Here is a 57033-nt window from a genome sequence, read left to right on the forward strand (position 1 = left end):
GTGATCTCGCAGCTCGTCGCGCCCGGCTTCCTCGAAGGCGTGCGCGCGCGCAGCGAATACCTGAAGCGCAAGCTGCTCGAGCTGTCGGAAGAGCGCGGTTTCGAAGGCGAACGCGGCGAAGGCCTGCTGCGCGCGCTGCTGCTCGGCAAGGACATCGGCCCGCAGATCGTCGAGAAGGCGCGCGACATGCAGCCCGAGGGCCTGCTGCTGAACGCCGCGCGGCCGAACCTGCTGCGCTTCATGCCCGCGCTGAACGTGACGACCGAAGAGATCGACCAGATGATGGCGATGCTGCGGTCGGTTCTCGACACGCTCTGAGGAGAGCCCGCCGATGGATGCCGCCGCCGATGCTGTCGCAATCCGCCCGTTCGAACGCGCCGACACCGATGCCGTGCTCGCGGTATGGCGCGACGCATTCCCGCAGTACGACGAAGCCGGTGCGCCTCCGCACCGCGATCCGCTGCGATCGATCGAGCTGAAGCTCGCGACGCAGCCGGAGCTGTTTTTCGTTGCAACCTGCGGCGCACGCGTCGTCGGCACGCTGATGGCGGGTTTCGACGGACATCGCGGCTGGCTCTACTCGTTCGGCGTCTCGAACGACGCGCGTCGGCTCGGCATCGGCCGCGCGCTGATCGCGCATGCGGAACGCGCGCTCGCCGCGCGCGGCTGCCTGAAGATCAACCTGCAGGTGCTGCCGGGCAACGACGACGCCTGCCGTTTCTACGCGGCGCTCGGCTACCGCGTCGAGGAGCGCATCTCGTTCGGCAAGACGCTGCCGGCCGCATGACGCGAAAGCCGGCCGCCGGCGATCTCAGCGCGTGATCGGCCCCGCGCCCGGCAGCGGATTGCCGAGCGCGTCGGTCGGCACGGCCTGCTGCTCGAACGCGGCGAAATAGGCGGCCCACTGCGTGTCGCTCACGCGCACGATCAGCGCGCCGTCCTGCCAGATGTCGTTGTGGTCGTTGTGGTCGTCGCCCGCACGGTGCAGGTAGTTCGGGCCGGTCGAACCCTGGTTCATGTGCGTGTCGTGGATGCCGTTGCCTTCGGCATACGAGCGGCCGAACACGACGACGTCGAGCCCCTGCGACTGCGCGGCGTTCACGAGCCGCAGCAGCGACGGGATCGGCTCCGGATTCTCGGTGCCGTCCATCACGGCGCTCGCGCGCCACGCCCCCGTTTCGTTCAGGATGTCGCTGCGCAGGTAGTCGAGCGCGGGCAACGCGGCCTGCCCCGTCAGGTCGGTATAGCCTTCGGCCGCGGCCGCGAGCGTCTGCGTGATCGGGTGGTGGAAATCGTAGACGAGCTTGTAGTTCAGCAAGTCGTCCGCGTCGCTGGTGCCGACGTTGATCGCGACGTCCCAGTTGCCTCCCGGCAACGCCAGCGTCAGGTGGATGTGATACTGGATCTCGCTGCCGTGCGGCGAGCCCTTCAGCTTCGCCACCGATGTCACCTTCGCCTTCACGAAACCGTAGTCCAGACTCATGCGTGTTCTCCGTGTCCCGATGGACTTCCGATGCTACGCCGCTTGCATGTCGATTTGCAGACGGGGCTCATCATGAAAAAAGGCTGTCGCGGCATCCCGTGACAGCCTTTCGAAAGCCCTTGCGCGCCGCCCGCGGCGACGCGCGGGGCCCGTTCATTCGCCCAGATACGCGGCACGCACCTTCGGATCGTCGAGCATCTGCTTCGCATCGCCTTCCATCGTGACCGTGCCCGAATCCATCACGTAGCCGCGGTCGGCCGCCTGCAGCGCGAGGCGTGCGTTCTGCTCGACCAGCAGCACCGTGATGCCCTCCTTCGAGATCTCGCGCACCACTTCGAAGATCTTCTCGACCATGATCGGCGACAGGCCCATCGACGGCTCGTCGAGCAGCAGCAGCTTCGGCTTCGACAGGATCGCGCGCGACATCGCCAGCATCTGCTGCTCGCCGCCCGACAGCGTGCCCGCGAGCTGCGTCGCGCGCTCCTTCAGACGCGGGAAGAAGCCGAACATGCGGTCGACGTCCTTCTTGATCTGCTCGGAGTCGTTGCGCAGGTACGCGCCCATCTGCATGTTCTCGACGATCGACATCCGCGCGAAGATCCCGCGACCTTCCGGCACCATCGCGAGGCCGCGCTTGAGGAGTTCGTGCGTCGGCACGCCCTTGATCGACTTGCCGTCGTACTCGATGTCGCCCGCCGAATACGCCTTGAGACCCGTGATCGCCTTCATCGTCGTGGTCTTGCCTGCGCCGTTCGCGCCGATCAGCGTCACGAGCTCGCCCTGGCGGACTTCCATGTCAACGCCCTTGACGGCCTGGATGCCGCCGTAGTTGACCTGCAAGCCCTTGATTTTCAACATTGCCGCTGCCATCAGTGCACCCCTGCGCCGAGATATGCCTCAATCACCTTCGGATTCTTCTGCACGTCCTGCGGCAGACCCTCGGCGATCACCTTGCCGTAATCGAGCACCGTCATCCGGTTGCACAGCCCCATCACGAGCTTCACGTCGTGCTCGATCAGCAGGATCGTGCGGCCGTCCGAGCGGATCTTGTCGAGCAGGCGCGTGAGTTCGACCTTTTCGGTCGCGTTCATCCCGGCCGCCGGCTCGTCGAGCGCGAGCAGCTTCGGGTCGGTCGCCAGCGCGCGCGCGATCTCGAGACGGCGCTGGTGGCCGTACGACAGGTTGCGCGACGTGTAGTCGGCGTACTGCAGCACGCCGACGTATTCGAGCAGCTCGATCGCGCGTTCCTTGATCTCGCGCTCTTCCTGGCGTTCGGCCGGCGTCTGGAACACCGCGCCGAGCAGCCCGTGCTTGGTGCGCACGTGGCGGCCCACCATCACGTTCTCGAGGGCCGTCATCCCGCCGAACAGGCGGATGTTCTGGAACGTGCGCGCGATGCCCGTCTTCGCGACCTGGTGCACCGCGGTCGGCTTGTATTCCGAGCCGTCGAGCTTGAACTCGCCGGAGTCCGGCGTGTAGAGGCCCGTGATCACGTTGAAGAACGTCGTCTTGCCGGCGCCGTTCGGGCCGATCAGCCCGTAGATCTCGCCTTCCCTGATTTCGAGGCCGACGTCGGACAGCGCCTGCAGGCCACCGAAGCGCTTGTTCACGCCCTTGACGGACAGTCGGATTTGCTTGTCGCTCATGTGTATATCCCCTGTGTCCGTAGGTTAGGCGCGCACCGGCTTCTTGCTGTTGCGCTTCGCCAGTTTCGCGATCTTGTCCTCATGCTTCGGCGCGGGCCACAGGCCTTCCGAGCGGTACAGCATGATGACCACCATCGCGAGGCCGTACAGCGCCTGACGGATCACTTCCGTATCGACGACGTCATGACCGAACAGCGCATGCTGCAGCGGGCTCATCGTCGAGCGCAGGAATTCCGGGAAGATCGCGAGCAGCACCGCGCCCAGGATCACGCCCGGGATGTGGCCCATGCCGCCGAGCACCACGCACGCAAGCACGACGATCGATTCCCAGAACGTGAACGACTCGGGCGACACGAAGCCCTGGAACGCACCGAACATCGCGCCCGACAGGCCGCCGAACGACGCGCCCATCGCGAACGCGAGCAGCTTCACGTTGCGGGTGTTGATGCCCATCGCCTTCGCCGCGATTTCGTCTTCGCGGATGGCTGCCCAGGCACGGCCGATACGCGAGTGCTGCAGGCGCGTACACACCCAGATCACCAGCAGCGAGCACAGCACGAACAGGTAGTAGTACATGTAGACCGACGGCAGTTGCAGGCCGAACAGCGAGTGCGTCTGCGACAGGTTGAAGCCGCCGACGTGCACCGGATCGATGCCCGTGATCCCCTTCGGGCCGTTGGTGATGTTCACCGGACGGTCGAGGTTGTTCATGAAGATCCGGACGATTTCACCGAAGCCCAACGTCACGATCGCCAGGTAGTCGCCGCGCAGGCGCAGCGTCGGCGCGCCGAGCAGGATCCCGAAGGTCGCCGCCAGCGCCATCGCGATCGGCACGATGATCAGGAACGGGATGTGCAGGCCGTTCGGCGCGAGCGCCGCGATCCACTCGAACTGCGAGGTCAGGTGCGGCGAGCTCAGCAATGCCGCCGTGTATGCGCCCACCGCGTAGAACGCGATGTAGCCGAGGTCGAGCAGGCCGGCGAAGCCGACCACCACGTTCAGGCCCAGCGCGAGCATCACGTACAGCATCGCGAAGTCGAGCACGCGGACCCAGTAGTTGCCGCCGGCCGAGCCGATGATGATCGGCGCGGCGATCACGAACGCAGCGGTCAGGATGCCGATGACGACGGTCTTGGCGGTGTTGCGCTCTTCGACGAGCGACGTCGAGGATTCGATCGGTTGAATGGATGTCATGTTGTTTGCTCCCTTCCGTTACGCGCGATCCGCGACACGTTCGCCCAACAGGCCGGACGGACGGAACACCAGCACGATGATCAGCACGATGAAGGCGAACACGTCCTGGTAGTTGCTGCCGAATACGCCGCCCGTGAGGTTGCCGATGTAGCCGGCCCCGAGCTGCTCGATCAGGCCGAGCAGCACGCCGCCGACCATGGCACCGCCGAGGTTGCCGATCCCGCCCAGCACCGCGGCCGTGAATGCCTTCATGCCGGGGATGAAGCCCATGTAGAAGTGCACGTTGCCGTATTCGGACGCGATCATCACGCCGGCCAGCGCGGCGAGCGCGGAGCCGATCATGAACGTCGCGGAGATCACGAAGTTCGGGTTCACGCCCATCAGGCTCGCGGTGTTCGGGCTTTCGGCGATCGCGCGCATCGCGCGGCCGAGCTTGGTCTTGTGCACGAGCAGCAGCAGGCCGCCCATCACGATGAACGCCACCGCGATGATCACGATTTCAGTGACCGAGATCACGGCGCCGGGCGTCGTGTCGGTCGCCTTGATCACGTTGATCGGATCGGTCGGCAGCAATTGCGGGAACGGCAGCGGGTTGCGCGACCAGATGATCATCGCGGCGGTCTGCAGCAGGATCGACACGCCGATCGCGGTGATCAGCGGGGCGAGGCGCGGTGCGCGGCGCAGCGGCCGGTATGCGACCCGCTCGATCGTGAAGCCGACGAACGCACAGACGACTGCGGCGATGCCCAGGCCGATCGTCAGCGTCGCGACGTTGCCGAGTCCGGGGAAATGGTTCTGCAGCACGGTGATGGCCGACAAGGCGACCATCGCGCCGATCATCAGCACGTCGCCGTGCGCGAAGTTGATGATGCCGAGAATGCCGTACACCATCGTGTAGCCCAACGCGATGATGGCGTAGACACTGCCGAGCACCAGCCCGTTGAGAACCTGCTGGACGAAAATATCCATTTAAAGCTCCTTGGCCCGTGCTGCCGGAGGACGTTGCGCCCCGCGGGTAAGCGAGGAATCGCGCCTTCTCGGCGACACTGCGGGTACTAGTCGATACCGGTAAGGGTGGATCGTCCCGGCGCGCGCCGCCCGGCCTGTACGGCCGGACCTGCCGCCGGAGCGGATACAAAAACGGCACCGCACTGTTGCCGGTGCCGTCATGAGTCCCGTCGCTAAATCGTCACGACATCGAGGACGGTGTTCGTGGCCTCCTTGAAGTCGTAGAGCGTAATCGCCCCCTCTTTCAGATCGCCGTTCGGCGCGAATACGATGTGACCGATCACCCCGCGGTAGTCGGTCGACGGCATCGCAGCCAGCACCTTGGACGCCTCGATCGAGTTGGCGCGCTTCATTGCATCGACGATCACGTAGACCGCGTCATACGTGAACGGCGCGTAGATCTGCACCGGCGTGTGGAAACGGTCTTCATACTTCTTCTCGAAGTCCGCCCCTTTCTCCATTCGCGACAGGGCGAGCCCCGCCTGCGAACAGACCAGGTTCTGCACCGCGTTGCCCGCGAGCTCGACCACCTTGTCGGTACACACGCCGTCGCCGCCAAGGATTTTTGCTCCGATACCGAGCGCCATCGCCTGCTTCGCAAACGGGCCGCCCGTCGCGTCCATGCCGCCGTACATGATGACGTCGGGATGGTCACGCTTGATCTTCGTCAGGATCGCCTTGAAGTCCGTCGCGCGGTCGTTGGTCGCTTCGCGCGCGACGATCTGCGCGCCCGCTGCCTTGACGGTCTTCTCGAATTCGTCGGCAAGCCCCTTGCCGTAGGCGGTCGCGTCGTCGACGACCGCGAAGCGCTTCGCGTGAAGCGCATGCAGCGCGTAGCTGGCGAGCGCAGGGCCTTGCTGCGCGTCCGTCGCAACGACGCGATAGGTGGTCTTGAACCCCTGCTTCGTATAAGCGGGGTTGGTCGAGGATGGTGAAATCTGCACGATGCCTGCGTCGCTGTAAATTTTCGACGCCGGGATCGACACCCCCGAATTGAGGTGCCCCACCACGGCCACGACCCGGTCGCCGACCAGCTTCTGTGCAACTTGCGTGCCAACCTTCGGATCGGCTGCGTCGTCCTCGGCGACCAGTTCCAGCCGCACCGGGTGCGCGTCGATCGTCAGGCCAAGCGCGTTGATTTCCTCGATCGCCAAACGTGCCCCGTTTTCCTTGTCCTTGCCGAGATGCGCGATGCTGCCCGTCAACGGGGCAGCATGACCGATCTTGACGACGCGCACGCCGCTGGCTGGCGGTGCCGCGAACACCGCAGCCTCCCTCCCCGCCCCGTCGTCGCTCTTTTTGCTGCAGCCGGAAAGCATTGCAACCGGTGCGGCGACGGACACGGCGTAAGCCAACTTCACATGCATCGAATGGTCTCCCGCGCCTTGCCAAAACCCGATTTCAAAGCCATTCAGGCCTGAAAACGGGCGCATTGTAACTCCATTTATAGGACGCCAATAATCCTGATTCGATGGGGTTTTCCTGCATTGCAACCAATTTTGAGACAAGGGCCGGGCGGTGAATAGCAACCCGGTTGCACCATCTGCGGGAATGTCGGTTGCGATTGCGGTTTCGAGGTGAAAAAAAAGCGCGCCGGGAGGCGCGCTTCGGTGTACCGCAGTGTTGTAGGGCGGGTCAGGCGGCGGGCGGCAGGTTCAACCCGCGCGGCAGCGGAAACGACACGTTTTCCTCGATGCCGTCGAGCGCCCGGACGTTGCGCACACCGAGCTCGCGCAGGCGCGCGATCACGGCCTGGGCGAGCACTTCGGGTGCCGACGCGCCGGCCGTCACGCCGATGCGGCGCTTGCCTGCGACCCATGCCGGGTCGATCTGGTCGGGTGCATCGACCATGTACGCGTCCACGCCGCGCTTCTCCGCCACTTCGCGCAGGCGGCTCGAATTCGAGCTGTTCGGGCTGCCGACGACGATCACGACATCGCATTGCGGCGCCATGAACTTCACGGCGTCCTGGCGGTTCTGCGTCGCGTAGCAGATGTCCTGCTTCTTCGGCTCGCGGATTTTCGGATACTTGGCCTTCAACGCGCCGATGATCTCGGCCGCATCGTCGACGGACAGCGTCGTCTGCGTGACGAGCGCGATGCGCTCGGGATCGGCGAGCTCGAGCTTCTGCACGTCCTCGACGCTCTCGACGAGATGCATGCCGCGCTCGACCTGCCCCATCGTGCCTTCGACTTCCGGATGGCCCTTGTGGCCGATCATCACGATGTCGACGCCGTCCTGGCGCATCTTCGCCACCTCGACGTGCACCTTCGTGACGAGCGGGCAGGTTGCGTCGTAAATGCGCAACCCGCGCACGTCGGCCTCGTCGCGCACGGCCTTCGACACGCCGTGCGCACTGAAGATCACGGTATTGCCGGCCGGCACTTCCTCGAGTTCCTCGACGAAGATCGCGCCTTTCTTCTTCAGATCCTCGACCACGTACTTGTTGTGGACGATCTCGTGACGAACGTAGATCGGCGCACCGTGCATCGCGATTGCGCGCTCGACGATCTCGATCGCGCGATCGACGCCCGCGCAGAAACCGCGCGGCTGGGCCAGCAGGATTTCGGCATCGGCTGCGACGGTCTGCCCGGACAGCGTATCGGTGGTGCTCATGATTACAGGATTCCGATGATTTTCACTTCGAACGTGAGCGCTTGGCCCGCGAGCGGATGATTGAAGTCGAACAGTGCCGAGGTCTCGCCGACTTCCTTCAGCACCCCCGCGTACCGGCCGCCGTCCGGCGCATTGAACTCGATCAGTTCGCCCGGCGTGAAATCGTCGCCGACCATCCCGTTCTCGCGCAGCGTCGACAGCGTGACGCGCTGGAGCATGTCGGGATTGCGGGGACCGAACCCCTGATCGGGCGTTAGCTGAAAAGTCGAATGGTCGCCGACCCTGAGCCCGATCAGAATCTGTTCCAGCGACGGCGCCAGTTGCCCCGCGCCGAGCAGCAGCGTGGCCGGCTTGTCGGTGAAGGTGTTGACGATGTCGGCGCCGTCGGCCAGTGCCAGCCGGTAATGCAACGTGACGTGGGAACCGGGCTTCACTTCGGATAGATCGATGAGGCTCATGAATTACTCGTTCGGTCGGCGCCCGATACGGCCGAAAGGCCCGGCGCAAAGCCAATATTGTAAGTCACCTGAGCGCGCAAGGCGGAAAGTGCGACGACGTTGCACAGGCCTGCCCGCCACAATGGAGAATCAACCATGCCGCAATCATTGTCGCCCCTCCCCGAATGCCGCGCCGCCGACGCCCGGCCGCGCGCGCCCGGGCAGCCCAAGCGCGGCGCGGCGCGCGCGAAACGGCCCGAGCGGCCGCGCGAGCGATTGCTGGAGCGCGGGCCGGCCGCGCTGACCGACGACGAACTGATCGCCCTGTTGCTCGGCACCGGCGTGCCCGGCCACAACGTGTTCGACAGCGCGCGTGCGCTGCTCGAACACTTCGGCAAGTCGCTGCGCGGGCTGCTCGACGCGACTCCGGACGATTTCCGCGGCCGCCCCGGCATCGGCGACGCCCGGATCGCCCGGCTGTCCGCGGTCGCGGAGCTCGCGCGGCGCGCGCTCGCGGAGAAGGCGCGCGAGCATCTGCTGATCGATTCGCCCGGCGCGGTCGAGGACTACCTGCGCCTCGTGATCGGCGCGCGCCCGTACGAAGTGTTCATGACCCTGTACCTCGACGCGCGCAACAGGCTCGTCGACACCGAGGAAATCACGCGCGGCTCGCTGACGCGCATGGCCGTCTACCCGCGCGAGATCGTGCGCCGCGCGATGGTGCACAACGCGGCGGCACTGATCGTCGCGCACAACCATCCGTCGGGCGCGGTGCAGCCGAGCGCGGAGGATCGTCGCCTGACCCGCGTGCTGCACGACGCGCTCGCGCTCGTCGACGTTCAGCTGCTCGATCATGTCGTCATCGGCGCGACCGAAACGTTTTCGTTCGCGCGCGCCGGCTTGCTGTAAACTGCGTCGGACCGCGCAGGCCGGCCCGCGGGAGCCCGCCAGCAGACGGACTCCGTCGGACGACTCACGCGCGCCACGACGGCACGACGAAATTAGGTTTGATTTTTCTGAACTTTTTCTGCTAGAATCGCCGTCTGTCTTTTTTCCAACCAGTTCTAGCCATCGAAGGGCCTTGTCTGTAAGGGCTTCGGCGTTCTGAGTGCAGCCATGGATCACGTGGCGGTACGATGGAACCTTCATCGGCGATCGAACCCCGAATTTAGCGTATTAGGAGTGCTCTCATGGCACGCGTATGCCAAGTAACTGGGAAAGCGCCGATGAGCGGCAACAACGTTTCCCACGCCAACAACAAGACGAAGCGCCGCTTCCTGCCGAACCTGCAAAACCGCCGGTTCTGGGTGGAGAGCGAAAACCGCTGGGTGCGCCTGCGCGTCTCGAACGCCGGCCTGCGCCTGATCGACAAGAACGGCATCGATTCCGTGCTCGCTGACCTGCGCGCACGCGGCGAAGCCTAAGCCCAAGGAGCACAATCATGGCAAAAGGCGCACGCGACAAGATCAAGCTCGAGTCGACCGCTGGTACGGGTCACTTCTACACGACCACGAAGAACAAGCGCAACATGCCGGAAAAGATGGCGATCAAGAAGTTCGATCCCGTCGTCCGCAAGCATGTGGAATACAAAGAAACCAAGATCAAGTAATCTCCGGTTTCTGCCAGCCTGACGGCGACCGAAAAGCCCCGCACATGCGGGGCTTTTTGTTTTGCGCGCACGCTCCGGCGCGACGCGGTATGCTCTCCCCTTTCCGCGGCTACGGGCCGCCGGAACGCACAAGATCAAAAGCGTAACGATGGAGATGCAGCATGAAATTCGACGTGGCGATCGTCGGCAGCGGCCTGGCAGGGCTGTCGGTCGCACTCAACCTGGCCAGCACGCGACGTGTCGCGCTGATCGCGAAACGTTCGATGATGGAGGGGGCAAGCGATAACGCGCAAGGCGGCATCGCGGCCGTCCTCGATTCGGCGGACAGCATCGAGAACCACGTCGACGACACGCTGGTCGCCGGCGGCGGGCTGTGCGACGAAGGCGCGACGCGCTACATCGTCGAGCACGGCCGCGAAGCGATCGAATGGCTGATCTCGCAGGGCGTGCCGTTCACGAAGGACGATGCGGCCGAGCTCGGCTTCCACCTCACGCGCGAAGGCGGCCACAGCCACCGCCGGATCATCCACGCGGCCGACGCGACCGGCCATGCGGTGCTCGCGACGCTGTCGGCGCGGGCGCGCCAGCATCCGAACATCACGTTCTTCGAAAACCACCACGCGATCGACCTGATCACGTCGGACCGCCTCGGCCTGCCCGGCCGCCGCTGTCACGGCCTGTATGCACTCGACGTCGACAACGACCGGACGATCACGATCGAGGCGCCGCATACGGTGCTCGCGACCGGCGGCGCCGGCAAGGTCTACCTGTACACGACGAACCCCGACACCGCGACCGGCGACGGCATCGCGATGGCGTGGCGCGCGGGCTGCCGCGTGTCGAACATGGAATTCATCCAGTTCCATCCGACCTGCCTGTTCCATCCGTATGCAAAGTCGTTCCTGATTTCGGAAGCCGTGCGCGGCGAAGGCGGCCTGCTGAAGCTGCCCGACGGTACGCGCTTCATGCCCGCGCACGATCCGCGCGCCGAACTCGCACCGCGCGATATCGTCGCGCGCGCGATCGACTTCGAGATCAAGAAGCGCGGGATCGACTGCGTGTATCTCGACATCAGCCATCAGCCGGAAGCGTTCCTGCGCGAGCACTTCCCGACGATCCACGCGCGCTGCCTCGAATTCGGCATCGACATCGCGAAGCAGCCGATTCCCGTCGTGCCGGCCGCACACTACACGTGCGGCGGTGTCGTCACCGATCTCGCCGGGCGCACCGATCTCGCGGGCCTGTATGCGGTCGGCGAAACGTCGTACACCGGGCTCCACGGTGCGAACCGGCTCGCGAGCAATTCGCTGCTCGAATGTCTCGTGATCGGCCGCGCGGCGGCCGAGGCGATCGAGGCGGCCGGCTTCGACGCCGAAACGCCGGCCGCGCTGCCCGCGTGGGACGAAAGCCGCGTATCGGATGCGGACGAGGAAGTCGTCGTGGCCCACAACTGGGACGAGCTGCGCCGCCTGATGTGGAACTACGTCGGCATCGTGCGTACCGACAAGCGCCTCGAACGCGCGAAGCACCGGCTGTCGCTGCTGCGCGACGAGATCCAGGAGTACTACGCGAACTTCCGCGTGACGCGCGACCTGCTCGAACTGCGCAACCTCGTCGACGTGGCGACACTGATCGTGAAAAGCGCATACTCGCGCCGCGAAAGCCGCGGGCTGCACTACAGCCGCGACTGGCCGCACACGCTGCCGAAGGCGCTGCCGAGCGTGCTCACGCCGCGCTCGCGCCGCTGACCGCCACGCCGCTCCCGGCTGCGGCCCCATGAAAAAAGCCGCGGGCGTTTGCGCGCCAGCGGCTTTTTTTCGTCAGACGGTATGTCGCGCGGTCAGTCGACGATCCGCATCGAGTAGTCCGTCGCGCGCACGTCCTTCGTCAGCGCGCCGATCGAGATACGGTCGACCCCCGTTTCCGCGAACGCCCGCACCGTATCGAAATTGACGCCGCCCGACACTTCGAGCACCGCCTTGCCGTTCGCGACGCGCACCGCTTCACGCATCATGTCGAGCGTGAAGTTGTCGAGCAGCACCGACTGCGCGCGATGCGCGAGCGCCGTATCGAGTTGCGCGAGCGTCTCGACTTCGACCTGCACGGGCACGCCCGACTCCAGCGCGAACGCCGCGTCGAGTGCCTCGCCGACACCGCCTGCCGCTGCGATGTGGTTCTCCTTGATCAGGATGCCGTCATACAGCGCGAGACGCTGGTTCTCGCCGCCGCCGACACGCACAGCGTATTTCTGCGCGAGCCGCAGGCCCGGCAGCGTCTTGCGCGTGTCGAGGATCTTCGCGCGCGTGCCTTCGACGCGCTCGACGTAACGGCGCGTCGCGGTCGCGACGCCCGACAGCAATTGCAGGAAGTTCAGTCCGTTGCGCTCGGCCGTCAGCAGTGCACGCGCCGGCCCTTCGAGTTCGCAGACGGTCGAATCGGGCGTCATCCGGTCGCCTTCGCGATAGCGCCATTGCACGACGATCGCCGGATCGATGCGCGCGATCACGGCCTCGAACCACGGTACGCCGCACAGCACGGCTTCCTCGCGCACGATGATGCGCGCCCGGCGACGCCCGCCGGCCGGTACGAGCCGCCCGGTCTGGTCGCCCGTGCCGACGTCTTCCGCGATCGCATCGGCCACGTTGCGCGCGATCGCGTCGTCGAATGCCGCGCCGTATTGCGCACGGATCGCTTCGTAAAGCGGGGAAACGGCACTGGTCGTCATGCAGCCCCCACGTTCGCAAACAATTGCTGGTCGCGCTGCAGATCGCCGCTCGCCTGCACGCGCTTCTTGTGCGCCGCTGCGAAATCGAGCATCCGGTCGATCGGCAGACGTGCGCGCTCGCCGATCGCGGGATCGACGAAGATCTCGTTGTGACCGCGTTCGAGCACGTCGGCGAGGTTCGCGAGGCCGTTCATCGCCATCCACGGGCAATGTGCGCAGCTCTTGCAGGTTGCGCTGTTGCCGGCCGTCGGTGCGGCGATGAAGGTCTTGCCGGGCGCCGCAAGCTGCATCTTGTGCAGGATGCCGAGATCGGTCGCGACGATGAAGCGCGTCGCGTCGAACTTCACGGCTGCGTCGATCAATTGCGTCGTCGAGCCGACGACGTCCGCCTGTGCGACGACATTTGCCGGCGATTCGGGATGGACGAGCACCTTCGCGTCCGGATACTCGGCGCGCAGCAGGTCGAGTTCGATGCCCTTGAACTCGTCGTGGACGAGGCACGAGCCTTGCCACAACAGCATGTCCGCGCCGGTTTTCTTCTGGATGTAGCTGCCGAGATGGCGATCCGGCGCCCAGATGATCTTCTCGCCGCGCGCATGCAGGTCGGCGACGATCTCGAGGCCGATCGACGACGTGACCATCCAGTCCGCGCGCGCCTTCACGGCGGCGCTGGTATTCGCGTAGACGACGACGGTACGGTCGGGATGCGCATCGCAGAACGCCGAGAATTCGTCGACCGGGCAGCCGAGGTCGAGCGAACAGGTCGCATCGAGATCGGGCATCAGGATCCGCTTGTTCGGGCTCAGGATCTTCGCGGTTTCGCCCATGAAGCGCACGCCGGCGACGACCAGCGTCTGCGCGTCGTGATCGCGGCCGAAGCGGGCCATTTCGAGCGAGTCGGCGACACAGCCGCCCGTTTCGTCGGCCAGTTCCTGCAATTCGGCGTCGACGTAGTAGTGCGCGACCAGGACGGCCTTTTCACGCACGAGCAGCGCCTTGATACGTGCCTTCAGTGCAGCGCGCTCTTCGGCGGACGGTGCATCGGGCACCTTGGCCCATGCCTGCCCCACGCCGCACACGGTCCCTGCTGCGACGGGCCGATCGTATTCGACGGGTTTGATCGTCGATTGCATCTCCATATCTCCTGTCGACCAGAGTTAGCGCTTTAGCGCTTACTCTGGTCCCATGCTTCGCGGTCGACCAGAGTTAGCGCTTTAGCGCTTACTCCCGCCCCATGCTTTACGGTCGCCCAAAAGAAAAAACCCCGCCAACGCGGGGTTTTTGACGTCCTTAGATTCTAATCGATTTCGAATCAGGCGTAGCGGCGCAGGCGCGTCGCGAATTCCTGCAGCGCCTTGATGCCGCTTTGTTCTGCGCGATGACACCAATCCTGCAATTGCGCGAGAAGCTGTTCGCGCGATGCGGTCGAACGATCCCAGATCGCGGCCAGATCCTGGCGGAGCTGGAAGTACGTGTGCAGCTTCTGGCTGTTCGCGAAGATTTCCGGCAGCAGCTTCTTCTGCGGCTCGTCGAGGCCGTCGGCATCCTTGTGGAACCACTTGCGCGCGCCGCGCATCAGCTGGTACTTCTCGCCGCCGATTTCCTTCAGGTGCGCGAGCTCCTGGCGGTATGCGCGCTTCACGGCCTTGCCGTAGCGCGCCATCACTTCGTAGCGGTTCGACAGCACGGCCTGCAGCGTTTCCTGGTCGAGCACCGTCTTCGGCTTGTTCAGGCGCGGCGTCGGTGCGACCTTCTTCACCTTCGCGAGACCGAATGCCGACATGATGCGGATGTACATCCAGCCGATGTCGAACTCGTACCACTTGTTCGACAGCTTCGCCGACGTCGCGAACGTGTGGTGGTTGTTGTGCAGCTCTTCCCCGCCGATCACGATGCCCCACGGGAACAGGTTCGTGCTCGCGTCGGCCGAGTTGAAGTTGCGATAACCCCAGAAGTGACCGAAGCCGTTGACGACGCCAGCCGCCCAGAACGGAATCCAGACCATCTGCACGGCCCACACGGTCAGGCCGAGCACGCCGAACAGCGCGACGTCGATCACCATCATCAGGCTCACGCCGAGGATCGGGTACTTCGAGTAGATGTTGCGTTCGATCCAGTCGTTCGGCGTGCCGTGGCTGAACTTGCGCATCGTCTCTTCGTTCTTCGCTTCCGCGCGATACAGCTCGGCGCCCTCGAGGAACACCTTCCAGATGCCGCGCGTCTGCGGGCTGTGCGGATCTTCCTCGGTCTCGCATTTCGCGTGGTGCTTGCGGTGAATCGCGGCCCACTGGCCCGTCAGCATGCCGGTCGTCATCCACAGCCAGAGGCGGAAGAAGTGGCTCGCGATCGGATGCAGCTCGAGCGCGCGGTGCGCCTGGCAACGGTGCAGGTAGACCGTCACGCCGATGATCGTGACGTGCGTGACGGCGAGCGCGAACAGCGCGACCTGCCACCACGAAAAATGCAGGAGCCCGTGGGAAAGAAAATCGAGCAGGGAATTCAACAAGGCAGTTACCTGTGATGAGAGCGACGCCGGCCCGCGCCAAGCGTCAGAAAAATGAAAGCATACCGCGTGTAGACCAGAATTTTACTTCAACCGTTCCAAGTCTTTGTAAAAAATGAACATTTTCTTGCCTTGACGCAACGCCGGCAGTCCAGCGGCGGACTCCGCCGGCCCGGCGCTCCGCGTCTGGCCGGCTTACACGACCGCGCGGGCGGCCGTGCCGTCGCCGTCCTCGGCGCGCGTCGCCGCGAAGCCGTCGGGCAGCCCGACGACCCGCACTTCGCGCTGCGGGAACGGGATCGAAATCCCGTGCTCGCTGAACAGCCGCCAGATATTGCGGTTCACGGTCGAACGCACGCCGGACGTCCCTTTCGCCGAATCCTCGATCCAGAAACCGAGTTCCAGGTCGATCCCGTCCGCGCCGAAACTCACCAGATACGGGGTCGGAGCCGGCTCCGCCAGCACGCGCGGCACGTCCCTGGCCGCATCGGCGAGCAGCGCGAGCGCGTGCTCGACATCGCTGGTGTACGCAACCTGCACCGCGACCTTCGCGTAGCCGCGCGTCAGGTACGACGACTGGTTCTGCACGACGTCGGTGATCAGCTTCTCGTTCGGAATCAGCGTCTCGTTGCCGTCGAGGCCGCGCACGACCGTGTAGCGCGTGCGAATCTGCGTGACGATGCCCTGCAGCCCGCCGACGCTGATCGCGTCGCCGAGCCGCAGCGAGCGGTCGAGCAGGATGATGAAACCCGACACGTAGTTGCTGGCGATCTTCTGCAGCCCGAAACCGAGGCCGACACCCACCGCGCCGCCGAACACGCCGAGCACCGTCACGTCGATGCCGACCAGCGACAGCCCGATCAGGATCGCCGCGAATACCAGCAGCGCACGGCCGACCCGCGACAGCACGACCTTCAGGTTCGCGTCGAGCGTGCTTGCGCGCGTGAGGCGATCCTCGAGCACCGAGCCGAGCCACATCGCGACCATCAGCGTCACGCATACCCACAGCGCGCCGGAAATCACCGACAGCAGCGTGAGGTGCGCGTTGGCGACGCGGAACTGCACGCTGTCGAGCCAGCCCAGCACGTCGCGCTGAATGCCCAGCACGGTCAGCACCATCGCGGCCCACACGACGCTCGATACGATCTTCTCGACGATCGACAGCCACGCATGCGTGTGGCCGTCGCGCGCGAACACGCGCCGCGCGAAGAAGAACAGCACGTAGATCAGCCCGATGCCGAACAGCGGCACGAGCGCCAGCGACAGCAGCGACGTCGACATGAACGGGTCGAACGCGAGTTGCGCGGCGCCGACGAACACGCTGCCGAACAACGGAAACAGCGCACGCTTCAGGCTTTGCGCGCCCGCGCCGGGCGCGCGGCCAGCCGCCCGGCGGCGGGCATCGATGCGGCCGTGCACGAAGCGCGCGGTCACCCATGCGAAACACAGCGCGCCGACGAGGATCGCCGCCTGCCAGATCATCACCGGCTGGTGGAAGTCCCGGATCACCGACTCGAGGCGGCGCGACAACAGGCGGCTCTGCAGGTTCTGCATCATCCGTGCGGCCCGCCGTTACGCCTGCGCGGCCTGCCCGCGCCGTTCGAGGACCGCGGCGAAGAAACCGTCGGTCGCGTGACGGTGCGGCCACAACGACAGGTAGTCGCCGGTCTCGAGCGCGATGCGCTGGTCATCCAGCACCTTCTGCGCCGGCACCAGCACGAACTCGGGATGGTCGGCCAGGAACTGCTCGACGATGCGTTCGTTCTCGGCGTCGAGCACGCTGCAGGTGGCGTAGACGAGCCGGCCGCCCTTCTTCACCAGGCGCGCGGCGCTCGCGAGGATCGACGCCTGCTTCGGCGTGAGTTCATCGATCGCGGTGCGCGTCTGGCGCCACTTCAGGTCGGGATTGCGGCGCAGCGTGCCGAGGCCGCTGCACGGCGCGTCGACCAGCACGCGGTCGATCTTGCCGGCAAGCCGCTTGATCTTCGCGTCGTGCTCGCTGTCGATCAGCACCGGGTTCACGTTCGACAGCCCGCTGCGTGCGAGGCGCGGCTTCAGCTTCGCGAGGCGCTTCTCCGACACGTCGAACGCATAGAGGCGCCCGGTCGAGCGCATCATCGCGCCCAGCGCGAGCGTCTTGCCGCCCGCGCCCGCGCAGAAATCGACGACCATCTCGCCGCGGCGCGGCGCGACCAGCGAACACAGCAGCTGGCTGCCTTCGTCCTGCACCTCGATCGCGCCTTCCTCGAACAGCTTCAGGCGCGTCAGCGCCGGCTTGCCGACCACGCGCACGCCGAACGGCGCGAACGGGGTCGCGCCCGCGTCGATGCCGCTCACGCGCAGCGCTTCGATCACCTGGTCGCGGGTCGCCTTCTGCGCGTTGGCACGCAGGTCGAGCGGCGCCGGATAGTTCAGCGCGGCGGCGAGCTGCGCGAGCTCCTCGGCGTCGAAACGCTCCGACAGCGCCTGGTGAATCCAGTCGGGCAGGTTGGTGCGAATGCGCACCGGCAGGCTCGCCGGATCGATCTTCGACACGTGCTCGAGCCACGCGGATTCGGTGTCCGACAGGAACGGCTTCAGCGCATTGCGGCCGACCGTCTGCATCAGGCCGAGCAGCGTAAGGCGTCGTGCCGGCGTACCGGTGCCGCTCTCGGCGAGGTGCGAAAACTCCATTTTCCGGCGCAGCACCGCGAACACCGCCTCGGCGATCACGCCGCGTTCGGCATGCCCGAGCTTCGGGTGCGCGCGGAAGAACCGGCTCGTCGTCGCGTCGGCGGGGCCGGCGAACTTCAGCACCTCGGCCAGCAAAGTCTCGGTCTGGCCGATCAGGAATCCGTGCAGCTTCATACGCCCTCACTCGTTTCGGTATGCGGTTGATCCGCGAAAATCCAGCGCGCCGCTTCCGGCGCCACCACTGCACGGCCGTTCTCGAGGCGCAAACGGCCCTCGATGAACCAGCGCACCGCGCGCGGATACAGCACATGCTCGACCGCCAGCACCCGCTGCGCGAGCGCCGCCGCGTCGTCGCCCGCGCGCACGGGCACCGCGCCCTGCGCGACGATCGCGCCGCTGTCGAGCTCGGGGATGACGAAATGCACGCTCGCGCCATGCAGCGCGACACCCGCGTCGAGCGCCTGCTGATGCGTGTGGATGCCCTTGAAGCTCGGCAGCAGCGACGGATGGATGTTCAGCAACCGGCCCTCGTATCGTCTGACGAATGCGGGCGTGAGGATGCGCATGAAGCCGGCGAGGACGACGAGATCGGGCGAGAAACGGTCGATCTCGGCAGCGAGCGCCGCGTCGAAGCTGTCGCGGCCGTCGAACGACCGGTGGTCGACCACCGCCGTCGCCACCCCGTGCGATGCGGCAAAAGCCAGTCCGGCCGCGTCGGGCCGGTTGGCGATCACGGCGGCAATCTCGGCCGGCCAGCGTTCCTGCGCGCACGCGCGGACGATGGCCTCCATGTTGCTGCCGCGACCGGAAATCAGGATCACGAGTTTTTTCATCCGCGAATTTTACCATTCGCCCCCGCGTTTCCCGCCTTCTCGGCCGCCGGCCCGCCCGAACGTTTATAATCTTCTGCTTTGCGGCATCCCACCGCCCATTCCCCGACGCTGCATCCGCTATCGTGAAAGTCTTCCGCGGCCTGCCCAACGCCGAGAGCCGCGCCCCGTGCGCGCTGACGATCGGCAACTTCGACGGTGTCCATCGCGGCCACCAGGCCCTGCTCGCGCGCGTGCGCGCGGCAGCGGACGCGCGCGGCCTGCCCGTGTGCGTGATGACGTTCGAGCCGCACCCGCGCGAATTCTTCAACCCGGCCGGCGCACCGCCGCGCATCGCGATGCTGCGCGACAAGCTCGAGGCGCTGCGCGACCACGGGGTCGACCGCGTCGTCGTCGAGCACTTCAACCACACGTTCGCGAGCCAGTCGCCGCAGGCGTTCGTCGAACGCACGCTGGTCGGCGGGCTGCACACGCGCTGGATGATGGTCGGCGACGATTTCTGCTACGGCGCGAAACGCGCGGGCACCTTCGACACGCTGAAGGCGGCCGGCGAACAGTACGGCTTCGAGGTCGAGCAAATGGGCACGGTCGCGGGCAGCGACGGTACGCGCATCTCCAGCTCGGGCGTGCGCGCCGCGCTCGGCGCGGGCGATCTCGACGCGGCCGCGCAGGCGCTCGGCCACGGCTATGCGATCAGCGGCCACGTCGCGCACGGGCTGAAACTCGGCCGCGACCTCGGCTTCCCGACGCTGAACCTGCCGATCGCGCACAAGCGGCCGGCGCTCGCGGGCATCTTCGTCGTGCAGGTGCACGGCCTCGGCCCCACCCCGCTGCCGGGCGTCGCGAGCCTCGGGCTGCGCCCGACCGTCGACGATTCCGGCCGCGTGCTGCTCGAAGTCCACCTGCTCGACTGGCACGGCGACGCGTACGGCAAGCTCATCCGCGTCGAGTTCCTGAAGAAGCTGCGCGACGAGGCGAAATTCGACGATCTCGAGGCGCTGTCGCGCGCGATCGCGCTCGACGTCGCGAATGCGCGCGCGTACTTCATCGAGCGCGACCGTGCGCCGGGCAGCCGCGCCACGGGCTTCTCGACGTCGGCCACCGACCGAATTAGCTGATCCGGACGGCGGCGTCTGGCGCCGCACCCTCGCGCCGCTCACTCGCGCGCATCCCCGATTCACGACGCCCGAGCGTCTCCCGATTTAAGATAGCGATCCCATCATGAGCAACAAGAAAGCCGATTCGAAACCGCAGGCCAAGTATCCGGTCAACCTGCTCGACACGCCGTTCCCGATGCGCGGCGACCTGCCCAAGCGCGAGCCGCAGTGGGTCAAGGAATGGGAAGAGCGCGGCCTCTACGAGAAGATCCGCGCGGCCAGCAAGGGCCGGCCGAAGTTCATCCTGCACGACGGCCCGCCGTATGCGAACGGCGACATCCACCTCGGCCACGCCGTCAACAAGATCCTGAAGGACATCGTCGTCAAGTCGCGCAACATGGCCGGCTTCGACGCACCGTACGTGCCGGGCTGGGATTGCCACGGGATGCCGATCGAGATCCAGATCGAGAAGCAGTTCGGCAAGTCGCTGCCGGCGGCCGAAGTGATGAGCAAGGCGCGCGCGTACGCGACCGAGCAGATCGAGAAGCAGAAGGTCGGCTTCAAGCGTCTCGGCGTGCTCGGCGACTGGGCCAACCCGTACAAGACGATGAACTTCGTCAACGAGGCGGAAGAGATCCGCGCGCTCGGCAAGATCATCGAGAAGGGCTACGTGTATCGCGGGCTGAAGCCGGTGAACTGGTGCTTCGACTGCGGCTCGGCGCTCGCCGAGGCGGAAGTCGAGTACAAGGACCGCACCGACCCGACGATCGACGTGATGTTCGCGTTCGCGGAACCGGAAAAGACCGCGCAGGCGTTCGGCCTGCCGGCGCTGCCGCGCGCCGAGGGCGGCATCGTGATCTGGACCACCACGCCGTGGACGATCCCCGCGAACCAGGCGCTGAACCTCCATCCGGAAATCGTCTACGCGCTGGTCGACACCGAGCGCGGGCTGCTGATCATCGCGGAAGAGCGTGTCGAAGCCTGCATGACCGACTTCAAGCTGACCGGCCGCGTCGTCGCGACCGCGCCGGGCGTGAAGCTCGCCAACCTGCGCTTCCACCACCCGCTCGCTTCGGCCCACCCCGGCTACAAGCGCACCGCGCCCGTCTACCTCGGCGACTACGTGACGACCGACACCGGTACCGGCGTCGTGCACTCGTCGCCTGCCTACGGCATCGAGGACTTCCAGTCGTGCAAGGCGCACGGGATGACCGACTCGGACATCATCAACCCGGTGATGGGCGACGGCCGCTACATCGAATCGCTGCCGCTGTTCGGCGGCCTGTCGATCTGGGACGCGAACCCGAAGGTCGTCGACGCGCTGCGCGAGGCCGGCTCGCTGCTGCGCAGCGAGCACTACAAGCACAGCTACATGCACTGCTGGCGTCACAAGACGGCGATCATCTACCGTGCGACGTCGCAGTGGTTCGCCGGCATGGACATGACGCCGCGCGACGGCGGCAAGACGCTGCGCGAAACCGCGCTCGAAGGCATCGACGCCACCGCGTTCTACCCGTCGTGGGGCAAGCAGCGCCTGTTCAGCATGATCGCGAACCGTCCCGACTGGACGCTGTCGCGCCAGCGCCAATGGGGCGTGCCGATGGCGTTCTTCGTGCACAAGGAAACCGGCGAGCTGCATCCGCGCACGCTCGAGCTGCTCGAGGAAGTCGCGAAGCGCGTCGAGCAGTCGGGCATCGAGGCGTGGCAGACGCTCGACCCGCGCGAGCTGATCGGCGACGACGCGAACCTGTACGAAAAGAACCGCGACACGCTCGACGTATGGTTCGACTCGGGCACGACGCACTGGCACGTGCTGCGCGGCTCGCACAAGGATCAGCTGCAGTTCCCGGCCGACCTGTACCTCGAAGGCTCGGACCAGCACCGCGGCTGGTTCCACTCGTCGCTGCTGACCGCGTCGATGATCGACGGCCGTGCGCCGTACAAGGGCCTGCTCACGCACGGCTTCACGGTCGACGGCGAAGGCCGCAAGATGAGCAAGTCGCTCGGCAACGGCATCGATCCGCATGAAGTCGCGAACCGCCTCGGCGCGGAGATCATCCGCCTGTGGATCGCATCGACCGACTATTCGGGCGAGCTCGCGATCTCCGAGGAAATCCTGAAGCGCGTGACCGAAGGCTATCGCCGCATCCGCAACACGCTGCGCTTCCTGCTCGCGAACCTGTCGGACTTCGACTTCGCGCAGCACGCGGTGCCCGTCGAGGAATGGCTCGAGATCGACCGTTATGCGGTCGCGTTCTCGCAGCAACTGCAGACGGAACTGCTCGGCCACTACGAGAAGTACGAATTCCACCCGGTCGTCGCGAAGCTGCAGACGTACTGCTCGGAAGATCTCGGCGGCTTCTACCTCGATGTGCTGAAGGACCGCCTGTACACGAGCGCGGCCGATTCGCGCGCGCGCCGCTCCGCGCAGACCGCGCTGTACCACCTCACGCACGGCCTCTTGCGCGTGCTCGCGCCGTTCCTGTCGTTCACGGCGGAAGAAGCGTGGAAGGTGTTCCAGCCGGCCAGCGACACGATCTTCACGGAAACCTACTACGCGTATCCGGAAGTCGCCGGCTCGGCCGCGCTGATCGAGAAGTGGGCGCTGCTGCGCGACGTGCGCGGCAACGTGACGAAGGCGCTCGAGGAAGCGCGCACCGCGAACCGCATCGGTTCGTCGCTGCAGGCCGAAGTCGCCGTGCACGCGAGCGGCGCACGCTACGACGCGCTCACGAGCCTCGGCGATGATCTCAAGTTCGTGCTGATCACGTCGGCCGCGACGGTCGTCAAGGTCGACGACGAAGCGCAGGAAAGCGTCGACGTCGCAGCGTCGAAGTACCAGAAGTGCGAACGCTGCTGGCACTACCGCGAAGATGTCGGCGCGCACGCCGATCACCCGACGCTGTGCGGCCGCTGCTTCTCCAACCTGTTCGAAAACGGCGAAATCCGGAGCGCTGCTTGAATATGGCGAAAACCCTGTCGAAGCCGGCCGGCGGCGCGCTTGCGCCCTGGCTCGGCATTTCGCTGATCGTGATCCTGTTCGACCAGCTGTCGAAGATCGCGATCCTGAAAACGTTCGTGTACGGCGCGCAGCATGCGCTGACGTCGTTCTTCAACCTCGTGCTGGTGTACAACCGCGGCGCCGCGTTCGGCTTCCTGTCGACCGCGAGCGGCTGGCAGCGCTGGGCGTTCACCGCGCTCGGCATCGGCGCGACGCTCGTGATCTGCTACCTGCTGAAGCGCCACGGCCACCAGCGGCTGTTCAGCGTGTCGCTCGCGCTGATCCTCGGCGGCGCGCTCGGCAACGTGATCGACCGGCTCGTCTACGGCCACGTGATCGACTTCCTCGATTTCCACCTCGGCGCCTGGCACTTCCCGGCGTTCAACCTCGCCGATTCCGCGATCACGATCGGCGCGGTGCTGCTGATCTACGACGAACTGCGTCGCGTGCGCGGCTCGCGCTAAGCGCGCATACTCGGCGTCGACGGCCGGCTTCGCGCCGGCCGTTCCGTTCGACCCTTGGAGGCCTGAGTTGGCACACGCAGAACTCGCAGGAAAACACCTCGTTCTCGGCCTGACGGGCGGCATCGCCTGCTACAAGATCGCCGAGCTCACGCGGCTGCTCGTGAAGGCCGGCGCGACCGTGCAGGTCGCGATGACCGAAGCGGCCACGCAGTTCATCACGCCCGTCACGATGCAGGCGCTGTCGGGCCGGCCCGTCTATACGAGCCAGTGGGACGCGCGCATCGACAACAACATGGCGCACATCGACCTGTCGCGCGAAGCCGACGCGATCGTGATCGCGCCCGCGTCGACGGATTTCCTCGCGAAGCTCGCGCACGGGTTCGCGGACGATCTGCTGTCGACGCTATGCGTCGCGCGCGATTGCCCGCTGCTCGTCGTCCCCGCGATGAACCGCCAGATGTGGCAGAACCCCGCCACGCAGCGCAACGCCGCGCAACTGCGCGCGGACGGCGTGTCGGTGCTCGGCCCGGATTCGGGCGCGCAGGCGTGCGGCGAAGTCGGCGACGGCCGCATGCTCGAGCCCGAGGCGATCTATGAAGCGATCGTCGCGCACTTCGCGCCGAAGGTGCTCGCGCACCGGCGCGTGCTGATCACGGCCGGCCCGACGTTCGAACCGCTCGACCCGGTGCGCGGCCTCACGAACCGCTCGAGCGGCAAGATGGGCTTCGCGCTCGCGCGCGCCGCGCAGCAGGCCGGCGCCGACGTGCATCTCGTCGCGGGGCCGGTCGCGCTCGACACGCCGTGGGGCGTCTACCGGCAGGACGTGCAGACGGCCCAGCAGATGTACGACGCGGTGATGCACGCCGTGAACGACGCCGACATCTTCATCGCGGTGGCCGCGGTCGCCGACTGGCGCGTCGCCCAGCCGGCCGAGCACAAGATGAAGAAGACGGCCGACCGCAAGATGCCCGCACTCGCGTTCGTCGAGAACCCCGACATCCTCGCGTCGGTCGCGGCGCTGCCCGATCCGCCGTACTGCGTCGGGTTCGCGGCCGAAAGCGGCGACCTCGACGTGCACGGCGACGAGAAACGCAAACGCAAGAACGTGCCGCTGCTCGTCGGCAACCTCGGCCCGCTGACGTTCGGCCGCGACGACAACGAAGTCGTGCTGTTCGAGGCCGCCGGCCTCACGCGCCTGCCGCGGGCACCGAAGGACGAACTCGCGCACACGCTCGTCGCGGAAATCGCGAAGCGCCTGCCCGACAACCGCCTGATCTGATCTCCCGCGCGGCGGCCGTCGCCGCTGCGCCCTTCCCGCCTCATCCGACGACCGCATGAAACTCGACCTGAAGATTCTCGACGCGCGCATGCGCGACTACCTGCCCGCCTACGCGACCACTGGCAGCGCGGGCCTCGACCTGCGCGCGTGCCTCGACGCGCCGGTCACGCTGCAGCCGGGCGAAACGACGCTCGTGCCGACCGGTCTCGCGATCCACCTCGCGGATCCCGGCTATGCGGCGCTGATCCTGCCGCGCTCGGGCCTCGGCCACAAGCACGGGATCGTGCTCGGCAACCTTGTCGGCCTGATCGATTCCGACTACCAGGGCCAGTTGATGATCTCGACGTGGAACCGCGGCCAGACCGAGTTCGTGCTGAATCCGTTCGAACGGCTCGCCCAGCTCGTGATCGTGCCGGTCGTACAGGCGCAGTTCAACATCGTCGACGATTTCGCGGAAAGCGATCGCGGCGAAGGTGGCTTCGGCAGCACCGGCCGTCACTGATCGGCAACCGGGGCGGCGCCTGCGCCGCCCCGCTCCCTTCCCCGCCTACTCTTGCGCCGGCCGGCCGATTCGCGCCATGCCCGGCGCCGGCCGATGCGCCGCCGCGAACGTCGCGTATGCGACCATCGCCACCAGCACGCCGAGCAGCACCGCCGACGAACCGACCGTCCCGAGCGCGAGCCCACCCTTCGCAACCGGCTTCGTCAGCAGATCGCCGACCGTCGCACCGAACGGACGCGTGAGCACGAACGCGGCCCAGAACAGCAGCACGCCCGAGATCCGCGTGAAATAGTGCGCAAGGACGATCGCCGCGAGCAGCCCGCCGATCAGCAGCGCGCCGCCGCCGAAGCCGAGCCCCGAGCTGTCCGCGAGGAAGTCGCCGAGCGCGGTGCCGAGCGTGTTCGAGAACAGGATCGCGATCCAGTACAGCAGCTCGACCTTGCGCGTGCGGATCCGGTCGACCGACAGCGATTCGCCGCTGAGGCGCCACACGACGAAGATGGCCAGCAGGATCGCGACCAGGATCGACGAGCCGGCCGCATAACCGAGGCCGAGCGTGCGATCCATGAAGTCGGACATCGTCGTGCCGGCCGTGCTCGTCGCGACGATCACGGCCCAGTAGATCGCCGGGCGATACCGCGTCGTTTTGAGCTGCGCGCCGAGCGTGACGAGAAAGAAACCGAACAGCAGGATCGAGCTCACCGCGTAGCCGACGTTCAGCGTCATCGACAACAGGTCGCCGCCGGTTTCGCCGAGCGTCGTCGCGCAGATCTTCATGATCCAGAACGCGAGCGTGATTTCGGGTAGTTTGTTCATTCGAACCTCATGCGGGAAACGCGAGGCGGCACAGGCCGCCTCCGTGCGGACGAGTCGAATGTAATCGGTGCACGCTTAACGCAGCCTTAGCATCCGTGCATCCCGGGCACAGGCCGTGCGCGGTTGCCGGAGCGCTCAGCGTGCGTGCCGGTGCCGGTAATGCAGCGCGTACGCGAGCGTCAGCAGCACGACGAATACGATACCGACCACCATCGTCATCCGGAATTCGCGCGTGAACGCGGTCGTGAACAGGATCGCGCCGACGAGCGCCGCACCGAGCAGGCTGCCGAACGGATGCCCCCACATCCGGAACGCGAGCGCGGGGCCGCGATACCGCGAACGAAAACGCAGGTGCGTGACGAAGATCATCAGCCACGTGAACAGCGCGCCGAACATCGCGATCGCCATCATCACGGTGAACGCGGTGTCGGGCGCGAGCGCGACCAGCACGGCCGCGACCGCGACGCCGCTGGTCGAGATCCACAGCGCCGCGCGCGGCACGCCGTTCGTGCCGAGCCGGCCGAACACCGCGGGCGCGAGCCGCGCGCGCGACAGGCTGAACATCATTCGCGTCGTCACGTAAAGCTGGCTGTTCATCGCCGACAGCGCTGCGATCAGCAACACGAAGTTGATCACGCCCGCCGCGTACGGCACGTGGGTCGCGGCCATCACCTTCACGAACGGGCTTTCGTCGGTGCCGGCCTGCGTCCAGGGCACGATCGCGAGCATCAGCGACAGCGTCAGCAGGTAGAACAGCACGAGCCGGAACACCGTCGAGCGGAATGCGCGGGTAACCGCGTGCTGCGGATCGCGCGCCTCGCCGGCCGCGATCGCGACCGCCTCGATGCTCATGTAGCTGAAGATCGCGACGATCACCGCGACCCAGGTGCCCCACGGCCCTTTCGGCATGAAGCCGTCGTGCGCGGTGTAGTTCGCGAAACCGATGCCGGATGCGACCGGCGCCGACCACACGAGATATGCGCCGAGCACGATGAATACAACGATCGCCGCGATCTTGAGCAGCGAGAATGCGTATTCGACCGTGCCGTACAGCGTGACGCTCGCGAGATTCACGGCGATCAGCAGTGCGGAGAAGCCGATCACCCAGTACCAGCCGGGCACGGCCGGGAACCAGTACTTCATGAACACGGCGATCGCGCTGATCTCGGTGCCGATCGCGAACACCACCGCGAACCAGTACGCATAGCGCACCAGGAAGCCCGCGAGGGGGCCGACGTAGTGCTCGGCATACGCGCCGAACGAGCCGGCGGTCGGATGCGCGACCGTCATTTCCGCGAGCGCGCCCATCAGCAGCAGCGCGATCAGCGCGCCGATCGCATACGAGACCAGCACGCTCGGGCCGGCGAGCCCGATCGCGAACCCGCTGCCGAGGAACAGGCCCGTGCCGATCGCGCCGCCGATCGCGATCATCGCCATCTGCCCCGACGTCAGCGCATGGCGCAACCCTTGTTCGCGCGCGACGATGTCGTCGAACGTCCGTTGTTGTTGTGTCACTGCGTTGCCACTCCCCTGCACCACCATCGCGCCGCCGGCGCCAGATAAAACGAAACGGCGCGGAAGACATCCCGCGCCGTTCGCATGAACTACCCGATTATCGCTTACTCGACTTCGACCGCCTCTTCGTTCGGCTTGTGCGGCGGATTCGCCAGCTTGTCGAACGACAGCTGCACCTTGTCGCTTTCGTCGACGTCGACCGTCACGTGGCCGCCGTTGACGAGCTTGCCGAACAGCAGCTCGTCGGCCAGCGCGCGCCGGATCGTGTCCTGGATCAGCCGCTGCATCGGCCGCGCGCCCATCAGCGGGTCGAAGCCGTGCTTCGCGAGATGCTTGCGCAACGCGTCGGTGAAGAGCGCGTCGACCTTCTTCTCGTGCAGCTGTTCCTCGAGCTGGATCAGGAACTTGTCGACCACGCGCATGATGATTTCCTCATCGAGCGAGCGGAAGCTGATGATCGAATCCAGGCGGTTGCGGAACTCCGGCGTGAACAGGCGCTTGATGTCGGTCATCTCGTCGCCCGTCTCGCGGCGCGTCGTGAAGCCGATCGTCGCCTTCTGCATCGACTCCGCGCCCGCGTTCGTCGTCATGATGATGATGACGTTGCGGAAATCCGCCTTGCGGCCGTTGTTGTCCGTCAGCGTGCCGTGGTCCATCACCTGCAGCAGCACGTTGAAGATGTCCGGATGCGCCTTCTCGATTTCGTCGAGCAGCAGCACGCAGTGCGGCTTCTTCGTGACGGCTTCGGTCAGCAGGCCGCCCTGGTCGAACCCGACGTAGCCCGGCGGCGCACCGATCAGGCGGCTCACCGCGTGACGCTCCATGTATTCCGACATGTCGAAGCGGATCAGCTCGATGCCGAGCGTGAACGCGAGCTGGCGCGCCACTTCGGTCTTGCCGACACCCGTCGGACCGGAGAACAGGAACGCGCCAATCGGCTTGTCCATCTTGCCGAGGCCCGCGCGCGCCATCTTGATCGAGGCCGCGAGCGCATCGATCGCCGGATCCTGGCCGAACACGACGCTCTTCAGGTCGCGGTCGAGCGTCTGCAGCTTGCTGCGATCGTCCTGCGACACGCTCTGCGGCGGCACGCGCGCGATCTTCGAGATGATTTCCTCGATCTCGCTCTTGCCGATCGTCTTCTTCTGCTTCGACTTCGGCAGGATGCGCTGGGCGGCGCCCGCTTCGTCGATCACGTCGATCGCCTTGTCCGGCAGGTGACGATCGGTGATGAAGCGCGCCGACAGTTCGGCCGCGGCCGACAGTGCGCCCGACGAATACTTGACGCCGTGATGCTCCTCGAAGCGCGACTTCAGCCCGCGCAGGATCGCGACCGTCTGCTCGACGGTCGGCTCGCTCACGTCGACCTTCTGGAAGCGCCGCGACAGCGCCGCATCCTTCTCGAAGATGCCGCGATATTCGGTGAACGTGGTCGCGCCGATGCACTTGAGCGTGCCCGACGACAGCGCCGGCTTCAGCAGGTTCGACGCGTCGAGCGTGCCGCCCGACGCGGCGCCCGCGCCGATCAGCGTGTGAATTTCGTCGATGAACAGGATCGCGTGCGGACGCTCCTTCAGCTCCTTCAGCACCGTCTTCAGACGTTGCTCGAAATCGCCGCGGTACTTGGTGCCCGCGAGCAGCGCGCCCATGTCGAGCGAGTAGACCTGCGCGTTCGCGAGGATGTCCGGCACTTCGCCGCGCGTGATGCGATAGGCGAGCCCTTCCGCGATCGCGGTCTTGCCGACGCCGGCCTCGCCGACGAGCAGCGGATTGTTCTTGCGGCGACGGCACAGCACCTGGACCACGCGCTCGACCTCGGGCTCGCGACCGATCAGCGGATCGATGCGGCCGTCCTTCGCCATCTGGTTCAGGTTCTGCGTGAATTGCGCGAGCGGCGTTTCCTTCTGCGCGTTCGCGTCTTCGCTTTCCGCACTCGCGTCGGCCGACTTGGCGGCTTCGCCGCCGTTCGTCTTCGCGATGCCGTGCGAAATGAAGTTCACGACGTCCAGGCGCGTGACGCCCTGCTGCTGCAGGTAGTAGACGGCATGCGAATCCTTCTCGCCGAAGATCGCGACCAGCACGTTGGCGCCGGTGACTTCCTTCTTGCCGTTCGACGTCGACTGGACGTGCATGATCGCGCGCTGGATCACGCGCTGGAAACCGAGCGTCGGCTGGGTATCGACGTCGTCGGTACCCGGGACGGTAGGTGTGTTGTCGTGGATGAAATTGCGCAGGTTCTGACGCAGGTCCTCGATGTTGGCCGCGCACGCGCGCAACACCTCGGCTGCCGTCGGATTATCCAGCAGGGCCAGCAGCAGATGCTCGACCGTAATGAACTCATGGCGCGCCTGACGTGCTTCCATGAACGCCATGTGCAGGCTGACTTCCAATTCCTGGGCAATCATGCTTCCTCCATCACGCACTGCAGCGGATGCCCGGCCTGCCGCGCATGGGTAACGACTTGCTCAACCTTGGTCGACGCGATGTCCCGCGTATAGACCCCACAAACCCCTCGCCCTTCGCGATGAACCTTCAGCATGATCTGCGTGGCCGTCTCGCGATCCTTCTTGAAATACTCCTGGACCACCATCACGACGAATTCCATCGGCGTGAAGTCGTCGTTCAGCAGCACCACCTTGTACATCGAAGGCGGCTTGAGCTTCTGCTGCTTGCGTTCCAGGACGGTGCTGTCCTGCTTGTCCGGGATAATCGCCATACACCCATTCTAAACAACTCGGACAGGCCCGCAATCCTGCCATTACCCGACCGACCGGCCGGCGCCCTCCCCGGAATCCCGGAACACGCGATCTTCTTCGTGCCATACGAAAGCCGGCTGCGGTGCCGGCTTTCACGCGTGGCGCGGAACACGAACCGTCAGGGGGAACCGCACCGGAACGTCATGTCCGCATCCAGTATCCCACAAGCCGGGACGACTCGAACGCGTGTCACTCGAGCCTGGTATATGAGCCGATTATGCGGCTTTTCAAGTCCTCGCGCTTGGCCGCGTGCTGCCAAGCAAAGCCGGAAAAACCCTGAAAATGGGTTCTTTACAACGTCCCTCTAAACGTCTAAAAATTCTACTTGACACTCCAATAAAGAGCGCCAACAATCAAGCTGGCACTTTTTTCAATTTGCCTGTCGGCAAGATGAAAGAGGCCGAGGTGAGCTTGTGAGGGGGGAACGGCTGCATTTTCCGGTCGTTTAGCTTTTCGAGCGTGCTCGTGGTAAGTAGCAGCGACTGTGTGACAGGGGAAGTAGGATATGGCAACTGGTATCGTTAAGTGGTTCAACGACGCGAAGGGCTTCGGTTTCATCACTCCCGATGAGGGCGGTGAGGATCTGTTTGCGCACTTCTCGGCTATCACCATGAATGGCTTCAAGACGCTGAAGGAAGGCCAGAAGGTGAGCTTTGACGTCGTCCAAGGGCCGAAGGGCAAGCAAGCGTCGAACATCCAGGCCGCCTGAGGGCAACGGATTTCGGACGAGGAAACCCGGCGAAACGCCGGGTTTCTTTTTTTATGTTTATGTCGTCAGTGTGTCGCCGATTTGATTGGCGCTCCCGGCCAATCGCGACGCATGACGCCGGATTGTCGTGCACATGACGCAAATGCGTTCATTGCGACAACCGGCGCGCCGCCGAAGCGGCACGCGTGCCGATGTGCCGGGTACTCCGTCGGCACATGTGCGCGTTACCAGCTATACGACGCGCCAGCACCCCATGTCGTCGCCGCGGAGCTGAATCCCGCGCCCACCTTCATCTTCAGGTTCTCGCCAAGCCGGACCGATGCGCCAAACGCGCCGGCCTGATAGCCAAGATAGCTGCCGAAGCCCATGCCGACGGCGATCGTCTTGCCCGGGTCGACGTCCGGGATCATCGTCAGCGCTGTGGCCGCCGCGACGCCGCTGTACGCACGTCGCGCGACCGCATTGAGCTGGCGAAGGTTGACCGCATCGAACGGCAGCACGCCGTCAGACAGGTTGGTGACCTTGCGCTCGTTACCCGGCGTGCCGATTGACACGGTATTGTCACGATCCGCAACAGAACCGGTTCCAAGTGCGACCGAGTTCGTGCCGGTCGCGATGGCACCCGAGCCGAGCGCGGCGCTCTGCGCGCCGGTGGCCGACGCACCGGAACCAAGCGTCACGCTGCCGTCGCCGCTCGCGACGGCGCCCGCGCCGACCGCCACGCTGCGAGCGCCGCCCGCCTGAGCCTGCAGGCCGGTCGCGACGCTGGCGTTGCCGGTCGCCGCCGCGGCGACGCCCGTCGCCAAGCTGCCCTCCGCGCTTGCCAGCGCGCCGACACCTACCGCGGTGCTGCTCGAACCGGATGCCGTCGCGCCGGCGCCAGCCGCGAGGCTCGCATCGCCCGTCGCCGAAGCACCAGCGCCGAACGACGTGCTGCGGTCGCCCGTCGCGGCGGCCTGCACACCGACGGACGTACTGTTCGCACCCGATGCGCTGGCGCCGTTTCCGGCCGCCATGCTCCGCTCGGCCGTCGCGCTCGCACTCCGGCCGAGCGCCATGCTGTCGGTTTCGGTGGCGCTCGCGCCCATGCCGAGCGCAACGCTTCCGTTGCCCGCCGCCGCCGACTGGGTGCCAAGCGCCGTGCTGTCCGCGCCCGTTGCCGACGCCTGCACGCCTGCCGCCGCGCTGTTCACGCCCGATGCCGTCGCGCCCGTGCCGGCCGCCATGCTTTGGTCCGCCGTCGCAGTCGCGCCCTTGCCGAGCGCCATGCTCGCATCGCCCGTCGCCGACGCCGACGCGCCCAGCACCGTGCTGTCCGCGCCCGTTGCCGATGCTTGCGCGCCTACCGCCGAGCTGTTCACGCCCGATGCCGTCGCGCCCCTGCCGAGCGCCATGCTCGCATCGCCCGTCGCCGACGCCGAAGCGCCCAGCGCCGTGCTGTCCGCGCCCGTCGCCGATGCCTGCACGCCTACCGCCGCGCTGTTCACGCCCGATGCCGTCGCGCCCGTGCCGGCCGCCATGCTTTGGTCCGCCGTCGCGTTCGCGCCCTTGCCCAGTGCCATGCTCGCATCGCCCGTCGCCGACGCCGAAGCGCCCAGCGCCGTGCTGTCCGCGCCCGTCGCCGATGCCTGCACGCCCACCGCCGCGCTGTTCTCGCCCGATGCCGTCGCACCCGTGCCGGCCGCCATGCTCTGGTCACCCGTTGCCTTCGCGCCGTTACCGGTTGCCAAGCTCAAGTTGCCCGTCGCCGACGCCGAAGCGCCCAGCGCCGTGCTGGAAGCGCCGCTCGCCGATGCACTCGCGCCTGCCGCGGTGGACCCGGTGCCGGACGCCGATGCGGTATCGCCAAGCGCCGTGCTGCCGGTCGCCGATGCAACCGAATTCGCGCCGAGCGCAACGCTGTTCGCCCCCGTACCCGGCGACGGCAACGAACCCGCAAGCTTGTTGTTGATGCCGGTGATCGCGCTGTTGGTCGACGTCTTGAACGAGCTGAGCGAGCTGCTCAAACTGTCGAGCTGGTCGCTCAGGCCCTGGAGCGTCTGTGCCTGCGCACTCGCTGACGCCAGGCTGGCCGTGCCCACAACACTCGCCGCAACGGCGCGCATGGTCAACACGCGCAATCCGCACGACCGCGTCTCATTTGCCACATGACTGGCCAGGCCTTGATTCAATTTCATAGCATTCCTGATTAAATTGTTTTGTTGCTTGCGGCGCGGTGCCGCCTGGATTCAAGAGGCGTGGATATCAACTTGCCAAATTGCGCGCTGCCTCGCCTTCTGCACGCGCTTCATCACGGCACGGTGGTGTTTGCCGTTTGCGACACGTCAGCAGAGACCCGTCCGGCAAGACCTGCCCCCTGTCGCATCGTGTGAAGTTCGTGCTTCAGAGTATAGGGACCGCCATCTGGAACAAACATGAGACGAGTACGTAATTGACACCACTTCATGTGGTACTTGTCTCACTAAGCTGAGAAACCGTGACGACGTGCGTCAGCGACCACATCGAGCGTTGGCTCATGGCGTTGATCAGGTGGGAAAAGCGAGACTTGACCGCGCGCCCCAATCGGTCACGCGCCGCGCAATGCGCAGCATCGCGCTGCACATGCGCATCGAAAGCAGGCGCGCGGCTTGCCGCAGCCGCGCCGTTCGATGGCGCAGCCGGCCGCAAGCCGGCGCGGCCGATTACACGACCTTCAGCGTGCCCATCATGCCGAGATCCTCGTGTTCGAGAATGTGGCAATGAAACATGCGCTCACCGCGCATGTCTTGCGTGACGAGAATCGTCACGGTTTCGCCGCTGCGCACGTTCACGGTATCGCGCCATGCACGGAACGGTTCGCTCGTGCGCGAACCGCCCGAAGCGCGCTCGACAACCTGGAACTGCGTGCCGTGCAGGTGGAACGGGTGATCCATGTCGGTGCCGTTGCGGATCGTCCAGCGCTCGACGTCGCCGGCACGGCTCGTCAGCGTCGCCCGGTGCGGTGCATACACATCACCGTTGATCGTGAAGCGCATGCCCGCCGGGCGGCCGTCCGCGCCCCCCTTCATCATCGCCGCCATATCCATCTCCTCGCCGAACGCTACCGTCTTGTCCGCGACCGGCTTCCCGAGTTCGGGCACCGCGCGCAGCGTCGCGGGCAGCGATCGCGCGGCGGCCGGCGCGAATGTGACGTCGGCCAGGGCCAGCGCCGGATCGGGCGGCAGGCTGCCGTGCCCGTCGTCGTGCGACATCGACATCTTGCGGCGGTCGTATTCGGCCGCCTGCAGCACCGCGCGCGACGCGCGATCGCCGGCGCGCACCAGCAGTTCCGCACGTTCGCCCGGCGCGATCAGCAACGACGTGACGCGGCGCGGCGCGTCGAACAGCCCGCCGTCGGTGCCCGCGTGCTCGAAGGCTCGGCCGTCGTCGAACGCGACACGCAGGTAGCGCGCGCTGCAGGCGTTCCACACGCGCCAGCGCTCGTCGCCCGCGACGTCGATCCGCGGCCGGCGCGCGCCGTTGACCAGCACGAACTGGCCTTCGCGGCCGTTCATCCAGTCCATCATGTCGTTCGGTGCAATCGTGCCGTCGCGCGCAAGCTTCAGGTCGGACACGAACAGGTTGCGCTCGGGCCAGCCCGCCAGCGGATCGTCAGCGGCGCGCACGACGAACGGGCCGGCGAGCCCGCGAAACACCTGCTCGGCCGTCATCATGTGCGGATGCGGGTGGTACCAGTAGGTACCGGCGCTCCCCTTGGGCAGCGTGAAGCGATACACGCGCGACGCGCCGGGCGCGACGGGATCGGACGGGTTGCCGTCCTGGTCGGGCGGCACCGGCAGGCCGTGCCAGTGGATCGTCGACGGCTGCGGCAGCTTGTTCACGAACTTGATCTCGACCGTGTCGCCCTCGCGCACGTCGATCAGTGGACCAACGACGGGGCCCTGCGTGCCCGCGCCGAACTGCCAGAACGTGGTCGGCCGTGCACCGCGCAGCATCGGGCGCACCACCGGCTGCGCCACCAGCGTGGCCCGGAACGTGCCGGGCTCGCGGCTTTCGTTCGCAAGCGTGCGCAGCGCCGCGAGCGGTGCGCCGGCCGGCAGCGCGTCGGCGGCGGCAAGCGGGGCCGGTCGCGCCGCCGGCGCATGCTTGCCGTGCTGCCCGTGCGACGCCGTGCCCGACATGCCGGGCATGTCGTCCATCGAGTCCATGCCGGCCATGCCGGCGTGACCGGCATGCTGCGCCCAAGCGGCGCGGGCGAACAGCGACGCGGCCGCGACACCGATGGCGCGCGACAGGAAGGTTCTCCGTATCATCAAATCGTTCCTCGTTCTCGACGGTATGGTTCGGGAAGCGGCGGCTGTCCGGGCTGCCCGCGTCATCATAACCGGGTACCCGCCCTGTCAAGTGACCGCGTGCCTCTCCCATCGCTCCACCTCCTCGTGATCGCGTGCGCGACGCTCACTCCGCGGCCATGCCGCGTCCGTCACGCGCTTCGCTCGTCCAGGTTGACCAAAATTTCACGATGCGGAACAAGTCTCTGCGTTGTAAAAATTCGTGGTGCAGGGCACAAATTTCCCGTTTCGCGATGCCGAAAAACGTTCCGCAATACAAAACGAAGTTCATAATCCATTGTTTTTAAGCATGAATTTTTGTATTGATCAGTGCTTCTACACGCACCATCCGAGCGGGCCCCGGACGTAGACTTCTTCACATGCACTGGCGTTACGCAACGACGTTCGGCACGCACCACCGATGAACCCAACGCAACCGCCGGTCGAGCCAGAACCCGCCGGACACCGGCAGGCGGCGCAAACGAATCGCTTGTGATCAGAAAGGGAGAACGGAAATGAAGGGATTTCGCTTTGGTTCAGCGCTCGGGTCGTTCTACATCCTGCCGGGTAACGGCGGCTGGGAAGCGACGTTCGGCAACGCCTTGCTCGGCGCATTCTCGTGCCCCGAAGTGGCGGCCGACCACATCTCCCGCGGCGACTGCGAGCAACTGTCCGAACTGGACACGGCAACGCTCGAAGTACCGCACGAAATCGCCGAATGGGAAATCGTTCACGTGTAACTGACGACCCTGCAATGAAAAACGCCCCGCGCGTGCGGGGCGTTTCTCTTTCCGGCCGGCCTCGATGCCAGGCCGCGCGCGTCGTCAGGCGACCGCGTCGACGATGGCGTTCAGCGTCGCGCTCGGGCGCATCGCCTGGCTCGTCAGGTCGACGTTCGGACGGTAGTAGCCGCCGATGGCCTGCGCCTTGCCCTGCGCGGCAGCCAGTTCTTCCAGGATGCGCGCTTCGTTGTCGGACAACGACTTCGCCACGCCTTCGAACTGCGCCTTCAGCGCCGCGTCCTCGGTCTGCCCGGCCAGCGCCTGCGCCCAGTACAGGCACAGGTAGAAATGGCTGCCGCGGTTGTCGAGGCCGCCGACCTTGCGTGCCGGCGACTTGTTCTCGTCGAGGAACTTGCCGGTCGCCTGGTCGAGCGTCTTCGCGAGCACGAGCGCCTTCGGGTTCTGGTATGCGTTGCCGAGGTGTTCGAGCGATGCCGCGAGCGCGAGGAATTCGCCGAGCGAATCCCAGCGCAGGAAGCCTTCCTCGACGAACTGCTGCACGTGCTTCGGCGCGGAGCCGCCCGCACCCGTTTCGAACATCCCGCCGCCGGCCATCAGCGGCACGATCGACAGCATCTTCGCGCTGGTGCCGAGTTCCATGATCGGGAACAGGTCGGTCAGGTAGTCGCGCAGCACGTTGCCGGTGACCGAGATCGTGTCCTTGCCCGCGCGGATGCGCTCGAGCGAGAAGCGCGTCGCGTCGACCGGCGTCATCACGCGGATGTCGAGGCCGTTCGTGTCGTGATCCTTCAGGTAACGCTCGACCTTCGCGATGATCTGCGCGTCGTGTGCGCGTGCCGGATCGAGCCAGAACACGGCCGGTGCGCCGGTCGCGCGCGCGCGGTTGACCGCGAGCTTGACCCAGTCCTGCACCGGTGCGTCCTTCGTCTGGCACATGCGCCAGATGTCGCCCGCTTCCACCGCATGCTCGAGCAGCACGTTGCCCGCTTCGTCGGTGACGCGCACGACGCCGTCCGCCGGGATCTGGAACGTCTTGTCGTGCGAACCGTATTCTTCAGCCGCCTGCGCCATCAGGCCGACGTTCGGCACGCTGCCCATCGTGACCGGATCGAACGCGCCGTGCTGCTTGCAGTCCTCGATCACGGCCTGGTAGACACCGGCGTAGCAACGATCCGGAATCACGGCCTTCGCGTCGTACAGCTGGCCGTCCGGGCCCCACATGCCGCCCGAATCGCGGATCATCGCCGGCATCGATGCGTCGACGATCACGTCGCTCGGCACGTGCAGGTTCGTGATGCCCTTGTCCGAGTTGACCATCGCAAGGCGCGGACGCACCGCGTATTCGGCCTTGACGTCGGCTTCGATCGCTTCGCGCGTGTCGGCCGGCAGGTCCTTCAGGCGCGCGTACAAGTCGCCGATCCCGTTGTTCGGGTTGAAGCCGGCCTGCGCCAGCACGTCCGCGTGCTTCGCGAGCGCGTCGCGGTAGAACACCGACACGAAGTGACCGAACAGGATCGGGTCCGAGACCTTCATCATGGTCGCCTTCAGGTGCACCGAGAACAGCACGTCCTGCGCCTTCGCGTCGGCGATCTGCGCTTCGATGAAGCTGCGCAGCGCGTTGCGGCTCATCACCGAGGCGTCGATGACTTCGCCGGCCTTCACGGCCGTCTTTTCCTTCAGCACCTTCTTCGCGCCGTCGGTCGTCGTGAGTTCGATCTTCACGCTGCCGGCTTCGGCGATCAGCGCCGACTTCTCGCTGCCGTAGAAGTCGCCTTCGCTCATGTGCGCGACGTGCGCCTTCGACGTGGCCTTCCACGCGCCCATCTTGTGCGGATGCTTGCGTGCGTAGTTCTTGACCGACAGCGGTGCGCGGCGGTCGGAGTTGCCTTCGCGCAGCACCGGGTTCACCGCGCTGCCCTTGATCTTGTCGTAGCGGGCCTTGACCGCCTTCTCTTCGTCCGTCGACGGATCTTCCGGGTAGGCCGGCAGCGTGTAGCCCTGCGCCTGCAGTTCGGCGATCGCGGCCTTGAGCTGCGGCACCGATGCGCTGATGTTCGGCAGCTTGATGATGTTCGCTTCCGGCTTCAGCGTGAGCTGGCCCAGTTCGGCCAGATCGTCGGAACCCTTCTGCTCGGGCGGCAGGACGTCTGCGAATGCCGCGACGATGCGGCCGGCGAGCGAGATGTCGCGCGTCTCGACGGCGACGCCGGACGAACGCGTGAAGGCCTTGACGATCGGCAGCAGCGAATAGGTCGCGAGCGCGGGCGCTTCGTCGGTGAGGGTGTAGATGATCTTGGGCGAAGTGGACATGGTGGTGGTCAAAGCATTGCTACGTAATTGTTGGACTGAGGAGCGCCGGCGGTAACCGGCGGGGAGCGACCGGGTCGGTCGCGAAAGGGGCGCGCCGGCTCAGCCGGGCGGTGGTGTTGCGAGGGCCGTCATGTTCTACCTTGCAGGGCCTCCGGGCCGCATCGCGGCGCCGCGGCCCGCATGCCGGACCGCCCTGCAAACAAACCTGCCATCCACGAAACGCTCCGGCGCCGGCAGTCAGCGCCGGGGCGGCCGGCAATCTGCCGGCCTACCCCGGAAGAGGGGACTTACATGTTCTCGATCAGCACTTCACCGAAGCCCGAGCACGACACCTGCGTCGCACCTTCCATCAGGCGCGCGAAGTCGTACGTGACGCGCTTCTGCAGGATCGACTTCTCCATCGCGGCGATGATCGTGTCGGCTGCTTCCGTCCAGCCGAGGTGGCGCAGCATCATTTCCGCCGACAGGATCTCGGAACCGGGGTTCACGTAATCCTTGCCCGCGTACTTCGGTGCCGTGCCGTGCGTCGCCTCGAACATCGCGACCGAATCCGACAGGTTCGCGCCCGGCGCGATCCCGATGCCGCCGACCTGCGCGGCCAGCGCGTCGGAGATGTAGTCGCCGTTCAGGTTCAGCGTGGCGATCACGTCGTATTCGGCCGGGCGCAGCAGGATCTGCTGCAGGAACGCATCGGCGATCGAATCCTTGATGACGATCTCGTTGCCCGTCTTCGGGTTCTTCACGCGCATCCACGGGCCGCCGTCGATCAGCTCGCCGCCGAATTCCTTCTGCGCCAGCGCGTAGCCGGCGTCACGGAACAGGCCTTCCGTGAACTTCATGATGTTGCCCTTGTGCACCAGCGTGACCGACTTGCGATCGTTGTCGATCGCGTACTGGATCGCCTTGCGCACGAGACGCTCGGTGCCTTCCGTCGACACGGGCTTGACGCCGATCCCCGAGGTTTCCGGGAAGCGGATCTTCTTCACGCCCATCTCGTCCTGCAGGAACTTGATGACCTTCTTCGCCTGCTCGGAGCCCGCGGCCCATTCGATGCCCGCGTAGATGTCTTCCGAGTTCTCGCGGAAGATCACCATGTCGATCTTCTGCGGCTCGCGCACCGGCGACGGCACGCCCTTGAAATACTGGACCGGGCGCAGGCACACGTACAGGTCGAGTTCCTGGCGCAGCGCGACGTTCAGCGAACGGATGCCGCCGCCGACCGGGGTCGTGAGCGGCCCCTTGATCGACACCACGTATTCCTTGAGCACCTGCAGCGTTTCGTCCGGGAGCCACACGTCCGGGCCGTACACCTTCGTCGCCTTCTCGCCCGCGAAGATCTCCATCCAGTGGATCTTGCGCTTGCCCTTGTAGGCGTGCGCGACCGCCGCATCGACAACCTTGATCATGACCGGCGTGATATCGAAGCCCGTACCGTCGCCTTCGATATAGGGAATGATCGGCTGATCGGAAACGTTGAGCGAGAAGTCCTTGTTGACGGTGATCTTGTCACCGCCTTCCGGAACCTTGATGTGCTGATACGGCATGATCGACTCCAGTGACGTGGCTGAGCAGGTGATGCTGGTCGAAGCTGCGCGCGCGGCGGGGGCGCGGCATGGCCACCCCGTGACGGCAACAGCGAGCCGCTATTCTAGCGCCCCAACCGGGCACTTCGGCATGAAGCGCGGCACTGCGTATCAAGACCCCACTTATGTCTTATATAAGACAGAGGACTTGGCGTTCCGTATTATGCATTAAGATTCCGCCATTTGCCATAGACCGCCCGCCCCCGCCTCCCACGGCGCGCCGGGCGGACGACCCGCCATGAACCTGATCGCCCTCAACAAGCCGTTCGGCACGATTTGCCAGTTTTCCGCGCACGAGACGCGCCCGTCGCTCGGCGACTGGGTAAAAACGCCCGGCGTCTACGCGGCGGGCCGGCTCGACGCGGACAGCGAGGGGTTGCTGCTGCTCACCGACGACGGCGCGTTGCAGGCGCGCATCGCCGAGCCGCGCCACAAGCTCGTCAAGCGCTACTGGGCACAGGTCGAGGGCGCGCCGGGTGCCGCCGACCTGAAGGCGCTCGCGCGCGGCGTCGACCTCGGCGACTACGTGACGCGGCCATGCCGCGCCGAATTCATCGAACCGGCCGACGCGCTGTGGCCGCGCAACCCGCCGATCCGCTACCGCGCCGCGATCCCGACGACGTGGATCGAACTCGCGATCACCGAAGGCAAGAACCGGCAGGTGCGCCGGATGACGGCGGCCGTCGGCTTCCCGACGTTGCGCCTGGTACGCGTCGGCATCGGCGCACTGGATATATTCGCGCTCGACATTGCACCGGGAGAAACAATCGCACTGCCGCCACGCGCGCCGTGGGACGGTTTCGCGCCCGCCGGATGACGAATTCGGGACGCGCGAATTTTTCGTCATCTTTTTCGTCAACCGGCCGCGAAGATCGCGCGTTAAACCACGCAGATGCCAACCTTAGCTATCCGGCATTGGCAGCCGAGCCGTGTTTGCGTCACGAAAGCGACGTTTTTATCGAATACGATTCGGCGCCCGCAGCGCAATGAGAAATTTCTCGAAGCGTCTGTCAACCGAAAGGTGGATGGCACCGTTAGACGACATGACTCCTATTGCCGGGTCATTTGGTTAATTAACTAAAGCTGAGGAACACAACATGAACAAACTGATCGCCGCTCTGGTCGCTGGCCTCTTCGCAACGGCTGCTTTCGCACAAGCATCGGCTCCGGAAGCTGCTCCGGCTGCTGCTGAAGCTGCTTCGGCACCGGCTAAGCACGCTGCCAAGAAGCACCACGCTGCCAAGAAGCACCACAAGGCATCGAAGAAGGCTGCAGCAAGCGACGCAGCAGCACCGGCAGCTGCTTCGAACTAAGTAAGCTTGCTGTAATAACGCAGTCAAGAACACGCAGTCTCTTGCCGTTCTTACGGCGTTGAAAGGCAGATCACCGCAAGGCGATCTGCCTTTTTCTTTTGTGTGCCCGTCGGCGCGCATCGCGTACCATGCGGGTCTTGTTTTCCAGATAGGAGCCTTGCTGTGCAATTCTCCCTGCGCTCGTCGCTCGGCCGCCTTGCGCGCGCCGCCGTGTTTCCCGCCGCGCTCGCCGTCCTCGCGCTCGGCATGCAGGCCGCCAGCGCGCAAGTGCCGCCCGGCGCCAAGCAGCCGAGCGAATTCCCGCGCGTGAAGCTGCGTGCCGGCATGTACGTGATCGACGCGGCCGTCGCCGCGAACGACCCCGACCGCGAACAGGGGCTGATGTACCGTTCGCAGCTCGCGCCTAACGAAGGCATGCTGTTCGTGTTCAACGAGAACGCGGTGCACTGCTTCTGGATGAAGAACACGCTGATCCCGCTGTCGATCGCATTCATCCGCGCGGACGGCACGATCACCGACATCGACGAGATGAAGGCCGAGACGACCGACAACCACTGCCCGCGCAACAACGGCGTCTACGCACTCGAAATGAGCAAGGGCTGGTTCGCGGCAAAGGGCATCAAGCCCGGCATGAAGCTCGAAGGGCTGCCGAAGCCGCAGTGACACGCGCGGCGCGACCCCATGCATGCCGGCCGGCCGCCTCGTGCGCGCCGGCTTTTTTTTTCGCGCGGCGCCCGCTTGATTCCGGCCATGCGGCCCGCATCTGCAAAAGCCACAGACAAGCGCTATTCTTTAAATTTCAATTGATTCCCCCGGTCCGGCGCCGCCGGCCCGCTTACGATCCGAACCTAAGGAGGTTCACGTGCCCCGCAAAACCCCCATCGAGCGCTATCGCAATATCGGGATCAGCGCTCACATCGATGCCGGCAAGACCACGACGACCGAGCGCATCCTGTTTTATACCGGCGTGAGCCACAAGATCGGCGAAGTGCACGACGGCGCGGCCACGATGGACTGGATGGAGCAGGAGCAGGAACGCGGCATCACGATCACGTCGGCCGCGACCACGGCCTTCTGGAAGGGCATGGCCGGCAACTATCCGGAGCACCGGATCAACATCATCGACACGCCCGGGCACGTCGACTTCACGATTGAAGTCGAGCGCTCGATGCGCGTGCTCGACGGCGCATGCATGGTCTACGACTCGGTCGGCGGCGTGCAGCCGCAGTCCGAAACCGTCTGGCGCCAGGCCAACAAGTACAAGGTGCCGCGCATCGCGTTCGTCAACAAGATGGACCGCATCGGCGCCGATTTCTTCCGCGTGCAGCGGCAGATCGGCGAGCGCCTGAAAGGCGTCGCCGTGCCGATCCAGATTCCGATCGGCGCGGAGGATCATTTCCAGGGCGTCGTCGATCTCGTGAAGATGAAGGCGATCGTGTGGGACGACGAAAGCCAGGGCGTGAAGTTCACGTACGAGGACATCCCCGCGAACCTCGTCGAGCTCGCGCACGAATGGCGCGAGAAGATGGTCGAGGCCGCGGCGGAAGCGAGCGAGGAACTGCTCGAGAAGTACCTGCACGACCACGAGTCGCTGACCGAGGACGAGATCAAGGCCGCGCTGCGCAAACGCACGATCGCGAACGAGATCGTGCCGATGCTGTGCGGCAGCGCGTTCAAGAACAAGGGCGTGCAGGCGATGCTCGACGCGGTGATCGACTACCTGCCGTCGCCCGTCGACGTGCCCGCGATTCTCGGCCACGACTTCCACGATCCGGAGAAACCGGCGGAACGTCATCCGAGCGACGACGAACCGTTCTCGTCGCTCGCGTTCAAGATCATGACCGACCCGTTCGTCGGCCAGCTGATCTTCTTCCGCGTGTATTCGGGCGTCGTCGAATCGGGCGACACGGTGCTCAACGCAACGAAGGACAAGAAGGAACGGCTCGGCCGGATCCTGCAGATGCACGCGAACGAGCGCAAGGAAATCAAGGAAGTGCGCGCGGGCGACATCGCGGCGGCCGTCGGCCTGAAGGAAGCGACCACCGGCGACACGCTGTGCGATCCGGCGAAGCCGATCATCCTCGAGAAGATGGAATTCCCGGAACCGGTGATCTCGCAGGCCGTCGAGCCGAAGACGAAGGCCGACCAGGAAAAGATGGGGCTCGCGCTGAACCGTCTCGCGCAGGAAGATCCGTCGTTCCGCGTGCAGACCGACGAAGAGTCCGGCCAGACGATCATCTCGGGGATGGGCGAGCTTCACCTCGAAATCCTGGTCGACCGGATGAAGCGTGAATTCGGCGTCGAAGCGACGGTCGGCAAGCCGCAGGTCGCGTATCGCGAAACGGTGCGCACGACGGCGTCCGACGTCGAGGGCAAGTTCGTCAAGCAGTCGGGTGGCCGCGGCCAGTACGGCCATGCGGTGATCACGCTCGAGCCGAACCCGGGCAAGGGCTACGAGTTCCTCGACGAGATCAAGGGCGGCGTGATTCCGCGTGAATTCATCCCGGCGGTCGACAAGGGCATCACCGAAACGCTGAAGAGCGGCGTGCTCGCGGGCTACCCGGTCGTCGACGTGAAGGTGCACCTGACGTTCGGCTCGTACCACGACGTCGACTCGAACGAAAACGCGTTCCGGATGGCCGGCTCGATGGCGTTCAAGGAAGCGATGCGCAAGGCGAAGCCCGTGCTGCTCGAGCCGATGATGGCCGTCGAGGTCGAGACGCCCGAGGAGTTCATGGGCAACGTGATGGGCGACCTGTCGAGCCGTCGCGGCATCGTGCAGGGGATGGAAGACATCGCGGGCGGCGGCGGCAAGCTCGTACGCGCCGAGGTGCCGCTCGCGGAGATGTTCGGCTATTCGACGTCGCTGCGTTCGGCCACGCAAGGCCGCGCAACCTACACGATGGAGTTCAAGCAGTACGCGGAAACGCCGGCCAACGTATCGGATGCGGTGATCAACGCAAAGCGCACCGACACGCGGTAACGTCGGCCAAGGCTGCACCCGAAGTCCATCCAGCCCGTCCGTTCGCGGACGGGCTTTTTTGTGTTCATCGAGGATGACCGGAGAGCGCGGCGCAGGATTTTTGACCGGGCCGCAGCGCTTTTTTGCCCATGCCACAATCCGCTGCAATCCGCCTGACGAATCGATGCCGATGCCGCCCACCCCTGCCCTGCGCCGCCTGCTGATCCTCTACGCCGGCCTGATCGCCGCGAACGCCGCCGTCTGGCTGTGGGCGCTCGCCGTGTTGCGCGATCATCCGCTGCTGCTCGGCACCGCGGCGATCGCTTACGGGCTCGGGCTGCGTCACGCGGTCGACGCCGATCACATCGCCGCGATCGACGTGGCGACGCGCAAGCTGATGCAGGACGGCCAGCGTCCGGTGAGCGTCGGGCTGTTCTTCTCGCTCGGCCATTCGACGATCGTGATCGCCGCGACGCTCGGCATCGCGCTGACCGCATTCGCGCTGCGCGACCGGTTCGATGCGTTCCGCGAGATCGGCGGCACGATCGGCACGGCGGTGTCGGCCACCTTCCTGCTCGTGCTCGCGTGCGTGAACCTGGCGATCCTGCGCGACGTGTGGCGGCGATACCGCGACGGCGGATCGGGCGGCGCCGACGCCGCGCACACGCATCGCAGGGCCGGCGTCATCGCGCGCCTGCTGCGTCCGCTGTTCCGGTTCGTGTCGAAGAGCTGGCACATGTATCCGGTCGGCGTGCTGTTCGGGCTCGGTTTCGATACTGCAACCGAAATCGGCCTGCTCGCGATCGCTGCCGCGCAGGCGAGCCAGGGGCTGCCGGTCTATACGGTCATGCTGTTTCCCGCGCTTTTCACCGCCGGCATGACGCTGATCGACTCGACCGACAACGTGCTGATGATGCACGCGTACGGCTGGGCGATGGACGATCCGCAGCGCAAGCTGCTCTACAACGCGAGCATCACGTTCGTGTCGGCGGCCGTCGCGCTGGCGATCGGCGGGATCGAGGCAGCCGGCCTGCTGGCCGACAAGCTGTCGCTGACGGGCCCCGTGCGCGACGCGCTCGATGCGGTCGGCGAGCGCTTCGGCTCGATCGGCTACGGCATCGTCGCCCTGTTCCTCGTCTGCTGGATCGCATCGATCCTGTTCCACCGCTGGCAGCGCGCGGCCGATGCGCCCGCGCGCTGAATTCAGCTCAGACGTTTCATTCCGGAAACAAAACCTCCTCCCCGACCTTTCAGGCTCCGTCTTGCGCAACGCGCGCGCCTTGCGGCACGGGCGTGAGCGGCCAATGGCACGGATCTAGCAGATAGGGCTTCGCACGGCGGGCCCGCATGCCGATCGACGTTCCAGGCTGGCGCCATGCGCCGGCCCGGACGGGATCGGCCGCCGATACCACAACGCATCTCCGGCTCCCGGGCACTACATGCACACAGCCGCGCGGCGACGAGGCATCGCGCGCTTTGGGAGACCAATGATGCACAAGACCAAACAGCCGTTCCGCGCCGCGGGACGGTGCCATCGCGCAACCTTGTTCGCCGCAGCCGCGTTCGCGTGCTGCTGCTCGTATGCCGTCGCACAGGACGCAACGTCCATCGGACCCGTCGCCGGACAGTCGGGCGACGACGCCCCACCCTTCACCGCGCCATCGCCGGTCGCGCAGAATGCGATGCCCGACGCCGCGCCCATGGCCATCGGCGGCGAGGACGTCACGGTGCCCGTTGCCGGGCACGCGGCCGGATGCGCCGCCGATCCGACTGCATGCGCGCCAGGCAAGTACGCCAGCGGCGGTGTCGGCGGCAATGGTGGCGCCGGCAGTGGTGCCGGTGCCAGCCCGGGCAGCGGAAGCGGCAGCAGCGGGAGTAACGGAAACGGCACCGTCGGGCCCGCAAGTGTCGGCGGAACGACAGGCTCGACTGCGGGTGGCGCGACCGGTAACGGTCGCAGCGGCGGCAACTCTACGGGCAATGCATCTAACAGCGGCGGATCCGGTGGCGGTGGTTCGGGTGGCGGCACTTCGGGCGGCGGTACTTCGGGCGGCGGTACTTCGGGTGGCGGTACTTCGGGTGGCGGCACTTCGGGTGGCGGTGGTCATGGTGGTCACGGTGGCGGCGGCGGTGGCGGTGGTGGCGGTGGTGGCGGTGGCGGCGGTGGTGGCGGCGGTGGTGGCGGCGGCGGTGGCGGTGGCGGTGGCGGTGGCGGTGGCGGTGGCGGTGGCGGCGGCGGCGGTGGCGGTGGCGGTGGCGGTGGCGGTGGCGGTGGCGGTGGCGGTGGCGGTGGCGGTGGCGGCGGTGGCGGCGGTGGCGGTGGCGGTGGCGGTGGCGGTGGCGGTGGCGGCGGTGGCGGCGGTGGCGGCAGCGGCGGCAGCGGCAGCGGCAGCGGCGGCGGTGGCGGCGGTGGCGGTGGCGGTGGCGGTCACGGTGGCGGCAGCGGTGGCGGCAGCGGCGGCGGCAGCGGCGGCGGCGGCGGCGGCGGCGGCGGCAACGGCGGCGGCAACGGCAACGGTGGCGGTGGCGGTGGCGGTGGCGGTGGCGGTGGCGGTGGCGGTGGCGGTGGCGGTCACGGTGGCGGCAGCGGCGGCGGCAACGGCGGCGGCAACGGCGGCGGTCACGGTGGCGGCGGTGGCGGCGGCGGCAGCGGCAGCGGCGGCAGCGGCAGCAGCGGCAGCAGCGGCGGCAGCAGCGGCGGCGGCAGCGGCAGCGGCAGCGGCAGCGCCGGCGGCGGCGTTGGCGGTCATGGCAACGGAGGCCACGGCAACGGCGGTGGCAACGGCAATGGAAACGGCAGCGGCGGCGCCGGCAACGGTGGCGCCAACGGCGTTGGCAATGGCAACGGCGGTCACGGCAACGGCGGCGGCCATGGCAACGGCGGGTCGGGCAGCCACGGCCACTGATCGGCGGCGCCGTCCGGCGCTATCGTGGTCAGAGCATCTCGAGCGCGCGCTTGCTGCGTGGCGGACGGAAGTACGCGTCAAGCTGCGCGCGCTCGTCGTCGCTGAACACGAAATCGAGCGCGGCCCGGTTGTCGCGGACATGTTCGATCCGTGCCGCCTTCGGGATCGCGAAAACCCCCGGCTGCGCGAGCACCCACGCGAGCGCGACGCGCATCACCGACACTCCGCGCTGCCGTGCGATCTCGTCGAGCGGCGAGCGCTTCGGCAGCCGTCCATGATCGACCGGGCTGTAGGCCATCGCCGGCATCCCATGCCCGGCAAGCCATGGCAGCAGGTCGAATTCCGGGCCGCGCCGCGCGATGTTGTAGAGGATCTGGTTGGTCGCGCACGCGCCGCCGCCGGCGTCATCGACGAGCTCGGCCATGTCGGCCGTATCGAAGTTGCTGACACCCCAGTGACGGATCTTGCCCGCGCGCTGCAGCGCTTCGAAGCCTTCGACCGTTTCATCGAGCGGCACCGAGCCGCGCCAGTGCAGCAGATACAGGTCGAGGCGATCGGTACGCAGGCGCTTGAGGCTCGCATCGCACGCGGCAACGACGCCGCGCCGGCTCGCATGGTGCGGGTAGACCTTGCTGACGAGGAACACGCCGTCGCGCAGGCCCGCGAGCGCCTCGCCGACCAGTTCCTCGGTCGCGCCGTCGCCGTACATCTCGGCCGTATCGACCAGCGTCATCCCGAGCGCGACGCCTTCGCGCAGCGCGGCGATCTCGTCCGCGCGCCGGGCCGGCCGCTCGCCCATCTCCCACGTGCCCAGGCCAAGCTTCGGAATCGTCTCGCCGTCCGGCAGGACGACCGTGGCGATCGTGTCTGTCATGCGTTCCTCGTTGCGGATTCGTGGCCGCGCACCGCGGCCCAGGCATGGAATACGACGCATCAGTGTAGTCAATCGGCGCGCAATTCACCTGTTGCACGGCAAAAACCGGCTATAACGGCGCCACGCGATGACTTAGAATGGCCGCAACCTGATCGATACCCACTCCATGAAGGCAACCACGGACGACCGCTGGCTGGACCTGCGCCCCGACCCCGACAACGACACGCCGCTCTACCTGCAGCTCGCCCGCAAGCTCGGCGACGCGATCCACGACAACCGCTGGACGGCCGGTGAGGCATTACCCTCCGAGCGCGTGCTGTCCGACGCACTGGGCGTATCGCGCATCACCGCGCGCAAGGCGATCGCGCTGCTCGTCGAGCAAGGCCTGATCCGCCGCACGCAGGGCGCCGGCAACTTCATCCAGCCGCGCTACGAGGATCCGCTGTCGCGGCTGTCGAGCTTCAGCGAAATGCTCGAACGGCGCGGCTTCAAGCCGAGCTCGCAATGGCTCGCACGCGAGATCCAGCCGGCGAACCGCGACGAAGTGATCCAGCTCGGGCTGTCGCCGGCCGCATCGGTCACGCGCCTGAAGCGCCTGCGCCTCGCCGACGGCATCGTGATGGCCGTCGAGAATTCGACGTTTCCCGCGACGCTGATCCCCGATCCACAGGCCATCGGCGGTTCGCTGTACAGCTATCTCGAAGCGCGCGGCACGCCGATCGTGCGCGCGCTGCAGCATTTCCGCGCGGTCAATGCGACCGACGAGATCGCCGAGCAGATGGGCATCGCACCGCACGACGCGCTGCTGCTGATCACGCGAATCGGCTATACGTCGGACCAGCGCGCGATCGAACTGACCGATACCTACTGCCGCAACGACTACTACGACTTCGTCGTCGAACTGCGCAAGTAATCCGCAACTTCACACGAGCGGCCCCTATTCGATCCAGCGCGCTTCGTCCGCGCCGAGCGGCACGGGCGGCAATGCGAAGAACGGCGGCGTCGCCGACAGCCGTTCCGCCGGGCGCACCGCATCGACGACGCCGAACGGCGACGCGATCCGGTCGAGCCGATCGCCTACGTCGTCGGGCGTGATCTCGGGCGCATGCGCGCCGTCCGGCACGATACCGAACGACTGCAGCCAGCGTCCCGTCTGCGCGAGCGACAGTCGCACGTGCCAGCTTCCCCCTTCTCGCGCCCGGTGCGCGAGCGCGGTCATCGCGCCGAACGCCGCGAGATAACCCGTTGCATGGTCGAGCGCCTGGCACGGCAGGTGGCGCGGCGCGTTCGCGTGCGCGGCCTGCTGTTCCTGCCACGCGATCCCGCTCGCCGACTGCACAAGACTGTCGAAGCCGCGCCGCTGCGCCCACGGCCCCGCATGCCCGTACGCGGAAATCGACACGCACACGATGCCGGGCCGCCGCGCCGCCAGCGCGTGCGGCCCGAAGCCGCGCGCCGCGAGCGCGCCGGGCCGGTACGCGTCGACGAACACGTCCGCCTGCCGCGCGAGCCTCTGCAGCGCGTCGACGCCCGCGTCGTCGCGCAGGTCGATCCACGTCGAACGCTTGCCACGCCCGTTGTCGATCACGAGCGGCGCGATGTTCGGCAGGTGCGGGCCGTTGACGAGCAGTGTCTGCGCGCCGTGCGACGCCAGCGTGCGGCCCGCGACCGGCCCCGCGATGATGCGCGTGAGATCGAGCACGCGCACCCCGGCAAGCGGCTGGCCGGCGTCGCCCCCGCCGAGCGCCTGCACCGGCGCGTCGCCGATCCGCTCGATCTCGAACAGCGGCAGCGACGCGATCGCGCGCGCCTGCTCGTGCGTCGCCCACTCGTCAGGTGTTCTGATCAATGCGGCGCACAGCCCGGCCTCGGCCAGCGCGGTGTCGAGTGCCGCGCCGTCCCGCGTGCGGATCGCCGCGGCGACGTCGTCCCGCTGCGCGCCGCAGCCGAGCACGCCGAGGATCCCCTGCAGATGATGCGGGAAGTTTGCGTGCAACTGGATCCAGCGCCCGTCGTGCGTCTCGTAGAAGCCCGTCACCGGATGGCGCAACTCCGGCGGCGGGCCGTCGTCCACGCGCAGATAGCGTTCGCTGCGGAACGCGACGAGCGCGTCGCGCACCGACACGTCGACGGTTTGCGCAACGCCCGTGCGAAGCCGATGGCATTCGGCCGCCGCGAGCCCGGCCGCCGCGATCGTCGCCGCGGCCAGCGTGCCGACCCGGAAGGTCGACGGCAGCGTCGGGTCCTGCCCGTCGATCGCGACGCGCGCGAGCGCGTCGGGGTCGCCGTGTGCGAGCAGCCACAGATGCGTCAACGCGAGCCTGGGCGTCATGATCAGTCGCCTCGCGGAAAGGGAATGTCGAATCGAGTCTAGAATTCGCCGCAGGAACGATCAACCTTGATCGCACCTCCCGCCATCACGATCGACCAGGAGCGATCCGCGTGACGTCTCTCAGCGCCCCCGAAGCCGCCGACGTACTGGGTGTCAGCGTGAGCACCCTCTATGCGTACGTGAGCCGCGGCCTGCTGCGCTCGCTGCCCGACGGCGACAGCAAGCGCCGCCGCTACGACGCGGACGAAGTGCGCCTGCTCGCGCGCCGCCGCGCCGATGCGAAGCGTGCGGGCGGCGTCGCCGAACGCTCGCTCGACTGGGGCGTGCCGGTGCTCGAATCGCGCATCACGCAGATCGCCGACGGCCGCCTGTTCTATCGCGGCGCCGACGCGACCGTGCTCGCCGCCGATGCGACGCTCGAAGCCACCGCCGCGCGGCTCTGGGACTGCCCGCCCGCGCGGCTTGCCGCAGCACCCGCCGCGACCGGCGGCTTCGACGCCGCGCAGTGGCAGGACTGGGCGCGCCCGTGGGCGCATCTCGCGCCGCTCGAGCGCACGCTCGTGCTGCTGCCGGCCGCGGCCGCGTCGATCCCGCGCATCCGGGCGCAGGGGCGCGACGCGCAGCTCGATACCGCCGCCCTGCTGCTGCGCGTCGCGACCGCCGCGCTCGCGGGCATCGCGCCCGGCGACGCGCCGCTGCATCGCCAGCTCGCCGACGCGTGGCAGGTGCGCGAACGCGGCGAGGCCGACCTGCTGCGCCGGGCGCTCGTGCTGTGCGCGGATCACGAACTGAACCCGTCGACGTTCGCGGTGCGCTGCATCGCGTCGACCGGCAGCCACCTGTTCGGCGCGATCGCGGGCGGACTCGCGGCGCTGGCCGGCCCGCGCCACGGCGGCGAGACGTTCCGGGCCGGCACGCTGCTCGACGAAGCGGCCCGCGCCGCCGACCCGGACCGCTATCTGGCGTTCCGCCTCGCGCACGACGAACGCGCGGCCGGCGGCCGCGCGGCGCTGTCCGGCTTCGGCCATCCGCTCTATCCGGCCGGCGACCCGCGCGCGCAGGCGCTGCTCGGCGCGCTGCAGGCCGCGGTGCCGGACCGCCCCGCGCTGCGCGCGGCGCTCGCGCTCGCCGCGCGCGTCGAAGCGGCAACCGGGCAGCGGCCGACGATCGACTACGCGCTCGCGGCACTGGAACGCACGCTCGCGCTGCCCGACGGCGCCGCGTTCACGCTGTTCGCGGCCGGCCGCACGGCCGGCTGGATCGCGCACGCACTCGAACAGTACGCGGACGGCAAGCTGATCCGGCCGCGCGCACGCTACGTCGGCAGCGACGCGCCGGCCTGACGGCGGCGCCCGCGCCACGCGGCCAGACGCTGCCGCAGCGCCATGGCGAACGGCGCCGCCCGCTCATCCGCGCGGCTCAGCGTGAAGCGCGCCCCGCGCGATCCGGCGCTGACCCAGATTTGCGCGCCGGGCCCGAGCGCAAGCCTGTCGCCGGGCCGCAGCCAGTGATCGGCGGGCTCGCCCTCGATCGTCAGCCACACTTCGCCCGCCGTGACGCGCAGCACGCTGCGGCGAACCAGCCGCCAACACACGGCAGGCTCGTCGGCATCCAGTTCGTAGAGTCGCAGTTCACGCATGGCCCGCTCCCGGTCGTGGTCGATCGCACCCGTCCAGTATCCGGACAGCGGCAGCACGCTCACAGATACGCCTGCAGACACTTTCGGCTGAACTGTACCGGTCCATCGGGCGGCCCGCTGGCACGGGGTCGAAACTGCGCGGCGCAGCGGCTTTCCCTACAATGTCGGCTGTCCTGCGTTCACGCGGCGCCGCCCGCGTGCCCACGTTTCAACGTTTGCCCGCCGCCCATGTTCCAGCGCCCGCCCGCCGCCGCTCCCGGCGAAAAGAACCTCACCGTGATGCTCTGGCTCGTCGCAACGGGCTTCTTCATGCAGACGCTCGATTCGACGATCGTCAACACGGCGCTGCCGTCGATGGCAGCGAGCCTCGGCGAATCGCCGCTGCGCATGCAGTCGGTCGTGATCGCGTACTCGCTGACGATGGCGGTGATGATCCCCGTGTCGGGCTGGCTCGCCGATACCTTCGGCACGCGGCGCGTGTTCTTCAGCGCGATCCTGGTGTTCTCGCTCGGCTCGCTGCTGTGCGCGAACGCGCATACGCTGCAGCAACTCGTCGCGTTCCGGGTCGTGCAGGGGGTCGGCGGCGCGATGCTGCTGCCGGTCGGGCGGCTCGCGGTGCTGCGCACGTTCCCGGCCGAACGCTACCTGCCCGCGCTGTCGTTCGTCGCGATTCCCGGCCTGATCGGCCCGCTGATCGGGCCGACGCTCGGCGGCTGGCTCGTGAAGATCGCGTCGTGGCACTGGATCTTCCTGATCAACGTGCCGGTCGGCGTCGCGGGCTGCATCGCGACCTTCTATTCGATGCCCGATGCGCGCAACCCGGCCGTCGGCCGCTTCGACCTGAAGGGCTATCTGCTGCTGACGATCGGCATGGTCGCGATCTCGCTGTCGCTCGACGGCCTCGCCGATCTCGGCATGCAGCACGCGGCCGTGCTCGTGCTGCTGATCCTGAGCCTTGCGTGCTTCGTCGCGTACGGCCTGTATGCGGTGCGCGCGCCGCAGCCGATCTTCTCGCTCGAGCTGTTCAGGATCCACACGTTCAGCGTCGGGCTGCTCGGCAACCTGTTCGCGCGGATCGGCAGCGGCGCGATGCCGTACCTGATCCCGCTGCTGCTGCAGGTGAGCCTCGGCTACTCGGCGTTCGAGGCCGGGCTGATGATGCTGCCGGTGGCCGCCGCCGGGATGTTCTCGAAGCGGATCATCACGCGCCTCATCATGAAGCACGGCTATCGCAAGGTGCTGCTCGTGAACACGATCATGGTCGGCGTGATGATGGCGAGCTTCGCGCTGATGCGCGACACGGTGCCGGTCTGGGTGAAGGTCGTGCATCTCGCGCTGTTCGGCGGCTTCAACTCGATGCAGTTCACCGCGATGAACACGCTGACGCTCAAGGATCTCGGCACGGGCGGCGCGAGCAGCGGCAACAGCCTGTTCTCGCTCGTGCAGATGCTGTCGATGAGCCTCGGCGTCACGGTCGCGGGGGCGCTGCTCGCGACGTTCACCGGCATGCTGCGCACCGTGACGCCGAGCAACACGCTGCCGGCGTTCCATGCGACGTTCATCTGCGTCGGGATCATCACGGCCGCGTCCGCGTGGATCTTCGCGCAGCTCGCGCCGGAGATCCGCAGCACCGCGCGCAAGACCGACCCGTCCGAGCGCGCGTGACGCGGGCCGGCGCGCCCCGGTTCGGACGGCACACCGGCATGCGGCGCACCACAACGGTGCAGCCGGCCCGGCCGATGCGCGCGCTCGCACCGCGTCAGCGGGCCGCACCGGCCGCGCGATTGCGCACGCTTCTTGCTCGCCTATTCTCTAGGTAAACTGGCAGTCTTCCTTCGGCCGACATCATGAGCATGATCGAAATCGATCCCCCCGGCTTTCAGCCGCCCCGCCCCGTCGCCGGCGACGACGGGAACCGGCGCACCGTGCTGTACGGCGGCTACACCGTGTTCAGCGTGTTCCAGCCCGTTTTCTCGGTGTCGCACCGCCGCGCGATCGGTTATCACGCGTCGCTGCGCGCGCACGACGAGGAAAGCCGCCAGGTGGCGTCGCACGAGGTGTTCACGCAGGCGGCGCGGCGCGGCGACCTGCTCGAGCTCGGCCGGCTCGCCGAATCGCTGCATCTCGGCAACTTCCACGCATTCGACAGTCATGACGAATGGCTCTTCCTGAGCCTGCATCCGGCCGCGCTGATGGACACCGTCTACAGCGACGCCCTGCTCGCGAACCTGAAGGCGCTCGGGCTGCCGCCGCATCGCGTGGTGCTCGAGGTACCCGAGCAGGCGGGCGGCGAGACGCCGCGCTACGCGGCGATCGTCGACGGGCTGCGCAAGGCCGGCTTCCTGATCGCGCTGGTCGGGTTCGGCGCGAAGCATTCGAACATCGACCGCGTGTGGCACCTGCACCCCGACATCGTCACGCTCGACCGCGGCATCCTCGCGCAGGCGAGCGAGCACTCGCATCTCGAACGCGTGCTGCCGGGGCTCGTGTCACTGCTGCACGAATCCGGCCAGCTCGTGCTGATGGGCGGGCTCGCGACCGAGCGCGACGCGCTGATCGCACTCGAGTGCGACGTCGATTTCGTGCAGGGCCAGTATTTCGCGGGGCCGAGCGTCGAACCGGTGCAACCGCAGGCCGCCGCGGGCTGCATGGATACGCTGTCGGCCGCATTGCGGCTGCGCGTCGCGCAACGCGAGCGCACGCAGGCGGAACGGCTCGCACCGTACGTCGCGGCGCTCGAGGAAGCGAGCCGGAAGCTCGGCGCGGGCGAGCCGCTCACCGACGCGGCGGCCGTCGTACTCGGGCTGCCCGAGACCGCCCGCTGTTTCCTGCTCGACGCATCGGGGCGCCAGATCGGCGACAACGTGCTCGCGCGCGGCAGCGTATCGCAGCGCGCCAAGCGCTTCCGGCCGCTGCTGCACTCGGAAGGCGCGAGCTGGGAACGGCGCCCGTACTTCATCGACGCGATGCGTGCGCCGGGCCACGTGCACCTGACGTCGCCCTACCTGTCGATCAACGAGGCGCACCTGTGCGTGACCGCGTCGATTGCCGCGCCGGTCGCGACCGGCATGCAGGTGCTTTGCGTCGACATCAACTGGGAAGCGGCCGCGCACCGCGACTGACGCCCGGAGCGCCGCGCGCGCGTCACGCGAACCTGCGTCAGGCCGCCCCGTCCGCCCTGCGGACGATCAGCCGGTGCACGCGCTTGCCGGACGATGCGCTGACGACCTCGTGCTCGTCGATCACCTGCGTGCCCGCGCCGAGCGCCGCCCGCATCCGCGCCGAATCGAGCGGCGTGTAGAGGCGGCCGCGCTCGTCGCGCAACGCGCCGCTGCCGGCCACCCGCCAGCTCATGTACAACGTGCCGCCCGGCATCAGCAGCTCGGCCAGCCGCGCGGCGGCCGCCGCCGCGTCCGCCTGTTCGAGATGCATGACGACCGTTTCGCACAGCACGTTGCGAAACGCGCCGGACGGCACACCGGCCAGCGCCGGCAGCGCGGCCAGCTCGAAGGCGAGGTCGGGATGGCGGCGCCGCGCCTCGTCGAGCAGTGCGACGCTCGCGTCGTAGCCGCGCACGTCGAAGCCGCGCGACGCGAGCCAGGCCGTATCGCGCCCGGCTCCGCAGCCGACGTCCGCGGTCGGCCCCGGCGAGAAATGCTGCTCCAGCAGCGCGTACATGTCGTCGGGCGGCCCCTCGTCGAGCCAGAGCTGTGCATAGTCGGCGGCGTAGGTGTCGTACGCGTCGAGAGTCGGGCGATCCACCATGGCGATTGCGCTCCGCAATGACGTCACATGACGCCAATCCCATCTTAGTCATTGCACGGCGTCACATCGGCACGCAATCGTTTGGCGTCCTGTGCTCACTCCGCCAACGCCGCCCACAGCGCGTCGCCGCGCCACGCGGGCCGCTGCGCGGCGGCCTCCGGCGTCGCCGCCGACTTCACCGTGACGAGCACGAGCGCCGCGTCGGCCGCCACGGCCATGTCCGTGTCAAACGCAACGTCCCCCGGCGCGCACTGCGCGCGATACCCGCGATGATCCGACAGCATGAGCCCGTGGTTCCGGATCGCGTCGCCGATCCGCGCGCGGCCGATCAGCGTGACGGGCTGCCCGGCCGCCGCGAGCCGTCCGCCGAGATAGCAGCCGAGCGCGCCGGCGCCGACCACGCAGATGCGCGCCATCGGCCGTTCAGACATGCGCGTCGTGCGCACCGCCGTGCACGGGGCCGGCCCGCCGCTCGACTTCGCGGCGCACTTCGCCGCGCAGTCCCGCGAAGAACGCGACCTCCGCGACCACGAACAGCGGCCCGACCATCAGGCCGACCAGATCGTCGACGAACGCGGGCTTGCGCCCTTCGAACCAATGCCCGACGAACTGCACGATCCAGCCGACGACGAACGCGCCGATGCCGGTCGCGAGCCATTGCGCGGTCGGCAGCAACGCGAGCGCCTGCGCGGCCCACAGGCCCAGCGCGAACAGCGCGGTCATCACGATCCCGAACCGCAGGTCGAGACGCAGGTAGAACACCGCGAACGCGACGACGAGCAGCAGCGCCGGCGACAGCGCGATGCCGGCCGGCATCCCGAGCGCCGGCCGCGACAGCAGCACCTCTACGGCGAATACGATCATCGGGATGCCGACCAGATGCGTCGCGATGTTGCGCGCGTCGCGGTGGTAGGCCGCATACTGGGAAAGGTGGTCTTCGAGCGTCTTCATCGTGTCTCCTGGTCGGTGGTTGAGCGCTATGATGCGCGTCACGCCCGAGATCCTCTGTCAGCTACCCGACATCGCGCCGCCCATGCCCGAGTCCTTCGACCCCGAGCCTTTCGACCCCAGGTCTTTCGACCGATACCTGCCACAACTCGACGCGCACCCGTGGTTCGCCGCGCTGCCGCCCGCGTTGCGCGCGGACCTGCTCGCCCGTGCGGCGCTGCGCCGGCTGCCGGCCGGCCATGCGCTGTTCCGGCGCGGCGACCCGCCATGCGGGCTGTACGCGGTACTGGCCGGTTCACTCACGATAGGTGCGGTCGACCCGCAGGGCAAGGAGGCACTGCTGACGGTCGCCGAGCCCGTCACGTGGTTCGGCGAAATCGCGCTGTTCGACGGCCAGCCGCGCACGCACGACGCGATCGCGCTCGACGACGCGCTGCTGCTGCACGTCCCGCAGGCCGCGCTGCTCGCGATCCTCGACGCGACGC

51 protein-coding genes and 2 pseudogenes (2 of these 53 running past the window's edge) are annotated in these 57033 nt (G+C 67.1%); 23 read left to right on the top strand and 30 right to left on the bottom strand.

Annotation, left to right across the window (positions count from 1 at the left end):
• Positions 1-318, top strand: the 3' end of a protein-coding gene (locus tag WT26_RS16860; protein WP_069273326.1) for an acetylornithine transaminase. 867 nt of this gene lie to the left of the window's left edge; the window shows 318 of its 1185 coding nt (coding positions 868-1185); its start codon lies off the left edge, out of view; its stop codon occupies positions 316-318.
• Between the two features lie 13 nt (positions 319-331).
• Entirely contained in the window at positions 332-787 is a 456-nt protein-coding gene (locus WT26_RS16865; RefSeq protein ID WP_059531751.1) for a GNAT family acetyltransferase, read from the top strand.
• A 24-nt stretch (positions 788-811) separates the two neighbouring features.
• Here the strand turns inward: WT26_RS16865 and WT26_RS16870 are convergent, their stop codons facing one another.
• The 8 genes from WT26_RS16870 to WT26_RS16905 form a co-directional block, all read right to left on the bottom strand.
• The gene (locus WT26_RS16870; RefSeq protein WP_059531748.1) at positions 812-1483 is read right to left on the bottom strand and encodes a DUF2278 family protein; all 672 of its coding nucleotides are present in this window, start codon (positions 1481-1483) and stop codon (positions 812-814) included.
• A 153-nt stretch (positions 1484-1636) separates the two neighbouring features.
• A complete protein-coding gene (locus WT26_RS16875) occupies positions 1637-2353 on the bottom strand; it encodes an ABC transporter ATP-binding protein (RefSeq protein WP_059531745.1) in 717 nt (238 codons plus the stop codon).
• Positions 2353-3129: an ABC transporter ATP-binding protein gene (locus WT26_RS16880; protein ID WP_059531742.1), complete on the bottom strand. Its 777-nt coding sequence runs from the start codon at positions 3127-3129 to the stop codon at positions 2353-2355. The genes WT26_RS16875 and WT26_RS16880 overlap by 1 nt, the downstream gene beginning before the upstream one ends.
• A gap of 24 nt (positions 3130-3153) precedes the next feature.
• The gene (locus WT26_RS16885; RefSeq protein WP_059531739.1) at positions 3154-4323 is read right to left on the bottom strand and encodes an ABC transporter permease subunit; all 1170 of its coding nucleotides are present in this window, start codon (positions 4321-4323) and stop codon (positions 3154-3156) included.
• Between the two features lie 18 nt (positions 4324-4341).
• Positions 4342-5292: a branched-chain amino acid ABC transporter permease gene (locus WT26_RS16890; RefSeq protein ID WP_006488946.1), complete on the bottom strand. Its 951-nt coding sequence runs from the start codon at positions 5290-5292 to the stop codon at positions 4342-4344.
• A gap of 212 nt (positions 5293-5504) precedes the next feature.
• The gene (locus WT26_RS16895) at positions 5505-6698 is read right to left on the bottom strand and encodes a branched-chain amino acid ABC transporter substrate-binding protein (protein WP_069273327.1); all 1194 of its coding nucleotides are present in this window, start codon (positions 6696-6698) and stop codon (positions 5505-5507) included.
• Between the two features lie 268 nt (positions 6699-6966).
• Positions 6967-7947, bottom strand: coding sequence for a 4-hydroxy-3-methylbut-2-enyl diphosphate reductase (gene ispH / locus WT26_RS16900; protein ID WP_011352949.1), 981 nt, complete (start codon positions 7945-7947; stop codon positions 6967-6969).
• A gap of 2 nt (positions 7948-7949) precedes the next feature.
• Positions 7950-8405, bottom strand: a complete 456-nt coding sequence (locus WT26_RS16905) for an FKBP-type peptidyl-prolyl cis-trans isomerase (protein ID WP_059531733.1) — start codon at positions 8403-8405, stop codon at positions 7950-7952.
• A gap of 135 nt (positions 8406-8540) precedes the next feature.
• On the opposite strand from WT26_RS16905, the gene radC reads away from it, so the two are divergent.
• From radC to nadB, 4 genes are all read left to right on the top strand, one after another.
• On the top strand, positions 8541-9293 hold the full coding sequence (radC, locus tag WT26_RS16910; RefSeq protein ID WP_069273328.1) for a RadC family protein: 753 nt from the start codon (positions 8541-8543) through the stop codon (positions 9291-9293).
• Between the two features lie 281 nt (positions 9294-9574).
• Positions 9575-9808, top strand: a complete 234-nt coding sequence (gene rpmB / locus WT26_RS16915; protein ID WP_004186391.1) for a 50S ribosomal protein L28 — start codon at positions 9575-9577, stop codon at positions 9806-9808.
• Positions 9809-9825: 17 nt separating this feature from the next.
• Positions 9826-9993 carry a 50S ribosomal protein L33 gene (rpmG, locus tag WT26_RS16920; RefSeq protein ID WP_006478046.1) on the top strand — a complete coding sequence of 56 codons (168 nt, stop codon included), beginning with the start codon at positions 9826-9828 and terminating at the stop codon, positions 9991-9993.
• A gap of 161 nt (positions 9994-10154) precedes the next feature.
• On the top strand, positions 10155-11741 hold the full coding sequence (nadB, locus tag WT26_RS16925) for an L-aspartate oxidase (protein WP_059531727.1): 1587 nt from the start codon (positions 10155-10157) through the stop codon (positions 11739-11741).
• A 92-nt stretch (positions 11742-11833) separates the two neighbouring features.
• On the opposite strand, the gene nadC is transcribed toward nadB, so the two are convergent.
• From nadC to purN, 6 genes are all read right to left on the bottom strand, one after another.
• Positions 11834-12718, bottom strand: a complete 885-nt coding sequence (nadC, locus tag WT26_RS16930) for a carboxylating nicotinate-nucleotide diphosphorylase (protein ID WP_069273329.1) — start codon at positions 12716-12718, stop codon at positions 11834-11836.
• Complete coding sequence (gene nadA, locus WT26_RS16935) at positions 12715-13851, bottom strand: quinolinate synthase NadA (RefSeq protein ID WP_059665211.1); 1137 nt, start codon at positions 13849-13851, stop codon at positions 12715-12717. The genes nadC and nadA overlap by 4 nt, the downstream gene beginning before the upstream one ends.
• A gap of 179 nt (positions 13852-14030) precedes the next feature.
• A complete protein-coding gene (locus tag WT26_RS16940) occupies positions 14031-15224 on the bottom strand; it encodes an acyl-CoA desaturase (protein WP_027786669.1) in 1194 nt (397 codons plus the stop codon).
• A gap of 192 nt (positions 15225-15416) precedes the next feature.
• The gene (locus WT26_RS16945) at positions 15417-16775 is read right to left on the bottom strand and encodes a mechanosensitive ion channel family protein (protein ID WP_069273794.1); all 1359 of its coding nucleotides are present in this window, start codon (positions 16773-16775) and stop codon (positions 15417-15419) included.
• A gap of 18 nt (positions 16776-16793) precedes the next feature.
• Positions 16794-18068, bottom strand: coding sequence for an RsmB/NOP family class I SAM-dependent RNA methyltransferase (locus WT26_RS16950; RefSeq protein ID WP_069273330.1), 1275 nt, complete (start codon positions 18066-18068; stop codon positions 16794-16796).
• Complete coding sequence (gene purN / locus WT26_RS16955; protein WP_059727602.1) at positions 18065-18727, bottom strand: phosphoribosylglycinamide formyltransferase; 663 nt, start codon at positions 18725-18727, stop codon at positions 18065-18067. Before purN ends, WT26_RS16950 begins: the two co-directional genes overlap by 4 nt.
• Positions 18728-18849: 122 nt before the next feature.
• Between purN and WT26_RS16960 the strand changes: the two genes are divergently transcribed.
• From WT26_RS16960 to dut, 5 genes are all read left to right on the top strand, one after another.
• Positions 18850-19842, top strand: a complete 993-nt coding sequence (locus WT26_RS16960; protein ID WP_059531713.1) for a bifunctional riboflavin kinase/FAD synthetase — start codon at positions 18850-18852, stop codon at positions 19840-19842.
• Between the two features lie 103 nt (positions 19843-19945).
• On the top strand, positions 19946-22783 hold the full coding sequence (gene ileS, locus WT26_RS16965; RefSeq protein ID WP_059531710.1) for an isoleucine--tRNA ligase: 2838 nt from the start codon (positions 19946-19948) through the stop codon (positions 22781-22783).
• 2 nt (positions 22784-22785) lie between these two features.
• Positions 22786-23286: a signal peptidase II gene (gene lspA / locus WT26_RS16970; RefSeq protein ID WP_059531707.1), complete on the top strand. Its 501-nt coding sequence runs from the start codon at positions 22786-22788 to the stop codon at positions 23284-23286.
• A 67-nt stretch (positions 23287-23353) separates the two neighbouring features.
• On the top strand, positions 23354-24565 hold the full coding sequence (coaBC, locus tag WT26_RS16975) for a bifunctional phosphopantothenoylcysteine decarboxylase/phosphopantothenate--cysteine ligase CoaBC (protein ID WP_069273331.1): 1212 nt from the start codon (positions 23354-23356) through the stop codon (positions 24563-24565).
• Positions 24566-24620: 55 nt separating this feature from the next.
• Positions 24621-25067, top strand: coding sequence for a dUTP diphosphatase (dut, locus tag WT26_RS16980; RefSeq protein ID WP_059531700.1), 447 nt, complete (start codon positions 24621-24623; stop codon positions 25065-25067).
• Between the two features lie 45 nt (positions 25068-25112).
• Here dut and WT26_RS16985 read toward each other — a convergent pair whose 3' ends face one another.
• From WT26_RS16985 to clpS, 4 genes are all read right to left on the bottom strand, one after another.
• Positions 25113-25883 carry a hypothetical protein gene (locus WT26_RS16985; protein WP_069273332.1) on the bottom strand — a complete coding sequence of 257 codons (771 nt, stop codon included), beginning with the start codon at positions 25881-25883 and terminating at the stop codon, positions 25113-25115.
• A gap of 135 nt (positions 25884-26018) precedes the next feature.
• The gene (locus tag WT26_RS16990) at positions 26019-27398 is read right to left on the bottom strand and encodes an amino acid permease (RefSeq protein WP_069273795.1); all 1380 of its coding nucleotides are present in this window, start codon (positions 27396-27398) and stop codon (positions 26019-26021) included.
• Positions 27399-27502: 104 nt separating this feature from the next.
• The gene (gene clpA, locus WT26_RS16995; RefSeq protein WP_059531693.1) at positions 27503-29803 is read right to left on the bottom strand and encodes an ATP-dependent Clp protease ATP-binding subunit ClpA; all 2301 of its coding nucleotides are present in this window, start codon (positions 29801-29803) and stop codon (positions 27503-27505) included.
• The gene (gene clpS, locus WT26_RS17000; RefSeq protein WP_006398529.1) at positions 29800-30114 is read right to left on the bottom strand and encodes an ATP-dependent Clp protease adapter ClpS; all 315 of its coding nucleotides are present in this window, start codon (positions 30112-30114) and stop codon (positions 29800-29802) included. The genes clpA and clpS overlap by 4 nt, the downstream gene beginning before the upstream one ends.
• A 545-nt stretch (positions 30115-30659) precedes the next feature.
• Between clpS and WT26_RS17005 the strand changes: the two genes are divergently transcribed.
• A complete protein-coding gene (locus WT26_RS17005; protein WP_006478030.1) occupies positions 30660-30863 on the top strand; it encodes a cold-shock protein in 204 nt (67 codons plus the stop codon).
• 224 nt (positions 30864-31087) lie between these two features.
• Here the strand turns inward: WT26_RS17005 and WT26_RS38450 are convergent, their stop codons facing one another.
• The 3 genes and pseudogenes from WT26_RS38450 to WT26_RS17015 form a co-directional block, all read right to left on the bottom strand.
• A complete protein-coding gene (locus tag WT26_RS38450) occupies positions 31088-31669 on the bottom strand; it encodes a YadA family autotransporter adhesin (RefSeq protein WP_230461637.1) in 582 nt (193 codons plus the stop codon).
• Between the two features lie 141 nt (positions 31670-31810).
• Positions 31811-33040, bottom strand: a pseudogene (locus WT26_RS39075) (hypothetical protein); the annotation flags it as partial.
• 504 nt (positions 33041-33544) lie between these two features.
• Positions 33545-35155, bottom strand: coding sequence for a multicopper oxidase family protein (locus WT26_RS17015; protein ID WP_069273333.1), 1611 nt, complete (start codon positions 35153-35155; stop codon positions 33545-33547).
• Between the two features lie 533 nt (positions 35156-35688).
• Between WT26_RS17015 and WT26_RS17020 the strand changes: the two genes are divergently transcribed.
• Positions 35689-35913, top strand: a complete 225-nt coding sequence (locus WT26_RS17020; protein ID WP_006490888.1) for a hypothetical protein — start codon at positions 35689-35691, stop codon at positions 35911-35913.
• Between the two features lie 84 nt (positions 35914-35997).
• On the opposite strand, the gene WT26_RS17025 is transcribed toward WT26_RS17020, so the two are convergent.
• Both WT26_RS17025 and icd read right to left on the bottom strand, forming a co-directional pair.
• Positions 35998-38226 (bottom strand): NADP-dependent isocitrate dehydrogenase, encoded by a 2229-nt coding sequence (locus tag WT26_RS17025; RefSeq protein WP_059531687.1) that lies wholly within the window; start codon positions 38224-38226, stop codon positions 35998-36000.
• 287 nt (positions 38227-38513) lie between these two features.
• A complete protein-coding gene (icd, locus tag WT26_RS17030; RefSeq protein WP_006478026.1) occupies positions 38514-39770 on the bottom strand; it encodes an NADP-dependent isocitrate dehydrogenase in 1257 nt (418 codons plus the stop codon).
• Between the two features lie 277 nt (positions 39771-40047).
• On the opposite strand from icd, the gene WT26_RS17040 reads away from it, so the two are divergent.
• The 5 genes from WT26_RS17040 (at position 40048) to WT26_RS17055 (ending at position 45285) form a co-directional block, all read left to right on the top strand.
• On the top strand, positions 40048-40626 hold the full coding sequence (locus tag WT26_RS17040) for a pseudouridine synthase (protein WP_059531684.1): 579 nt from the start codon (positions 40048-40050) through the stop codon (positions 40624-40626).
• A 280-nt stretch (positions 40627-40906) separates the two neighbouring features.
• Positions 40907-41122, top strand: a complete 216-nt coding sequence (locus WT26_RS35880) for a hypothetical protein (protein WP_011352970.1) — start codon at positions 40907-40909, stop codon at positions 41120-41122.
• 162 nt (positions 41123-41284) lie between these two features.
• Entirely contained in the window at positions 41285-41785 is a 501-nt protein-coding gene (locus WT26_RS17045) for a DUF192 domain-containing protein (protein ID WP_069273334.1), read from the top strand.
• Between the two features lie 199 nt (positions 41786-41984).
• A complete protein-coding gene (gene fusA, locus WT26_RS17050) occupies positions 41985-44105 on the top strand; it encodes an elongation factor G (protein WP_069273335.1) in 2121 nt (706 codons plus the stop codon).
• 169 nt (positions 44106-44274) lie between these two features.
• Positions 44275-45285 (top strand): HoxN/HupN/NixA family nickel/cobalt transporter, encoded by a 1011-nt coding sequence (locus WT26_RS17055; protein ID WP_069273336.1) that lies wholly within the window; start codon positions 44275-44277, stop codon positions 45283-45285.
• A 49-nt stretch (positions 45286-45334) separates the two neighbouring features.
• Here the strand turns inward: WT26_RS17055 and WT26_RS39080 are convergent, their stop codons facing one another.
• Positions 45335-46957 (bottom strand): hypothetical protein, encoded by a 1623-nt coding sequence (locus WT26_RS39080; protein WP_069273337.1) that lies wholly within the window; start codon positions 46955-46957, stop codon positions 45335-45337.
• 61 nt (positions 46958-47018) lie between these two features.
• Positions 47019-47864, bottom strand: a complete 846-nt coding sequence (locus WT26_RS17065) for an aldo/keto reductase (protein ID WP_069273338.1) — start codon at positions 47862-47864, stop codon at positions 47019-47021.
• Between the two features lie 166 nt (positions 47865-48030).
• On the opposite strand from WT26_RS17065, the gene WT26_RS17070 reads away from it, so the two are divergent.
• Positions 48031-48777 (top strand): GntR family transcriptional regulator, encoded by a 747-nt coding sequence (locus WT26_RS17070; protein WP_059665159.1) that lies wholly within the window; start codon positions 48031-48033, stop codon positions 48775-48777.
• 24 nt (positions 48778-48801) lie between these two features.
• Here the strand turns inward: WT26_RS17070 and WT26_RS17075 are convergent, their stop codons facing one another.
• Complete coding sequence (locus WT26_RS17075; protein ID WP_069273339.1) at positions 48802-50196, bottom strand: CoA transferase; 1395 nt, start codon at positions 50194-50196, stop codon at positions 48802-48804.
• Between the two features lie 110 nt (positions 50197-50306).
• Here WT26_RS17075 and WT26_RS17080 point away from each other — a divergent pair, with 110 nt between their 5' ends.
• The gene (locus WT26_RS17080; RefSeq protein ID WP_069270482.1) at positions 50307-51539 is read left to right on the top strand and encodes a citrate/2-methylcitrate synthase; all 1233 of its coding nucleotides are present in this window, start codon (positions 50307-50309) and stop codon (positions 51537-51539) included.
• Here WT26_RS17080 and WT26_RS17085 read toward each other — a convergent pair.
• Positions 51512-51898: a DUF2917 domain-containing protein gene (locus WT26_RS17085; protein WP_415868056.1), complete on the bottom strand. Its 387-nt coding sequence runs from the start codon at positions 51896-51898 to the stop codon at positions 51512-51514. The genes WT26_RS17080 and WT26_RS17085 overlap by 28 nt on opposite strands.
• A 165-nt stretch (positions 51899-52063) precedes the next feature.
• On the opposite strand from WT26_RS17085, the gene mdtD reads away from it, so the two are divergent.
• The gene (mdtD, locus tag WT26_RS17090; RefSeq protein WP_069273340.1) at positions 52064-53500 is read left to right on the top strand and encodes a multidrug transporter subunit MdtD; all 1437 of its coding nucleotides are present in this window, start codon (positions 52064-52066) and stop codon (positions 53498-53500) included.
• Positions 53501-53682: 182 nt separating this feature from the next.
• Complete coding sequence (locus WT26_RS17095) at positions 53683-54957, top strand: EAL domain-containing protein (protein ID WP_069273341.1); 1275 nt, start codon at positions 53683-53685, stop codon at positions 54955-54957.
• Positions 54958-54994: 37 nt separating this feature from the next.
• Here WT26_RS17095 and WT26_RS17100 read toward each other — a convergent pair whose 3' ends face one another.
• From WT26_RS17100 to WT26_RS17110, 3 genes and pseudogenes are all read right to left on the bottom strand, one after another.
• Positions 54995-55600, bottom strand: a complete 606-nt coding sequence (locus WT26_RS17100; protein WP_069273342.1) for a methyltransferase domain-containing protein — start codon at positions 55598-55600, stop codon at positions 54995-54997.
• Between the two features lie 143 nt (positions 55601-55743).
• A pseudogene (locus WT26_RS17105) lies at positions 55744-56031 on the bottom strand (2-dehydropantoate 2-reductase N-terminal domain-containing protein); the annotation flags it as partial.
• Positions 56024-56551 carry a DUF962 domain-containing protein gene (locus WT26_RS17110; protein ID WP_069273344.1) on the bottom strand — a complete coding sequence of 176 codons (528 nt, stop codon included), beginning with the start codon at positions 56549-56551 and terminating at the stop codon, positions 56024-56026. The pseudogene WT26_RS17105 and the gene WT26_RS17110, both read right to left, overlap by 8 nt.
• An 82-nt stretch (positions 56552-56633) precedes the next feature.
• On the opposite strand from WT26_RS17110, the gene WT26_RS17115 reads away from it, so the two are divergent.
• Positions 56634-57033 carry the 5' portion of a Crp/Fnr family transcriptional regulator gene (locus WT26_RS17115; protein ID WP_069273796.1) on the top strand. Its footprint extends 329 nt past the window's final position, so only the first 400 of its 729 coding nucleotides appear in the window; the start codon lies at positions 56634-56636; its stop codon lies off the right edge, out of view.

It is taken from the genome of Burkholderia cepacia (genome assembly GCF_001718835.1).
In the GTDB taxonomy this organism is placed as follows: domain Bacteria; phylum Pseudomonadota; class Gammaproteobacteria; order Burkholderiales; family Burkholderiaceae; genus Burkholderia; species Burkholderia cepacia_F.

What these genes read in the sequence shown, in the direction of transcription:
- mdtD (WP_069273340.1), top strand. Translation starts at nt 52,064, where the DNA reads ATGTTCCAGCGCCCGCCCGCCGCCGCTCCCGGCGAAAAGAACCTCACC.
- WT26_RS16950 (WP_069273330.1), bottom strand. Translation starts at nt 18,068, where the DNA reads ATGAAGCTGCACGGATTCCTGATCGGCCAGACCGAGACTTTGCTGGCC.
- lspA (WP_059531707.1), top strand. Translation starts at nt 22,786, where the DNA reads ATGGCGAAAACCCTGTCGAAGCCGGCCGGCGGCGCGCTTGCGCCCTGG.
- WT26_RS17015 (WP_069273333.1), bottom strand. Translation starts at nt 35,155, where the DNA reads ATGATACGGAGAACCTTCCTGTCGCGCGCCATCGGTGTCGCGGCCGCG.
- rpmG (WP_006478046.1), top strand. Translation starts at nt 9,826, where the DNA reads ATGGCAAAAGGCGCACGCGACAAGATCAAGCTCGAGTCGACCGCTGGT.
- WT26_RS17025 (WP_059531687.1), bottom strand. Translation starts at nt 38,226, where the DNA reads ATGTCCACTTCGCCCAAGATCATCTACACCCTCACCGACGAAGCGCCC.
- WT26_RS16880 (WP_059531742.1), bottom strand. Translation starts at nt 3,129, where the DNA reads ATGAGCGACAAGCAAATCCGACTGTCCGTCAAGGGCGTGAACAAGCGC.
- clpA (WP_059531693.1), bottom strand. Translation starts at nt 29,803, where the DNA reads ATGATTGCCCAGGAATTGGAAGTCAGCCTGCACATGGCGTTCATGGAA.
- WT26_RS16875 (WP_059531745.1), bottom strand. Translation starts at nt 2,353, where the DNA reads ATGGCAGCGGCAATGTTGAAAATCAAGGGCTTGCAGGTCAACTACGGC.
- icd (WP_006478026.1), bottom strand. Translation starts at nt 39,770, where the DNA reads ATGCCGTATCAGCACATCAAGGTTCCGGAAGGCGGTGACAAGATCACC.
- clpS (WP_006398529.1), bottom strand. Translation starts at nt 30,114, where the DNA reads ATGGCGATTATCCCGGACAAGCAGGACAGCACCGTCCTGGAACGCAAG.
- WT26_RS17065 (WP_069273338.1), bottom strand. Translation starts at nt 47,864, where the DNA reads ATGACAGACACGATCGCCACGGTCGTCCTGCCGGACGGCGAGACGATT.
- WT26_RS16895 (WP_069273327.1), bottom strand. Translation starts at nt 6,698, where the DNA reads ATGCATGTGAAGTTGGCTTACGCCGTGTCCGTCGCCGCACCGGTTGCA.
- WT26_RS17095 (WP_069273341.1), top strand. Translation starts at nt 53,683, where the DNA reads ATGAGCATGATCGAAATCGATCCCCCCGGCTTTCAGCCGCCCCGCCCC.
- WT26_RS17005 (WP_006478030.1), top strand. Translation starts at nt 30,660, where the DNA reads ATGGCAACTGGTATCGTTAAGTGGTTCAACGACGCGAAGGGCTTCGGT.
- radC (WP_069273328.1), top strand. Translation starts at nt 8,541, where the DNA reads ATGCCGCAATCATTGTCGCCCCTCCCCGAATGCCGCGCCGCCGACGCC.
- WT26_RS17020 (WP_006490888.1), top strand. Translation starts at nt 35,689, where the DNA reads ATGAAGGGATTTCGCTTTGGTTCAGCGCTCGGGTCGTTCTACATCCTG.
- nadB (WP_059531727.1), top strand. Translation starts at nt 10,155, where the DNA reads ATGAAATTCGACGTGGCGATCGTCGGCAGCGGCCTGGCAGGGCTGTCG.
- WT26_RS35880 (WP_011352970.1), top strand. Translation starts at nt 40,907, where the DNA reads ATGAACAAACTGATCGCCGCTCTGGTCGCTGGCCTCTTCGCAACGGCT.
- WT26_RS16865 (WP_059531751.1), top strand. Translation starts at nt 332, where the DNA reads ATGGATGCCGCCGCCGATGCTGTCGCAATCCGCCCGTTCGAACGCGCC.
- WT26_RS17055 (WP_069273336.1), top strand. Translation starts at nt 44,275, where the DNA reads ATGCCGCCCACCCCTGCCCTGCGCCGCCTGCTGATCCTCTACGCCGGC.
- nadC (WP_069273329.1), bottom strand. Translation starts at nt 12,718, where the DNA reads ATGACGACCAGTGCCGTTTCCCCGCTTTACGAAGCGATCCGTGCGCAA.
- purN (WP_059727602.1), bottom strand. Translation starts at nt 18,727, where the DNA reads ATGAAAAAACTCGTGATCCTGATTTCCGGTCGCGGCAGCAACATGGAG.
- WT26_RS17075 (WP_069273339.1), bottom strand. Translation starts at nt 50,196, where the DNA reads ATGACGCCCAGGCTCGCGTTGACGCATCTGTGGCTGCTCGCACACGGC.
- WT26_RS17040 (WP_059531684.1), top strand. Translation starts at nt 40,048, where the DNA reads ATGAACCTGATCGCCCTCAACAAGCCGTTCGGCACGATTTGCCAGTTT.
- WT26_RS39080 (WP_069273337.1), bottom strand. Translation starts at nt 46,957, where the DNA reads ATGGCCGCCGCCGTTGCCGTGACCGCCGTTGCCATTGCCAACGCCGTT.
- nadA (WP_059665211.1), bottom strand. Translation starts at nt 13,851, where the DNA reads ATGCAATCGACGATCAAACCCGTCGAATACGATCGGCCCGTCGCAGCA.
- WT26_RS16870 (WP_059531748.1), bottom strand. Translation starts at nt 1,483, where the DNA reads ATGAGTCTGGACTACGGTTTCGTGAAGGCGAAGGTGACATCGGTGGCG.
- WT26_RS16885 (WP_059531739.1), bottom strand. Translation starts at nt 4,323, where the DNA reads ATGACATCCATTCAACCGATCGAATCCTCGACGTCGCTCGTCGAAGAG.
- WT26_RS16945 (WP_069273794.1), bottom strand. Translation starts at nt 16,775, where the DNA reads ATGCAGAACCTGCAGAGCCGCCTGTTGTCGCGCCGCCTCGAGTCGGTG.
- WT26_RS16985 (WP_069273332.1), bottom strand. Translation starts at nt 25,883, where the DNA reads ATGAACAAACTACCCGAAATCACGCTCGCGTTCTGGATCATGAAGATC.
- dut (WP_059531700.1), top strand. Translation starts at nt 24,621, where the DNA reads ATGAAACTCGACCTGAAGATTCTCGACGCGCGCATGCGCGACTACCTG.
- WT26_RS17100 (WP_069273342.1), bottom strand. Translation starts at nt 55,600, where the DNA reads ATGGTGGATCGCCCGACTCTCGACGCGTACGACACCTACGCCGCCGAC.
- WT26_RS16890 (WP_006488946.1), bottom strand. Translation starts at nt 5,292, where the DNA reads ATGGATATTTTCGTCCAGCAGGTTCTCAACGGGCTGGTGCTCGGCAGT.
- WT26_RS16905 (WP_059531733.1), bottom strand. Translation starts at nt 8,405, where the DNA reads ATGAGCCTCATCGATCTATCCGAAGTGAAGCCCGGTTCCCACGTCACG.
- ispH (WP_011352949.1), bottom strand. Translation starts at nt 7,947, where the DNA reads ATGAGCACCACCGATACGCTGTCCGGGCAGACCGTCGCAGCCGATGCC.
- rpmB (WP_004186391.1), top strand. Translation starts at nt 9,575, where the DNA reads ATGGCACGCGTATGCCAAGTAACTGGGAAAGCGCCGATGAGCGGCAAC.
- WT26_RS17110 (WP_069273344.1), bottom strand. Translation starts at nt 56,551, where the DNA reads ATGAAGACGCTCGAAGACCACCTTTCCCAGTATGCGGCCTACCACCGC.
- ileS (WP_059531710.1), top strand. Translation starts at nt 19,946, where the DNA reads ATGAGCAACAAGAAAGCCGATTCGAAACCGCAGGCCAAGTATCCGGTC.
- WT26_RS17070 (WP_059665159.1), top strand. Translation starts at nt 48,031, where the DNA reads ATGAAGGCAACCACGGACGACCGCTGGCTGGACCTGCGCCCCGACCCC.